This window comes from Rhodococcus sp. DK176 (genome assembly GCF_038447315.2).
GTDB lineage: Bacteria > Actinomycetota > Actinomycetes > Mycobacteriales > Mycobacteriaceae > Rhodococcus_F > Rhodococcus_F jostii_A.
Genome location: NZ_CP118321.2, coordinates 6,293,976 through 6,351,646, shown reverse-complemented (window position 1 = coordinate 6,351,646; position 57,671 = coordinate 6,293,976). Strand labels below are relative to the sequence as shown.

Genomic DNA, 57,671 nt, shown 5'->3' with positions numbered 1-57,671 from the left:
CGAGCGCTACGGGCCGTGGGCCGTGATCGCAGGCGGCTCCGAGGGTGTGGGCGCGAGTTTCGCCGAGGAGCTGGGCCGCGCGGCGATCAACCTCGTGCTGATCGCCCGCAAACCCGGGCCGCTCGAGGAAACCGCGGCCAAGGTCCGTGCCCACGGCGTCCTGGTGCGCACACTCGCGCTCGATCTTCTCGATCCGGACGCCCTCGACCGGATCCGCACGGCCACCGCCGACGTCGAGGTCGGGTTGATGATCTTCAACGCCGGAGCCAACAGTTACGGACACGAGTTCGTCAGCGGAGACCTCGCCGGCTTCCACCGCGTCATCGACCTGAACATCACCTCTCAGCTGCACCTGTCGCAGCATTTCGGTGCGAGGATGAAGGACCGCGGCCGCGGCGGCATCGTGCTGGTCGGTTCGCTGGCCGGGTACCTGGGTTCGGAAGACCAGAGCATCTACGCCGCATCCAAGGCGTTCGGCCGGATCTTCGCGGAAAGCCTCTGGCTCGAACTCGCACCGTTCGGCGTCCACGTGGTCGAACTGGTCCTCGGCGTCACCCGCACGCCTGCGATGGTCCGGGCGGGCCTGAACTTCGATCTTCCCGGAATGAACGTCGCCGAACCCGAAGACGTTGCCCGTGAGGGGCTCGCACACATCGCCGACGGGCCGGTCTGGGTGGCGGGCGGCAACTACGACGCGGCCCGCAAGCGTAGCGGTTTCCCCCGCGACACCCTGGTGCGCGGGGCTGCCGAGGGAATGCGGAAACTTCTGGGCCGCCGTTAGACTCGAACGTCAGAGGGTGGTGACGAGCCCGCCGTCGATCACGAAATCGGACCCCGTCACATTGCCCGCCCGGTCGCTCGCGAGGAACACGACGAGATCCGCCACCTCCTCCGGACGGGTGAACCGGCCCGTGACCGCCTGCGTCGCGGCACGCTCCGCCACTGCCTCCGGGTCGCCGCCTGCGGCGCGCGCCACCGTGGCGGCGACCCCGTCGTCGCCGAGCCACAGGGCGGTCGACACGGGACCGGGACTGACGGTATTCACCCGAATACCCAACGGTCCCACCTCTTTCGACAGAGCCTTCGAGAAGTTGGTGAGCGCGGCCTTGGACGCGCAGTAGTCGATGACGGTGGGGTCGGGCAGGAAACTGTTGACCGAACTCGTGGTCACGATACTTCCCCGGCCCGCCGCCATCATCGTCGGCAGAGCGGCGCGGATCGTCCGCACCGCCGACATCAGGTTGAGATTCATCGTCGTGATCCAGTCTTCGTCGGTCACGTCGAGGAAACCGGTCAGTCTCGGGTGGGCGGCGCCGACATTGTTGACGACGACGCCGAGACTGCCCCGAGCAGTGGCGGCGGCGACGAGTTCACCCGGGCCGGTGGGGGTCGACAGGTCGACGCTCACCGCCTCCACCGTTCCGCTGCGGACGAGTTCTTCCAGTTCGGGGCCGGGCGAACGCGCCCCCGCCACCACGAACGCGCCTTCCGCGGCGAGCGCCCGGGTGATGGCGAGCCCGATACCTTTGCTGGCTCCGGTGACCACGGCGACGGTGCCGCCCAACGCGAGATCCACGGGGTTCCTCCTGACGAGAGCGGAGCGTGCACACACGAGCGAAAAGTCCCCCTCCGATCACGCTAGCCGAAATGATGCCGACCGCGCTGCGGGCGAGTAATCTCAGCGACGAAGGGCCAGGCCACGGCGTTGCTCTCGTATGACGGTGCCTGTCGTCGCACGACTACACCTGGCGCGCAGGCCCCTTCACCCCTACCCACTGTGTTCTTTCCTGACTCGGGAGACGAGTGATGCGACTTCTTCGACTACGAACCGCCGTTGCCGCGTGCGCGATCGCGGCTGCCGGAACGCTCATCGTGGGGGCGGGACCGGCCGTCGCCCAGGACCTGCCGACAGTGGTGCTGGTCCACGGTGCGTTCGCCGACACCACCAGCTGGGATGCGGTGGCCGCGGAACTGCGCGGCCGAGGGTACGAAGTCGTGGTCCCGGACAACCCGTTGCGCGGACCGGCGTACGACTCCGCCGCCATCGAGAAGGTGCTCGCGGACATCCCGGGACCGGTGGTGCTCGTCGGTCACTCCTACGGCGGCGCGGTCATCACCAACGTGCATTCGCCGAACGTCGAGGCCCTCGTCTACGTGGCGGCCTTCGCCCCGGCGCAGGGCGAGCCCGTCATGCTGAACCTCGACCCGATCCGGTTTCCCGGCAGCCAGCTGCTCCCACCGGTGCTGCAGGTGAAGGTTGTCGAGAACGATCCCACCGGAATCGCCGGGAGAAACCTCGACGGTTACATCGATCCCGGCCGCTTCCACGAGGTGTTCGCCCAGGACGTCTCGGACGCCACCGTGGCAGGCATGATCGCGCACCAGAAGTCGGCTGCGCTCGTCGCGAACCTCGAGCCGACCGCCGATCCGTCGTGGGCGTCGACACCCAGCTGGGCCATGGTCGCGCAGAACGATCGCGTGATTCCGGCGGCCGCGGAGCGGTTCATGGCGACGCGCGCGGGAGCCCGGATCACGGAAGTTTCGGCGTCGCACGCCGTCCTGGTGTCCCAGCCCGGCGCGGTCGCGGACCTCGTGGTGCAGGCAGACCAGGGAACTCCGTAGCGGACCGCCGTGAACACGCCCGGACAACCGGCACCGAACAGCAGAAGGCTCGCCCACCGTGTCCAGAAGATGGTCGGGCGTGATCCGCACGAGGAACACCGTGCGGCAACGCCGCTGGAGCTGCTGTTCGACCTGACGTTCGTCGTCGCGTTCGGCGTCGCCGGCGATCAGTTCGCGCACCTCGTCGCCGAAGGACACGTCGCCGCCGGACTCGCGGGATTCGCGTTCGCGATGTTCTCGATCATCTGGGCGTGGATCAACTTCTCCTGGTTCGCGTCGGCCTACGACACCGACGACTGGATCTACCGGGTCACCACCATGATCCAGATGATCGGCGTCATCATCCTGGCGCTGGGCATGCCTCCGATGTTCGCGTCCATCGACCGCGGGGTCGAACTCGACAATTCCGTGATGGTGTCCGGGTACATCGTCATGCGCATCGCCATGGTGTTCCAATGGCTGCGCGCAGCCAAACACGACCCCGAGCACCGTTCCGCGTCACTGACGTATGCCACGATGCTCGTCCTCGCGCAGATCGGCTGGGTTGCATTGGTGATCGCGCCCCTCACCGTCGAGTACGCGTTCGGCCTCGGCGCGATACTCATCCTCGTCGAGCTGACCAGCCCCGTCATCGCCGAACGGTACAAGGGCGGAACACCCTGGCACGCACACCACATCGTCGAGCGTCACGGCCTGCTCGTGATCATCACCCTCGGCGAAGGTGTGATCGGCACCGTGGCATCACTGTCCGCGGTGGTCGAACACCAGGGCTGGACGCTCGACGCGATACTCGTCGCGGTCGCCGGCATCGGGCTCACGTTCGGACTGTGGTGGGTGTACTACATCCTGCCGTCGGCCGAGGTGCTCGCGGTGTACCGCAGCCGGTCGTTCGTCTGGGGTTACAGCCACATCGCGCTCTTCGCGTCGCTGGCCGCGGTGGGGGCCGGACTACACGTGGCCGCGTACTACATCGAACACGCCTCCCACATCGGCGCGACGGCGACGGTGCTCTCCGTCGCCGCGCCCGTCGCGATCTTCCTCGCGGGCGTCTACGCGCTGTACACGTATCTGCTGCGGGTGCCCGACCCGTTCCACATCCTGCTCCTCGTCCTGACCGCGGCCACGATCGCGCTCGCACTGGTGCTGGCCGCGCAAGGCGTGTCTATGGCGTGGTGTCTGATCGTGGTGATGCTGGCACCGGTCGTCACGGTCGTCGGATACGAATTGCTCGGGCACGCCCACGAGGCCCGGGCGCTCGAGATCGTCCTCGGCCGCGCAGACACCGGCACCCGCGAGAAGTACTAGGACCAGGGGGTCACCGGCCGAGGCCGGGCCACACCGTCGACGACCAGATCGAGCCGCTCGTCGAAGAACGCCACGAGTCCCCGAACTTCCGATGCGTCGACGAGGGGCTCGTCGTATCGCCACGCGATGTCGTGAAGCACTCCGCCGGCGGTGACCGCGGACCGGTAGGCGGCCTCGCCCTTGTAGGCGCAGTACGACGTCGTCGCACTCGGTTGCAGCTCCGCGACGACGTCGCCGGGCGGCAGGTAGTAGCGGACCGGAAGCAGTGTTTCGAACAGCATTTTCGCCCGCCGAGTGTCGGCGAGGAGGGTGTCGCCCAGCATCACCCGAATATGGCGGGACGTGCGGCGAACGTCGATGCGCTGGAACGGGTCGTGCGGATGACCGACGATCTCGTCGTCCTCCTCGAGCCAGCGGTCGAAGCCGTCGAAATCGAGAACCACGTACCCGGTCAGGCCCTCGTCTCCGGGCCGGAACCCCACGGCGTACTCCGCGCCGGCGGTACGGAGCACGACGGGTTCGCCCTCCGTGCTGTGCACCGAGAACGGCACCCGCGGATCGAGTACCGGCATCGCCGTCACGTCCGGCAGGGCGAAACCGACGTCGCCGCGCCCTCGACCGGCACCGAATCCGTTGGCTCCGGCGACAACTCCGCGTCGATGTCCTCCGCCGGCACCGCGTACGTGGGAACGACGCGCCGCGGTTCCCAGACCAGGACCGCACGGTCACTGTCGACCACCGTGGTCCCGTTCAGCACGGCACGGATCCGCTTCGCCGTCGGCTCGTAGCGAAGCTCGCGCAACTGACGTCCGATGCTGTCTCGCAGTCGTAGGCCCATAATTCGAGACTAGGCCTGTCATCGGGCCAGGCCGAGGGAAGCGATGAGGTCCTCGTGGAACTCGAACCAGGCGCGGTGGCAGCAGTCGCGGTCGGTTGCCGTGATCCAGGCCGGATCGGTGCCCGCTCGCTCGAGGGCACCGGCGAACCGCCGGTGATAGCCGGCGAACCGGTCCATGCCCGCGACCAGGGGCGCCTCGAATTCGGCCAGGGCGTCGGCCGCGGTCGCCAGCCGGGTGATCGTCTCGTCGAAGGTCACGGTCGTCTCGCCGAAACCCATCTCGGCCCACTGCCAGTCGGTGCACGCGTCCGCCACGGCAACGTTGTGCGGCAGGAAGTCCTGGTGGACCTGCCGGTGGTCACCCGACCACCACACGCCATCAACAGTCTGTTGTCAACACTCTGTTGATGGTTGTGTAGTCGGGTCGAGGTCCCGGCGTCCTCAGCGAGCGAGGATCCCGGCGACGAACTCCTGCGCGTCCTTCTGCGACACGCCGATCGTCCCGCGATGGTCCGCACCCTCGTACGTCCGATAGGTCAGTTCGTTCCCGTTGTCCTGCAACGTCTTCACCATCAGATCCGTCGACGGCTTGCTCACCACCAGGTCGCCGGAACTCTGCGCGACCAGCGTCGGAACCTGCACGTGGACCCTCGACGGCTCCTGGCGTGCCAAATACTCGGTGAGCGGTCCCAGGTCGGCGTCGGGACGGAAGACCTGATCGGCGGGCACGGGCGGGACCTTCCGGATGTCGTCGATGCACCCGGTCCGCGCCACCGTCAACAGCGGTTGCGCCTGCTCCGTCAGCAACGCCGACGGGTCGATGGCAGGATCCGCTGCCTGGGCTCCGAGGAGGATCAGCGGGAGGAACGCCTCGGCCGCTTCGATACCCGGAACACCGGAGCGGAAGTACTGCGGCGTCTGGTCGAGCCCGTTGCCCGGGGCGATCGCCACGGCACCACCGAGGTGCAGTTCCGGGGCGCGCTCCCCGCCCTGCGCGGCGGTGAACAACGCCGCCTGCCCACCCTGACTGTGGCCGATCACGAACCACGTCGAGCCGACCGCCGGATCCATCGCCCGGGCGGCGCGGACGATGTCCACGACGGCGTTCGTCTCCGTGTCACCGTTGACGTACTGGTGGATGCCCGGCGTGCCCAGACCCTGGTAGTCCGTGCTCACCACCGCATATCCCCTGGCGACCCAGTCGTCGAGGGACGCGTTCACCCCGGAGAGATAGCCGTGGGCTGGGCCGCCGGCGAAATCCGCGGACGGGGCGCAGGCGTCGGCGACGCCGGTCGTGCCGTGCGCCCAGCTGATCACCGGATATCCGCCCTCGGGTGCCGGCGTGCGGGGAATCGATACGGTGCCCGACACCACGACGGGGTCGCCGTTGCCGTCCTGCGACGCGTAGGTGATCACCTCGTTCTGCGCGGCGCTCGGCAGTGCCGGACCGTCCGCGACTGCGCGGGACGACAGCAGCTGTCCCGGCCGGAGTGCGGCCGGATCCGCCGCCGTCTCGGAAGTCGCAGTGGAACAGGCACTTCCACCGAGGAGGACGAGCGCCGCCACCGCTCCGATCCGGGCACGCGACAACGTCATGAGAACGCCGCCAGCGGCTCGGAACCCGACCAGTCGTGACCCCAGTAGCTGTCGGCCGTAATTTCCTCGGCGGTGTAATGCTTCTCGTCGACGAGCACGCCCTCCGTCCCGAACTCGAGGTCCCAGCCGCCGGGGGCACGCACGTAGAACGACACCATGCGGTCGTTGGTGTGGCGACCGAGGGTCGACGAGATGGAGAAGCCGAGCTTGCCGAGCCGGTCGAGTGCCTGCCCGACGGCGTCGAGCGTGTCGACCTCCGTCATCAGATGCACCATCCCGGGTTCGCCGCTGTGCGGCGCAGGGCACAACGCGAGGCTGTGATGGCGCTGATTGACACCCATGAACCGCACGCGGCGGGCCGGTCCCGGGGCGTCGGCCGGTCCGAGCCGGATCGCCCCGCGGGGCAGGAAGCCCAGCACCTCGGTGTAGAACGTGTAGGCCTCCTCGAACGCCGGGGTCGGGAGGACCACGTGCCCCAGGCCCTGTGCGCCGGTGACGAACCGCCCGCCGTGCGGGGTGACGACCGGACTGTGGTCGAGCACGGGTCCGAAGAACACCTCCACCCGTGTGCCGGACGGATCGTCGAACGCGATCACCTGCTCGGCGTCGCGGTACCGCGACTCCTCCTCGGACAGGACGTCGACCGTGACACCCGACTTCTCCACCTGCTCACGCACCCGCTGGAGGGCGAACTGGTCGCGCACCTCCCACCCCACCGCGAGCGCCTTGTCGGTGTCGCCCGGGAGGACGATCAGCCGCGACCGCCGCTCGTCGACGCGCAGGTACAGGCCGTCGGGCTCGGGGCCGGAACCCTCGGCCATGCCCAGCCCGTCCACCACCAGCTCACGCCAGCGTGGCACGTCCTTCGTCTGGATCCTGAGATAGCCGAGCCCTCGAATGTCGGTCATGTGAACGTCCTTTCCTGGAGGCGGCTCCGCCGCCCGTGCGTGGTTGACGAGTCCCTGCACTCCTTAACCACTCACGGGTGCCGAGCGCCTAGATCATCGAGCGGTGGATGCCCTGAGGTTCCCCGCCGAGCTGGGTCAGCGCCGAGGAGTGGAAGATCGAACCCGGCACATGGATGGCGTGGGAGAGGCCGGCGTGGGCATCCCGCCAGAAGCGCTGCAGGGGTGTCTTCAGTTGGAGCGCACCGCCACCGGACCGCGCGAAGATCTCGTCCACGGCACGCACTGCCCGCCAGGCCGCGGCCGTCTGCGTGCGCCGGCCGATGGAGCGGAGTTCGAACGAGACGTCCTGGCCCTTCTCGGTCATGTCCCAGAACCGGTCGACCGTCTCGAGGATCGCCGCGCGCGACGCTGCGATCTCCGCCGCCGCCTCGCCTATCGCGAACAGCACGTACGGATCGTCCTTGATCGCGGTGCCCGACACGGTGACACGTTCACGCTGCGCGTTCAGGTGGCAGGCCAGGGCGCCCTCGGCGATGCCGATCAGCGACGACGTGATGCCGAGCGGGAAGATGCACGAGAACGGGAAGTTGTACAGCGTCTGGGTGCGGCCGAACTCCATCGGCGCGGACCCGTCGAAGACCTTGTCGGCCTGCAACGTCCGGTGCTGAGGAATGAACGCATCCTTGACGATCAGGTCCTTGGACCCGGTGCCGCGCAATCCGACGACGTTCCAGCTGTCCTGGTCGATGTCGTAGTCCGAGCGTGGCAGCAGCACGTGCAGGATCTGCGGGGGCATCACCCGGTTGCCGTCCCGGTCGCCGACCGCGGCGCCGATCATGATCCACCCGCAGTGGTCGGTGCCCGAGGAGAACGACCACCGGCCGTTGAGGACGTAGCCGCCGTCGGTGGGCACGGCCACCCCCATCGGGGCGTACGGCGAGGCCATCCACATGTCGGAGTCCTCGCCCCACACCTCGTCCTGGGCCGTGCGGTCGAAGAACGCCAGTTCCCACGGGTGGACGCCGACGATGCCGCTCACCCAGCCCGCGGCCCCGTCGATGGCGCCGATGCCCATTGCGGTCTCGGCGAACTCGCGCGGATGCGATTCGTAGCCGCCGTACTCCGTGGGCTGGAGCATCCGTATCACTCCGGAGTCGCGCAACCGTTTCGCGGAGGTGTCGGACAGGCGCATCAGCTTGTCGCCTTCGGCGCCTTCCGCTCGGATCTCGTCCGCGTACTGTTCGATCCTGTCAAGAACCTGGCCCATGATGATCTCGGCTTTCTGGTGTCGGTACCCGGCGAAACGCCTAGGCGGACTTCTTCTCGGCGACTGCGGAACCCGCGGGGCCCCGGTCTGCGAGGCCGAGGGCGATCTCGATCAGCTGGTCCTCCTGGCCGCCGACCAGCTTGCGTCGGCCGGCTTCGATGAGGATCTCCGCATCGGACACCCCGTACCGGCGGGCGTGGGAATCGGCGTGCTTGAGGAAGCTGGAGTAGACACCCGCGTAGCCCATCGTCAGCGACAGCCGGTCGAGCTGGCAGTCGCCGTCCATGATCGGACGGACGACGTCCTCGGCCGCGTCGATGATCTTCAGAGTGTCGATGCCGGTGCGGATTCCGAGCTTCTCGGTCACGGCGGCGAACGCCTCGACCGGGGTGTTGCCCGCGCCCGCACCGAACCGCCGGGTGGAGCCGTCGATCTGCAGGGCGCCGGCCTCGACGGCGAGCACCGAGTTGGCGACACCGAGCCCGAGGTTCTCGTGCCCGTGGAAGCCGACCTGCGCGTCGTCGCCGAGTTCGGCCACCAGGGCGGACACGCGGTCGCTGACGGCGTTCAGGATCAGCGCCCCGGCGGAGTCCACCACGTACACGCACTGGCAGCCGGCGTCGGCCATGATCCGGGCCTGCTTCGCGAGAACCTCCGGCGGCTGACTGTGCGACATCATCAGGAAGCCGACCGTCTCCAGCCCGAGTTCGCGGGCGAGACCGAAATGCTGCACGGAGATGTCGGCTTCGGTGCAGTGCGTGGCGATGCGGCAGATGCTCGCGCCGTTGTCCGCGGCCTCGCGGATGTCGGACTGGACCCCCAGTCCGGGGAGCATGAGGAACGCGATCCTGGCCCGCTCCGCCGTCTCCACCGCGGCCTTGATCAGTTCCTGCTCCGGGGTGTGGCTGAAGCCGTAGTTGAACGAGGAACCGCCGAGTCCGTCGCCGTGGGTGACCTCGATGACCGGGACCCCGGCGGCGTCGAGTGCCCCGACGATCGAGCGGACGTGTTCGACGGTGAACTGGTGTCGCTTGGCGTGGGACCCGTCGCGCAGGGACGAGTCCGTCACCCGGATGTCGAGATCGGCACTGTAAGGCATCGGTATTCCTTCGAAGAGTGAATGGGGCGGACGCGTCAGACGCTCGCGCCGAGGATCTGCGTCGCGAAACTCTCGCCGACCTTGGTGGCGGCGGCGGTCATGATGTCGAGGTTGCCGGAGTAGGGCGGCAGGAAGTCGCCCGCGCCCTCGACCTCGAGGAAGATGCCGACCCGGGCGAGGCCACCGCTGATCGGCGTCGGGTCGTCGAACTGCGGTTCGGCGCGCAGTCGGTAGCCGGGGACGTACGCCTGCACGGACGCCGCGACGTCGTGGATGGACGCGGTGATCGCGTCCCGGTCGGCGTCGGCGGGAATGGAGCAGAACACGGTGTCCTTCATGAACATCGGCGGTTCGGCCGGGTTCAGGATGATGATCGCCTTGCCCTTCTTCGCCCCGCCGATCGTCTCGATGCCCCGGCTCGTGGTGATCGTGAATTCGTCGATGTTCGCGCGGGTGCCCGGGCCTGCGGACGGCGACGCCACACTGGCGACGATCTCGGCGTACGCCACCTCGGCGATCCGGGAGACGGCGTACACCATCGGGATGGTCGCCTGGCCGCCGCACGTGATGAGGTTGACGTTCGGCGCGGTCCGGTGCTCGCCCATGTTCACGGCGGGCACGACGGCGGGTCCGAGCGCGGCGGGGGTGAGGTCGACGGCCTGGATGCCGAGTTCCCGGTAGCGGGGGGCGTTCGCCCGGTGCACGTAGGCGGACGTGGCCTCGAAGACGATGTCGGGGCGCTCGTCCTGGGCGAGCAGCCAGTCGACGCCTTCGGCGCTGGCGATCACACCCCGGTCCGCGGCGCGCTTCAGTCCCTCGCTGTCGGGGTCGACGCCGATCATCCAGCGGGGCTCGATGATCTCCGAGCGGAGGAGCTTGTACAGCAGGTCGGTGCCGATGTTGCCGGATCCGACGATCGCGGCGAGAGCCTTGGTCACAGTTGTCGCCTTCACTTGAATTCTACTGATACGGAACCGATGTCACTGAAATCGGCGCGGAACACGTCACCGGGCCGGGCGTCGATCGCGCGGGTGCACGAGCCGGGAAGGATCACGTGCCCGGCCTCGAGTCGCACTCCGAAGCTCGCGACCTTCCGGGCCAGCCAGGCCACGGCCTTCGTGGGATTGCCGAGCACCGCCGACGCCTCACCCCGTGCGATCTCCTCCTCGCCCTGGAACAGCACGGCGGAGATCCCGCCGATGTCGACGTTCGCCGGCTCCACCCGTCCGGCGCCGAGGATCACGCCTGCCGAGGACGCGTTGTCGGCGATCGTGTCGGCGAGGCCGATCTTCCAGTCCGTGATTCGGGAGTCGATCAGTTCGATGCTGGGAACGATGTATTCGGTGGCCGCCAGCACGTCCTCTTCGGTGCACCCCTCCCCCGGCAGGGTCTCGCCGAGGACGTAACCGATCTCCACCTCGATGCGCGGATAGCAGAACCGGGCGGTGTCGATCGGCGTCCCCTCGGTGTACACCATGCTCGACAGCAGATGTCCGTAGTCGGGCTCGTCCACGCCCATCATCTTCTGCATGACCTCGGACGACAGCCCGACCTTGTGGCCGTACACCGTCTCGCCCGCCTCCCGCCGCGCCCGGATGTTGATCAGCGCGATCTCGTAGGCGTCGACCACGTCGATGCCCGGGAACACGGTGGTCAACGGGTCGATCGGCGCACGGTCCTGTTCGGCGTTCCGCAGCAGGTGGGCGGCGGACAGTCGCTGCGCATCGCTCAGCATCACGCCACCTCTCCCGCACGTGAGTGCGCTCGCGTGGTCCGGGACGCTTCGCGACTCACGTCGGCGACGTGCAGCGCGGCGATGTAGCCGAACACCATGGCGGGACCGATGGTCGCGCCCGCGCCGGCGTATTCGTTGCCCATCACCGACGCCGACGTGTTGCCGGTGGCGTACAGGCCGTCGATGACGGAGCCGTCCTCGCGGAGCACCCGTGCGTCGGCGTCGGTGACGAGGCCGCCCTTGGTGCCCAGGTCGCCTGCCTCGCACCGGATTGCGTAGAACGGTCCCTGAACGATCTCGTCGAGGCACGGATTCTTCATCGTCGGGTCGCCGTAGTACCGGTCGTACGCGCTGTCGCCGCGGCCGAAGTCCTCGTCCTTGCCGGTGCGGGCGAAGCCGTTGAACCGGTCGATGGTCGCAACCAGGGTGTCGGCCTTGACGCCGATCGCATCGGCGAGGTCGCGCAGCGTGTCCGCCTTGTGCACGACTCCGGAATCGTAGAACCCCTGCGGGAACGGCACACCCGGCAGAACCTGCGCGAACGGATACCGCGACTTCGCCTTGCCGTCCATCACGAACCACGCCGGGACGTGACCGCCGTCGAGCTGGTCGTGCACGAAGTTCACGTACGGCGACGACTCGTTGGTGAAGCGTTCGCCGCGACCGTCGACGATCACCGACGGCGGAATGCACCGTTCCGAGACGAGCGGGATCACGGCGCCCATCGGGTGGAACACCGACGGCATCCACCAGGCGTCGTCCATGAGGTCGACCGCCGCGCCGAGCTTCTGGCCGGCGACGATGCCGTCGCCGGTGTTCTCCCTGGCACCGGCACTGACGTCCGGGACGCCGTGCTTGGGCAGGTATTTCGCGCGCATGTCCTGGTTGTGGTCGAATCCGCCGGTCGCGAGCAGCACGCCGCGACGCGCCCCGATCCGGACCGTCCGTCCGTCGCGTTCGGCGAGAACACCGACGACTGCTCCTGTGCCGTCGACGATCAGTTCCGCCATCGACGTCTTCAGCCACAGCGGCACTCCGGCGTCCTTGAGGACCATCCGCATCCGCGCCACGAGTGCCCGGCCGCCTGTGGCCATGTGGCGTCGGCGGATCACGTTGGACGCCACCCGCCACGCCGCGACGAGGGATGCCTTGCGGCCCTTCCAGGTGCGCTTGACCATGGCGAGGTCGTGGTAGTCCTTGGACGTGACCCACAGTCCGAGCGGGCCCTTCATGCTGTTCGGACGCTGGTACTGCTCGTCCTCTTTCAGCGCCCGGGTGTCGAACGGCGTGCATTCGATGGTGCGCCCGAGCGGTCGGCCGCCGTCGTACTCCGGGTGGTAGTCGGAGTAGCCCTTCACCCAGTAGAGCTTCATGTGCGGGCTGCGGTCGAGCAGTTCCATCAGCTCGGGGCCCTTGTCGACGAACGCGTCGAGGCGGTCGGCGGGAACCGTGCCCTCGGTGATGATGTCGAGGTAGCGGCGGATCGACTCCCGTGAGTCGATCACGCCCTTCTCCCGCAGCGTCGGGGCGTTGGGAATCCAGATGCCGCCCCCGGAGATGGCGGTGGATCCGCCGAACGTGGCGCCCTTGTCGATGACGAGAGTGTCGATTCCCCGGTCGGCGGCGGTGATCGCCGCGGCCATGCCGCCGCCACCGCTGCCGACGACGAGGAAATCGACTGTGGTGTCGAAGGTTTCTTCGGTGCCGCTCATCGTCCGCTGCCGTCCTTGCGGAGCAGGAAGGCGAGGACGGCACTCTCGAACGCCGTCTTCTGTTCGATCATCGCCCAGTGCCCGCAGTTCGGGAACACGTGCAGTTCCGCCCGGGGAATCGACCGCATCGGGATGATCGCCATGTCCAGCGGGCTGACTCGGTCGTCGCGACCCCACGTGAGCAGTGTCGGTGCCTTCACCTTGTGCAGCTGAGCCCAGTACGGGGCCGCGTCGGATTCGAGTGCGGCCCGGGCTCCGGCCTCGAACGCCGCCCTGCTGTACATCTTGCGGGCGCTGGCGAGAGTCTCGGGATCGGTGGCCTGCGTCCAGCGTTCCTCGATCAGTTCCTCGGTGACCATCGCGGGGTCGAACACCATCGATCGCAGCCACGCGATCAGTCGTTCCCGGGTGGGGTCGTCCGTGAACTCCATCAGGAGGTTGATGCCCTCACCGGGGCCGGGGCTGAAAAGGTTCCTGCCGATGCCGCCGATGGTGATCAGCTTGCCGACCCGGTCGGGGTGCGCGATGGCGAACTGGGTGGCGACGATGCCGCCCATCGAGTTTCCGAGCATCGCCACCTCGTCGAGCCCGAGACCGTCGAGGAAGCGGAGCACCGCGTCGCCTGCGGTGAGCATCGGATGGCCGCCGAAGTCGTCGCTGACCCCGAATCCCGGGAACTCCAGGACGAAGGTGCGGAAGTGCTCGGCGAAGACGCCGAGGTTGCCGCGGAAGTTGCGCCACCCCGTCACGCCGGGGCCGGAGCCGTGCAGCAGCAGAAGAGGCGGGCCGTCGCCGGCCTCGTGGTAGCGAAGCACGCCGAGGTCGGTCTTCAGCTCCTTCAGGGTGCCCTCGTAACTCGAGTCAGTCGTCATGGTCGGTCACGTTGCCAGCGCGCTCCCGGCTCGGACAGAAGCGATCCCGGTCAGCGAGACATCGCCCTGCTCGCGCAGGCAACGGCCGGGGATTTCCACTGACCGAGACGGCATCTCGTGACCGTTCGGCACCGCCCCTAGCCTCGGGGACGATCGTCGAACGGGTCGGCGACGGAACAGCAATCGGAGGCGGTCTGATGGCAACCGAACCGGCCGGGGCCCAGCCCGGGACACGCTCGGACGCACCGTCACCGGACGAGATGCGCCGTGCCCTCGGCCAATTCGCCAGCGGAGTGACGGTGGTGACCGGCCTCGACACCGAGGGTCCGGTGGGTTTCACGTGTCAGTCGTTCGCGTCGGTGTCCCTGGAGCCGCCGTTGATCCTGTTCTGCGCCGATCACCGCGGGCGGGCATGGCCGCGCATCCGGCGGTCGGGGCGTTTCTCGATCAACGTGCTGCGCGAGGACCAGACGGATCTCTGTTTCCGGTTCGGCTCGAGCCGGGGCACCAAGTTCGACGGGCTCGCCTGGGAGCCGTCGCGGTGGTCGACGCCGTCACTGCCGGGGGTCCTCGTGCGCGTGCACGCGGACGTGCAGTCGGTGCACACCGCCGGCGACCACGACGTCGTGATCGGACGGGTCCGGGAACTCGAATCGGTGTGCGAGGAGCGGCCGATGGTGTTCTTCCGGGGCGGGTTCGGCCTCGACGCCGCTCCGCGACCCGTGCGCGCGTAACGAGTCCAGAGACTCCTCACGCGCGCACGGGCGCTACAGCCATTGACCGGACTGCACCGCGAGGAGCTGGTCCAGCGTCTCGGTGGACCACGAGCTGTCCGGGATCTCCGGGGTCCGGCGGCCGCGACGGGGTGTTCCCAGTTCGGGGTGGAGCGTCCGGGTGACTTCCCGGGCGGCGTCGACGACGAGCGGGGCGACGCGTTCGAGTTGGACGGTCCGCGCGTCGCCGCACAGCGAGATGCCGGCCACCGGCCCGTCGGCGCTGCGGACCGCGACACCGACGCACCCGATTCCGCGCACCGCCTCCCCTCGCTCGAACGCGAGGCCGCGGCGCTGCCGGATCCGGTTGAGCTCCTGGTGCAGTGTGGACAGTTCGGTGATCGTGCGGTCCGTGCTCCGGTTGAGCCGCGGCCCGTACATGCCGTCGACCTCCTCCGGGTCGACCCACGCCAGCATCGCCTTGCCGCCCGCCGTCGTGTAGGCGGGCACGCGCCCACCCACCCGCGACGGCAGGCTTGCGGCCATCCGTCCGCCCACCTTGTCCAGGTACACGCTCTCCGCGCCGTCCAGCACGGCCAGGTGCACCACCATTCCGGTCTGCATGTGCAGGTCGTGCAGCAGCGGGGCCGCCGCGGCCCGGACCTGGCTGTGCCCGTTGTCGCCGCCGCCGAGACCCATCGCGCGCCGTCCGAGGCAGTAGCCGAAGCTGGCGTGGTCGACCCAGTCGAGCCGAACCAGCTGGTCGAGGATGCGGTGCACCGTGGACCGCGGTAGCCGGGTGCGGCACGCGACCTCCTCGAGGGTCAGGCGTGACGTGCGGCCGTCGAACGCGTCGAGGATCAGCGTCATCCGCTCGACCATCGACGGTGGCAGATCCTTCTTCGCAGCGGGTACCGACAGTGCATCATCCGAATCGACGACAGTCATCGACGCCTCCAAATATCCTGGTCACACGCATACGCCCGACAAAAATTGAAATGAATTCTTAAAATGTACCAGCCGTGCCCGCCGCGGGGAAGAAATCGGACAATCGCCGCGTCCGGTCAGCGGGAATGCCCGCGCGACCCGCGGGCACCTCCACTACAACGGTGACGACAGACCGACCCCCGACAGCGGAGTAACCACCTGATGCACATAGGAATCGCGCCACCCATCGTCATCGCGCACCCCGCGGTCCGCGCGGACTGGGAACTCGGCGCCGGCATCGCGGAGTTGACCGCGATCGCCGGCACGGCCGACCGCCTCGGCTACCACCACCTCACCTGCAGCGAGCACGTCGCCGTCCCCACCGACGTCGCGATCGAGCGCGGCGGTACGTACTGGGACCCGCTCGCGACCCTCGGGTTCCTCGCCGCCCACACCACCGGCATCCGCCTCGCCACCCAGGTCTTGGTGCTCGGCTATCACCACCCCCTCGAGATCGCGAAGCGCTACGGCACGCTCGACGTCGTCAGCGGCGGCCGCCTCGTCCTCGGGCTGGGCGTGGGCAGCCTGCGCGAGGAATTCGACCTGCTCGGCGCCCATTTCGACGACCGGGGCGCCCGCGCCGACGACGCCCTCGCGGCGCTCCGTGCGTCGCTGTCGCAACCTCGGCCCGAGTACCACGGCACGTTCTACGACTTCGACGGCGTCGTCGTCGAACCGCACGCCGTCCAGCCGCGGGTCCCGCTGTGGATCGGGGGACGGACACTGCGGTCCCTGCGCCGCGCGGTGACGCTCGGCGACGGGTGGGTGCCGTTCGGTCTCTCGCTCGACGAATTGTGCACGCTGCTCACCAAGGTCTACCTCCCCGACGCTTTCGACGTGGTCCTCAGCGCGGGCGCGCCCCTCGACCCGATCGGCTCGCGCGACACCGTGACCCGCGCCCTCGAACGACGACGCGACGCCGGCACCACCGTCGTCAGCGCCACCCTCGCGTCCACGAGTGCAGCCCACTACTGCGAGCAACTGGAGGCCCTCCGGCAGCTGGGCGACGAACTCGGCCTCTCCTTCCGCACCCCAACCGAAGACAGGATCCGTCCATGACCGGCACCGAAGACCTCGTCCGCGCACTTGCCGAACGCGTCACCGCGCTCGAAGACAAGCTCGCCATCCTCGAGCTGATGACAGCCTACGGTCCCGCCATCGACAGCGGTTCGGCCGACGCGGTCGCGCGTCTGTGGACCGAGGACGGTGTGTACGACGTCGACACCGGGGTGATGCGCGGGCATGCGGCCATCACGGCAATGGTGCAGTCGCAGGCGCATCAGGGCTGGATCGGCGGCGGCTGCGCGCACATGCTCGAGCCCGGGCACGTGCGCGTCGACGGTGACACCGCGGTGGCCACGTGCAAGTCGCAGTTGATCATTCACGACGAAAACGGATTCCGCGTCCACCGGATCACCGCCAACCGGTGGGAGCTCGCCAAGATCGACGGCGAGTGGAAGGTGACCCGGCGCGTCAATCGGCTGCTCGACGGTCGCGAGGAGGCGCGCATCCTGCTGGCGGCGGGTGTGCGCGCCTGAACACTTGGACTGCCACACCGACACGAGGCCCGCAGATGCTGCGGGCCTCGTGGTCCGGCAAGGAAACTGTCAGGCGACCATCTCCGACTTCGGCGTCGCCACGTCGACCGGACGCTCGATCTTGTTGCGGATGAGGAGAAGTCCCATCACCGCGGCCAGCATTCCGGCGACGGCGAGGGTGAAGAAGGCGTAGACGAAGCCCTTCTCCGAGTACTGCGCGGCGCGGCCCACCAGGACAACACCGGGGATCGCGACGATGGCGATCATCACCTGACTGCCGATCGCACTGCCCAGTGAGCCGGACAGGTTCAGCATCCCGCCTGCGATCCCCTGTGTCTGCGCGGGCACGGTGCGCATGATGAGGTTCGGCAGCGTCGCCGACGCGGAACCGAGCCCGAGGCCGATCACCAACTGCCCGAACATCATCTGGACCGTCGAGTCGTGCAGGGTGGCGAGCAGGAACGATCCGAGTGCGAGGGACGCGCCGCCGAACACCAGAACCGGTGCCGGGCCGATGCGGCGGGTGAAGTATCCGCCGACCGGGCCCGCGATCATCGACACGACGCCCGTGGGGACGGTGTAGATGGCGACGGCGAGTGCGGTGACTCCGAATCCGTAACCGAGACCGAGGTCGGGATCGGTCATCACGAACATCGGGATGAGCATCGAATGGCTGACCAGGACGAACTGGACGAAACCGCTGGCGGCCAATGTTTTCGCGACGGGTCCGTGCTTCAGCATCTGCAGGTCGATGAGCGGTTCCTTCGGCGTGCGTTCGTAGAGCAGCCAGCCGGCGAGGATGGCGAGCCCGCCGCCAACGCACAGCAATGTCTGCGGGGCCGTGTAACCCCACGCGGTGGCCTTGCCGATACCGAACAGCAGCACGAAGGCGCCGAGGCCGAGGATGGCCGCGCCGAGCACATCCAGCTTCGATCGCGTCCGCAGCGTGGTCTCGGGAACGAAGATCGCGACCGCGATTCCGACGACCGCCACGTGGAGGAGTTGCGCCCAGAACACGCCGGTGTAGCCGAAGTGGTCGATGAGGTAACCGCCGATGATCGGGCCGAGGATGGTGCTGGCCCCCATTCCGGTGGCGACGAATCCCACGGCCACGGGAATGATCGACGGGGGCAGGATGTCTCGGATCAAGCCGTAGGCGAGCACGAGGATCGCCATGCCCGCACCCTGCAAGCCGCGGCCCACGAGGAAGAGTTCGAAGTTGGGGGCCAGCGCGCCGAGTAGTGAACCGACTCCGAAAACCGCGGCGGACACGAGCATCATCCGCTTCTTGCCGTAGATGTCGCCGAGTTTGCCGACGAGCGGAGTCGAGGCGGCGAGCATCAGGGTGACGATCGTGATCACCCAGCCGACGTTCGCGGTGCCGAAGTGTTTCGCGATCTCCGGCAGCGCCGGGGTGACGAAGTTGTAGGCGAGCGGGATGACTTCGACCAGAAGGATGATCAAGGCCAGCAGGGCGAACGCCTTCCCGCGTGAGAGCGGTGCGCGCTCCGCCTCACCTGGGGACAGGGGCATGTTATGCATATGTGGCTCCGGGGGATTCGAGAGGATCAGCACGCCCAACCTGGCATGCCGTCCAGTGACGTCGACCACAGTTCCCACTCACCGAGACCTGCCCGCAGCCGGTGTCGTCGATGCCTAATCGGCAGGAAAACTAGAAAACATTCCTCCATCAGATCGCGCCCTACTGGTGACTGAGCAGTAGTTCGTGCGATACAACTAGAATGAAATCTACTTCTTCTCGCAATCAGGAGTTCCCATGACGGAATCACTCAGCCTCGCCGGACGCACCGCCGTCGTCACCGGCGCAGGCGCAGGCCTCGGCCGGGCCGAAGCCCTCGCACTCGCCGCCGCAGGCGCGGCAGTCGTCGTCAACGACATGGGCGAGGGCGCACACGAGGTGGCCGCGGAGATCGCGGCGGCCGGCGGCCGCGCCACCGCCGTGACCGGCGACGTCTCCGACTGGGCGCTGGGCGAACGCCTCGTGCACGAGGCCGTCCGCACGTTCGGATCGATGGACATCCTCGTCAACAACGCCGGAATCCTGCGCGACAAGATGATTTTCAACCTCTCCGAAACCGACTGGGACGACGTCATCCGCGTCCATCTCAAAGGGCACGCCGCCACCTCGCGCGCCGCCGCCGTGCACTGGCGCGAGGCGAGCAAGGCCGCCGGAGGCCCCGTGTACGGGCGGGTCGTCAACACGTCGTCCGAGGCGTTCCTGTTCGGATCGGCGGGCCAGCCCAACTACTCGGCCGCGAAGGCCGGGATCACCGCACTCACACTGTCGACGGCACAGGGCCTGTCCCGTTACGGGGTGCGCGCCAACGCGATCTGCCCGCGCGCCAGGACGGCCATGACCGCCGACGCGTTCGGCGAGAACACGGCCGACGCGGGACTCGACCCCCTGTCCCCCGAACGGGTCGCCACCCTCGTCCACTACCTGGCCTCCCCCGCCTCCGAGGAGATCAACGGGCAGGTGTTCGTCGTGTACGGCAAGATGGTCGCGCTGATGGCGGCGCCGAAGGTCGAGAACCGCTTCGACGCAGCGGGTTCCGCGTTCTCACCCGAGGAGCTCGAGGATCGTCTCACACCCTATTTCGCCGGCCGCGGACCGTACGAGAACTATGCCGCGTTCAGCGTCGCCGAACTGGAGAACGTCGCGCTGGCGACCGGCGACACCGCCGATGTCTGAGCCACACCCGCAGAAGGAGCACACGATGAGGTTGCACGGAAAGACGGCGATCGTGACGGGCGGCGCCGGAGGCATCGGCCGGGCCGTGACGACGGTGTTCGTCCGTGAGGGCGCCAACGTCCTGTTCGTCGACATCGACGACGAACGCGGCAAGGACCTCGAGCTGGAACTGGGATCGTCCGCTCGCTTCCTGAACACCGACATCTCCCGGCGCGAGTCCGCGGAGCAGATCCGGGACGCCGCCGTCGCCGCGTTCGGATCCGTGGACGTCCTGGTCAACAACGCCCACGCCTCGCGGCAGGCACTGCTGATCGACCACACCCAGGAGATGTTCGACCTCTCGTTCCGGACCGGGTTCTATCCGGTCGTGCACCTCATGCAGGCCTGCTACGAGCAGTTGAAGGCGGCGAACGGGTCGGTGATCAACTTCGCGTCCGGGTCCGGGCTCGACGGCATGCCCACCCAGACGTCGTACGCCGCGGCGAAGGAAGCGATCCGCGGCGTCAGCCGGGTGGCGGCCAACGAGTGGGCTGCCGACCAGATCCGGGTGAACGTGATCTGCCCGTTCGCCGCGACCGAGGGCGTCCTCGCCTGGCAGGAACGATTCCCCGACCGTGCCGCCGCGTCCGTGGCGAAGGTTCCGCTCCAGCGGATCGGCGATCCCGAGACCGATATCGCGCCCGTAGCGGTGTTCCTCGCGTCCGAAGATTCGCGGTACATGACCGGACAGACACTGATGGCGGACGGCGGCAGCATCAAGCTGCGCTGATCCGCCCCGGACAGGAGAACGACGATGGAAGACTTCGAAGGCCGGGTCGCCCTGATCACCGGCGGCGCCCGAGGCCAGGGCCGCAGCCACGCGGTCGCACTGGCCGAGCGCGGAGCAGACATAGTTCTGTGCGACCGCTGCGAGGACAGCCCGGCGGTGAACTATCCCCTGGCCACCGCCGCCGACCTCGGCGAGACCGCGGAGCTGGTGCGCGCCACCGGTCGCCGGTGCATCACCGCCGAGGCGGACACCGCCGACCGGGCCGCGATGGACGCACTGATCGCGGAGGCGGAGTCCGAGTTCGGGCGGATCGACGTCGCGGTCGCGAATGCCGGCGTCTCGGTGGCCGCCCCGGTGCAGTCGCTCACGCAGGAGCAGTGGTCGGAGGCGATCGGTTCCAACCTCACCGGCGTCTTCAACACCGTGGGAGCGGTGGCGCCCGGCATGATCCGGCGGGGATACGGCCGGATCATCACCATCTCGTCGATGCTCGGCCGGGCCGGCAACACCAACATGGCCGCGTACGCGGCGTCGAAGTGGGGCGTCATCGGGCTCACCAAGAGCGCGGCGCTCGACCTCGCCCCGCACGGCATCACGGTGAATGCGATTGCGCCGGGCAATATCTCGACACCGATGATTCACAATGACGCCCTCTACCGGGTGATGCGACCCGACCTCGAGGCGCCCGCAGCGGAGGACGTGGAACCGGTGTTCCGCAGCCTGCACGCCCAGCCCGTGGCGTGGCTGGACGCCGCCGAGATCACCCGGGTCGTGCTGTTCCTCGCCGCCGAGGGCAGCGCACACATCAGCGGTATCGTCCTGCCCGTCGACGCAGGCAATGCCGCGCGCGGCCTGTGAGTACTTATTAACCGCCCGACGTTTGTGCTGTCTACGTAGATGTGAGACACGGGTGTCTACGTAGATGTGAGACAGATTTTAGGCGGGGCGGAGTTTGCCTTGGTAGCGCTTGGTGTGGTCGAGGTGTAGGTGGCCGATCACGTTGCCGTCGGTGGTGTAGGCGGTGACGTGGTCGTCGTCGCGCAGCAGGGTGACGGTTTGCCCGGCCATCTTTCGGCCGACGCTCAGGCGGGCGCGGGAGTCGACGCACACGGTGCCGACGGAGGAGACGACCAGGGCGTGCACGGTGGCGTCGTGTTGGATCGGAAGGTGCTGCGGCCCACCGAGGATCGCCGCATGCCGCCAGGCCTGCAGTGGTGGCATCTTGACGGCACTGTGCGGGCGTTCGGTGTTGTAGAACCGCTGGTACGTCTCGCACAGTTGCTGCAGTTCGGCGATGGTGGCCGCGGTGGTGGGCCGTGCGGCCAACCATTGCTTGAAGGTGCGGTGGTGGCGTTCGACCTTCCCGCAGGTCTGCGGGTGATACGGGGTGGAGTGGATCAGCCGCGCCCCGGCCTGCTCCACGACCCGGGTGAAGCCGGAGATGCCGCCCTTGGTGCGGCGGGAGGTGAACGCGCTGCCGTTGTCGGCGAGCACCAACGCCGGGACCCCGAAGCCGGTGAACGCGGCGGTGATCGCCGCGATCGCCCCGGCGGCGGTCTCGGCGTCCGCGACCCGGGTGGCGACCAGGGTGCGGGTGCAGTCGTCGAGGACCTCGAAGACGACGACCTTCTCGCCGGTGGCCAACCGGACCTGGGTGGCGTCGATCTGGTAGCAGTCGCGGGGGTTGCGGTAGCAGAACCGGCGGTACGACGATTTCGGGCGTTTCTTCGGCGCCGGGATCACCAGGTCGTAGCGGGTGAGGATCGTGTTGATCGTGGCCCGGGACGGGATGGTCCAGCCCTCGGCGGCCCAGTTGTGTTTCTCGGCGACGGCCTGCAGGTGGTAGGCGATGGTGTCGGCGCCGCGCTCGTGGTGGGGCAGGTCCAGGCGAAGCCGCACGATTTCGATCTCGACCGCCAGTGGGGTTGCGTGTGGGCAGGAGGTGGGCCGGCGGGACCGGGTGGTCCACCGGCCCTCCTCCTCGATCCGTTTCTTGTGTCGGTAGGCGGTGGCACGGGGGATCCCGTGGTCGGCGCACCAGCGGGCGAAGTTCCCGCCGAACATGTCGGCGCCGGTGTTGTGGGCGAGCACCAGCAGGGCGTGTAGCAGGTCCATGACGGCATCCGTTCCGGTCATGAACCAAGTTCACGACCAGTCAGGTGCCTCACACCTCGTCGACGGCAGCGTGTCTCACATCTGGGTAGACATCATTTGTCTCACATGTCCCCAGACTCAACAAACCGCCCGACGTTAACAAGTACTCACGGGCGCCATTGGTCAAGGCTTTGATTACACCCATTCGGCCGCTAACCTGTGGTCATGCCCGAGGAGACGACCGACCAGAGCAACCTGGACTTCCTGTCCTTCGTGGACTTCGCGGTGGGTAAGACCGTCGACGAACTGCCCGAGGTCGATCCGGTGTCGATGCGGCTGGTTCTCGCACTGCACCGCGTGACCAGTGCCCTCGTCTACGACCTCGAGTCGACGGTCCACCGGCCCAGCGGGTGGAGCTGGCCCGGATTCCGCGTGCTGTTCGTGTTGTGGCTCGCCGGACCGTGCGAGGCCAAGCGGGTGGCCTCGCTGTCCGGGATGAGCAGGTCTGCCGTGTCGGCGCTGGTGAACACGCTCGAGCGCGACGGTCTCGTGACGCGGCGACCGTCCGCCGGCGACCGCCGGGCGGTCGACCTCGAGCTGACCGACGCCGGACACGACGCCATCGTCAGCACGTACTCGGCGCACAACAAACGCGAGCAGACGTGGACCGAGACGCTGACACCGTCGGAACGGCTCGTCCTGATCGGGTTGCTGGAGAAGCTGGCGTCGGGCACCGCCGCCCGCGAAGCCGTCAAACGCAATTGAGACAGATGGTGGCCGCGAGCAGTGTCATTCGTCCGGCGGCACAGCGCCTCGTCTCGTTCGACGAGTTCCGCGAGGCGGTGAGCGACGCGTTCGTCCCCCTCGAGATGACGTCGGCAGACCACGACGACTTCCGTGGCGTCGTCCGCGGCGTGACGGTCGGCGCGGTTCGGATCAGCGAGGTCACGGCCGCCCCGCACGTCATTCGGCGAACGCCCCGGACCATCCGCGCCGCGAACCCCGACTACTTCAAACTCGGACTGCAGGTGCGCGGGAATTGCGTCCTGAGCCAGGACGGCCGCGAAACCGCTCTCACGCCCGGCGACTTCGCGATCTACGACACGACCCGGCCGTATCAGCTGTCGTTCGACGACCGGTTCCGGATGCTGGTCGTGATGTTCCCCCGGCACCTCCTCCGTGTTCCGCCCGACGGCGTCGCCCAGCTCACCGCACGCCGAGTGCCAGGCGGGCAGGGCCTCGGCGCCGTCGTCACCCCGCTGTTGCGCGGGCTCGGCGAACAGATCGCCGACGCCTCACCCACCGTCGCGGTGCACCTCGGCGATGCCGTCCTCGATCTGGTCGCGGCCGCGTTCGCCGAGCAACTTCACCTCGCCGGCGGGGTGCTCCCGCAGTCGCGCGGGGACGCATTGCTCGCCAGGGTCACCGCCTTCCTCGACGAGCGGCTCGCCGACCGGGACCTGGATCTGCACTCGATCGCCGCCGCGCATCACATCTCGGTGCGGCACCTGCAGAAGATGTTCGAAGCCGACGGCGACACGGTCAGCGGATGGATTCGACGCCGCCGCCTCGAGCAGTGCCGACGCGATCTCGCCGACCCCAGTTACCGCGACCTACCCGTCTCGGCCATCGGTGCCCGCTGGGGTTTCGCCGACGCCGCCCACTTCTCCCGGCTGTTCAAGAACGCGCACGGATCGACGCCCGGCCGATACCGTGCCGACGCCACACCGGTCACCGAATCGACGCGCCCGACTCGATGATCTCCGCGATCTCGTCGACGTGCACGGGCCTGCGCCAACTGTCCCAGCCCACGTGGATCTGCCGCGGATGCACGGACGGATCGAGCACGCCGTCCTGGTGAGTATGCCCGTGCAGCAACCACTCTCCCTCGTCCTGCAGCCGGTACTTCACGCCCCGGTCCTCCGCGGTGTGGTCGCCGACGTACGGGAAATGCGAGAGCAGGACGGTCTCGCTCGCGATCTTCCGCCGCGCGAACAACTGCACCGACGCGAACGTCTCCAGGAACACCCGTTGCCGGATGTGACTGTTGCGGTTCGCCATCGGGTGACACGAGTCGTGATTGCCGGGGATCAGATGCAGTTCGACGTTCCGCTTCCGTGCGAACTCGCCCAGTGCGCGCAGCGCCCAGTCCTCGGCGGTCTTACCTCCGACGGTGATGTCGCCGAGTATCCAGAGTTGATCGCCGCTCCCGACGGCGGCGCCCAACGCGTCGAGGATGGATTCGTCGTGCGCATCGATCTCCGAGTCGAAGCCCCGGATCTCCACCAGCCGTGCGTGACGAAGGTGCAGATCGGACGTGAACCACACGCTCATGCCAGGAACCGCGACCGCAGTTCCGCGAAGAACGCCGCCGACAGCCGCTCGAAGTCGTCGGCGCTCACACGGATCCGGTCGCCGATCTCGAGCTTCAGAACGGACTGGCCGGAGACATACTTCAGGACGCTGATGCCGCGCAGGACACCGTCGTTGTTCATCAACGAGTCGGCGACGATCTCGACTTCGTTGAGCGGGTTCCCGTCCTTGCCCGTCACCGCCCGGATCCGGTGGACGAAGTAGCGGTCCAGCACCAGGACCATGTTGTCGAAGAACAGTGACTCGAAGTCCTCGAGTGCGGCGAAGACCTTCTTGCCCGTGACCTCGCCCGCAATCGCCCCCGTCAGCGACGTGTACGCGGCGACCTGCTCCGCGACGGACGCCTCGGCGTGATCGATCTCTTCCTTCGTGTAGTTCTTCCGTCCGAGCACTTCGCCGTCTCCTTCGATGCACCGGGTGTCGGATCGACACGCCGAACTCCCAGACCAGCAGTGTTCCACCTTCCACATCCCAGCAGATGAGGGTTCGAGGTGCGATACTCCCGGGTGGCTCCTGCCTCGTATCACCCGGCAACCGAGAAGTCCGGAAGGATGCACCAATGAAGGTCACGATTGCACGAACCGTAGGTATCGCCGCCGCTGTCGCCGGCGCGAGTCTGCTCGCCGCCCCCACCGCGTCCGCGGCACCCGAAGACCTCACAGTCGGTATCGGCGTCGACGGGAATGTCGTGGTGATGGACGTCCGGTACGCCGCCCCCGGGGCAGTGGTGTGCGTGATGAACGTCCGGTCCGTCGACGGAACCGTTTCGGCCGCCACCGTGGGCCCGGCCACCGTGATGGGCGGAGACGACGGCGAGCTCAGGGCCACCCTCGACCCCGGCGAGTACGCGGTGCAATGGTCCTGCTCGAGCGTGCCGTCGTTCGAACAGTGGGGAAGCATCCCGCCGCTGACCAACGGCACCGTCGAACCCACCGTCGTCACCGTCACCGAGACGTCGGGACCGGGCGGCGGAGGCTCGTCCGGCAGTCCGTTCGGCAGCTGACGGACCGTACGTACGTGACCGGCAAAGCGTGTTCGAGCACTCTTTCTCACTCACGTATGCGGGAATGGCGAACTTCTTGGACCGGTGCGTAACGAAACGGCTCCGAGTGGGGATTGACAGTACGGAATCCCGCAACGGACAGGAACCCTCCGCCATGGCTACCGTCACGCACATCGATATCGCTCGCGCCCGCCGCTCCCGTCGGGTTCTCTTCATCGGCAACCCCACGCGGTACAAAGAGGTGTCGCACTGGGCGATGGTCAAGCAGTGGATGGTGGTCCACGGACTCGAGCCCGTCCGGAAGATGGACGGCCCCGCGCTCTGCGCGATCGTCACCGAGGACGTCCTCGACGGGGTCGGCTCACCCCAGGACGCACTGACCGTTCAGCACGCCCGTGAGCAGGGCATACCGGTCATCAGCGTCCACGACAGCACCCAGATCTGGCAGGCCACTGCCCGCGTCCGCGCGTCCATCGCGCGGGCCGGGGGCGGCGCACACTCGAGCCCGCACCACCAGGGCGCCTGAGGTAGGCCGGGCCCGGCCGTCATGGTCGATTGGGACGGCGAAGGCTACGCCGACGTCGGCGCCCTCCAGCGCGCCGTCGCGGAGGAGTCGATCGCGGAACTCGCCCTCGCGGGCAATGAACGGGTGCTCGACGTGGGATGCGGCGACGGATTCGTCACGCTCCGAATCGCGGAACGCCTTCCCGGCGGTTCGGTGGTCGGAGTGGACGCATCGCCGCGGATGATCGCGAAGGCCCAATCCAGAATCTTGCCGGACGGCACCCGCGCCGAGTTCCGTATCGCCGACGCACGCGCCCTCCCGTTCGACGGCGAGTTCGACGTCGCGGTGTCGTTCAACGCGCTGCACTGGGTCCCCGACCTGCAGGTGGCATTGGCCGGAATCGCCCGCAGCGTCGTGAACAGCGGACGTGTGATCATCCAGATGGTGTGCGCGAGCCCGCGGACCAGTGTCGAAGACGTCCTGATGGCCGTGGCGGCGCGCCCGCGATGGGCGGAGTTCTTCGCCGACTTCACGGCGCCGTTCATCCACATCCAACCGCAGAAGTTCCGCGACGTCGCGAGGGCGGCAGGACTCGACACCACCGACCTCGTCGTGCGCGATGTCGAATGGGATTTCGGTTCCCGGGAGGAATTCGCGCGGTGGTGCACCGTCGGATCCACCGACTGGACCACGCACCTCGACGACGCAGCCGTGCCGGAGTTCATGGACGACGTCGTGCGCGAGTACGAGCAGATCTCCGGACGCCCCGGACTGTTCCTGTTCACCCAGATGCGGGCGGAACTCGTCCGAACGTCCTGATCCGCCCAAGCACGCCTGGACAGTGGTGCCCCCAGTCGGACTCGAACCGACACTGTGCGGATTTTAAGTCCGCTGCCTCTGCCAATTGGGCTATAGGGGCTACCGGTCGCCGAGGGTGTCGCTCGGCGACCGTGCGCAGATCACCCTAACTCAGGCGATCGACAATGCGATTCCGTCGAGGATGTCGTGTTCGCTGACGACGAGTTGGTCGATGCCGGCCTTCTTCTCGAATGCGTCGGCCAGTGTGAGGGTCACGATCGCGCCGCCGCCGATGACGTCGACCCGCCCCGGGTGCATCGGGCCGAGCGCGGCCCGTTCGGTGTGGGTCATGGCGATCAGCGAGTCGCAGACCTCCCGCAGCCGGGGCATCGGTATGCGGGAGAGATGCACCTGCTCGGCGTCGTATTCGGGCAGTTCTTTGGCGAGTGCGGCGATGGTGGTCATCGTTCCGGCGACGCCCACCCAGGTGTGGGCCTGTTCGACGGGGACACGCGCGAACGCCTCGCCCAGGCGCTCCTGTGCGAACGCGCGGGCCTCCTCCACCTGTGCGGGGGTCGGCGGATCGTCGTGGAGGCAGCGCTCCGTGATGCGCACGCACCCGATGTCGGTGGAGAAGGCGGCGTGGACGCCGGATTCGTCGCCCAGGACCACTTCGGTGGAACCGCCGCCGAGGTCCACGACCACGAACGGTCCCTGCGACGGATCGAGTTCCCCGACTGCTCCGTTGAACGACAACCGTGCTTCCTCGTCGCCGGTGATGACCTCGGCTCCGGCGCCGGGGATGACGGCGCCCAGCACCTCGCGGGTCATCGAGAAGAAGTCTTCCCGGTTGGACGCGTCGCGGGTGGCGGACGTGGCCACCATGCGGATGGCTGTGGCGCCGGCGTCCGCGATCATTCCGGCATACTCGCTCAACGCGATTCGGGTGCGTTCGATGGCGCCAGGCGCCAGGCGCCCGGTGGCGTCCACGCCCTGTCCCAGCCGGACGACGCGCATCTCGCGACACACGTCGTGCAGTGCGCCCTGCTCGTCGACGTCGGCGACGAGCAGACGGATGGAGTTCGTGCCGCAGTCGACGGCGGCGACGCGCGTCACTGCTCGGGACTTTCGACGTCGTCGATGCCGGGCCAGTCCGCGGGAATCGCGGTGCCCCTCAGCTTTCCGCCTGCCGCGGACGCGGCCAGTGCCACCGATTCGTCGCCCAGCGGGTTGACGCCCGGCCCCTTCGCCAACGAGTGGGCCATCAGCACGTGCAGGCATTTGACGCGCTCGGGCATTCCGCCGCCTGTGAAGTCCGTTCCGAGGGGCTCGATGGCGTCGCGCTCGGCGAGATACGACTCGTGGGCGCGCAGGTACGCAGCCGCGAGCTCCGGATCCTGTCCGAGACGCTCGGTCATTTCACGCATGACCCCGGCGGACTCCTGCCGGCTGGCTTCCGCGGTCAGTCGCGGATCGGTCAGGTAGTACAGCGTCGGAAACGGTGTTCCGTCCGGAAGTTTGGGCGCGGTCTTCACGACGCCGGGCGTGCCGTCGGGACTGCGGTACGCGATCTCGAGCACTCCACGCGGTTCGCGGCCCAGCTGGGCGGCGACGGCGTCGAGGTCTTCCTGCGGCACGGGGCTGGACGGGTCGGACGAAGTGGTCACCCGGTGGGTTCTCCTGGTTCTGGCGGTACGGGCGGCGGCACCACGGGCGGCGCCGGAGCCGGTGCCGGCTGCACCTCGGGCGCTGCCGGCGGTTCTGAAATGGTCTTCCACAGGTCGGAGTACCAGGGGCCTGCCATCTCGGCGTCCTTCTCCTCCGGCTTCTCCGGTTCCTTGTAGTCGCCGGGCAACTGCACCTGGAACGGGGTGTCGCCGGGCTTCACCCACCGGAGCCGGCCGCGTGCCTGCGCCTCGATGTAGGCGGGGTCGGAGTATCGCTCCTCGAGTATCCGCAGTTCCTGCAGATCCTTCTCGAGCTGAACCTGTTCCGCCGCAATACGATCCGCTTCCCCACGCTGGGTGAGGTAATTGCGCAGCGGAACCGCGAGGGTGAGCGCGAGAAGCAGCACGACCATGACGAGGACGAGCGCCTTGCCCGTCGACAGTCCGAGGATCGTGTGCTCGGAGCGAATTGCGCGGGCGGCCCCGGTCGCGCCCACCCGTCTCGGGCGGGCGCGACCGGGGAGCACCTTGCCGGTGTCGGCGCCGTCGACGGCGTCCTGTTTGCCGTCGGCCTGCCCCGGCGTCGTCGACTTGGTGGTGCGGGGGCGCCGCGCTCCGCCGGGAGTGCCGTCCGCCCGGTTTCCGCGGGCCCGTTCACCACGCCCGGAGCCCCGGCCGCCCGGACTTGCTCCGGACGACCGCGGCCTGCCGCGCTGTGCCACCTACCCCAACACCCCTTACTCGACTGTCGAACGTCAGCCTTCGAACGCGAACCGCGGGAAGGCGACCTCGCCGGCGTAGCGGGCGGCGTCGCCCAGGTTCTCCTCGATGCGCAGCAGCTGGTTGTACTTGGCGACGCGCTCGCTGCGGGCGGGGGCACCGGTCTTGATCTGACCGCTGCCCACGGCGACCGCGAGGTCGGCAATGGTGGTGTCCTCGGTCTCACCGGACCGGTGGCTCATCATCGTCTTGTAGCCGTTGCGGTGCGCGAGATCGACGGCATCGAGGGTCTCGGTCAGCGTGCCGATCTGGTTGACCTTCACCAGCAGCGCGTTCGCGGCGCCCTTGACGATGCCCTCTTCCAGACGCTCCGGGTTGGTGACGAACAGGTCGTCACCGACGAGCTGGACCTTGTTACCGATCTGATCGGTCAGGGCGACCCAGCCGTCCCAGTCGTCCTCGTCCAGCGGGTCCTCGATGGACACGATCGGGTAGGCGTCGACCAGCTCGGCGTAGAACGCCGACATCTCGGCCGCGGTCCGGTTGCTGCCCTCGAACTTGTAACCGGTGCCGTCGGTGTAGAACTCGGTGGCGGCGACGTCGAGTGCCAGTGCCACGTCGGTGCCCAGGACCAGGCCCGTCTTGCCGATGGCGACGCTGATCAGGTCCAGTGCTTCCTTGGTGCCCGCGACGTCGGGGGCGAAGCCGCCCTCGTCACCGAGACCGGTGGCCAGGCCCTTCTCCTTCAGCACCGACTTGAGGGCGTGGTACACCTCGGCGCCCCAGCGCAGCGACTCCTTGAACGTGGCGGCACCGATCGGGGCGACCATGAACTCCTGGACGTCGACACCGGTGTCGGCGTGCGCGCCACCGTTGAGGATGTTCATCATCGGGACGGGAAGGACGTGGGCGTTGGGGCCACCGACGTAACGGAAGAGATCCAGACCCGACGACTCGGCGGCCGCGCGGGCCACCGCCAGGGACGCACCCAGGAGCGCGTTGGCGCCCAGACGCGACTTGTCCGGGGTGCCGTCCGCGTCCAGCAGGGCCTGGTCAACGGTCCGCTGCTCGGTGGCGTCGATCCCGATGATGGCCGGAGCGATCTCGCTCAGGACGGCCTCGACGGCCTTCTCGACACCCTTGCCGCCATACCGGTCGCCGCCGTCACGCAATTCGACGGCCTCGTGCTCACCAGTCGATGCGCCCGACGGAACCGCGGCGCGAGCGAAACTTCCGTCGTCGAGCAGCACCTCGACCTCCACCGTGGGGTTACCACGGGAATCGAGGATCTCACGGGCTCCGACCTGCTCAATGATGGACACTTGCTGATTCTCCTTATATGGGCTTCGCACTGTGCACCGACCGGTCCGATCGTGCCAGGGACACCAGATCGTGCCAGCACACAGCGTAACGGCACACCGAAACCGGCGGGGGATGGCGCGCCCCGCGGCCGGGCGATCCGCCCGCGCGACACCTTTCGATGTGGCGTCGATCACGTCACGAACCGGCGGCGGAAGGATTACGGGCGCACCCCGACCGAGTAGGCGGACGCCCGGTCGCGTACCAGCGTGAGGTACTCCCCCGAGAGGTTGTAGGCCATCAGCGCCGACTGCCAGCCCTCCGCAGCGGTGAGGTCGCCGCCCCGCTCGCAGAGGTAGCGGGCGGCAGTCAGCGCCGCGTCGTCGATGTTGTCGGCGTCGGCCACGCCGTCACCGTTGGCGTCGACCCCCCACCGCTTCCAGGTCTCGGGAATGAACTGCAGGGGTCCCATCGCGCGGTCGTGCACCGGATCGCCGTCCATCGCCCCGCCGTCGGTGTCGGGGATTTCGGCGACACCAGGGCCCCCGTCGAGGGGGATGCCCCGGATCTCGGGCGTCACCTGACCAGTGGGCCCGACCGTCGAACCGGCGTGGGTGCCGTGCCGGCTCTCCACGCTCGCGATTCCGGCGAGGGTGGTCCACCCGATCCCGCATTCCGGCTTCGTCTCGGCCATCACCGTCGCCGCATAGCCGTACGCCTCGAGCGCGATACTCCCGACGCCGATCGAGTCGGCCAGTTCGGCGGACCATCCGTGCAGTTGATCCGCCGAACGTCCCGGCGCGTTGATGTCGATCGGCGGGGTCGCCGCCCCCGGCCCGGGTGGGATGCCTTCCGGTATCGCGATCCTCGGTTGCTGGTCCCGCGAGCACGCGCCGTAGGCGAGAACCACGACAACCGTCGCCGCGAGAAGAGCGAACAGCGGTCCGGGCCATCGGGAACGACGTTTCGGACGCACGGGATATCGGTTCACGTCTCCATCATCCACACACGAAACTCGTCGATCCCGGCCACCCGAGACCGCTCCCACACCGAGCCGGGTCACGGCGTGACAACACACCAAAGGTAAAGGGTTGTAAAAGTGCTGGTGAGGGGTTCTTCGGACAAGGAGGCGCGGTGTATGTTTTCCACAGGCCTAAGGTTCGCCTTGCCTATCGCAAGGTTGCCTACCCAACCTTGCGGACCACTCGGCTCGACCTCGCCTCGCCCAGGAGTCTGCATGTCCGTCCTCGCCGCAGGGACCGCGCCGTCGATCGCCACACAACTGTTCGGCAGTGGATTGATCGGCCTGCGCGAGGGCCTCGAGGCGGGCATCGTCGTCATGATCCTGGCCGCGTTCCTCGTGAAAGCGGAACGCAAGGACGCACTCAAGTGGGTCTGGCTCGGCGTCGGCATCGCCGTGGCGATGGTGGCGGCGATCTTCCTCGTCATCCACTACGGAACGTCCACCGTCACCGGGCTCACCGCGGAGATCATCGCCGGCGTCGCGTCTCTCGTCGCGGTCGCGATCGTCACCGTCATGGTGCTGTGGATGCGCAAGGCTGCGCGGACCATCTCCCACGACCTCAAGGCGGGCATGGAGAAAGCTCTGGTCGCCGGTCCCGTCGCGGTGCTCACCCTCGCCTTCTTCGCCGTCGGCCGCGAAGGCGTGGAGACCGCGCTCCTCATGGTCGGGTACGCGGAGAACACGGCGGGCAGCGCCTGGCCCCTCGTCGGCCTGCTGCTCGGCATCGTCGCCGCCGCGGTCCTCACGGTCCTGCTGTACTTCGGCGCCGTCCGGCTCGACTTCGCGAAATTCTTCAAGTACACCGGCATCTTCCTGATCATCGTCGCCGCCGGAATCCTCGGGTACGGCATCCATGCCCTGCAGATCGGCGGAGTCCTGCCCGGCGGTTCGGCACTCGCCTTCGACATCTCCGGCGGCTACGACGCGTCCAGCTGGTACGGCACCGTCATGGCGGGGATCTTCAACTTCCGGCCCGACCCGACCGTCCTCCAGGCCGTCGCCTGGGTCGTGTACGTCGTCGTGGTCCTGTTCCTGTTCCTCCGGCCCGTCTCCGCACCCACACCGGCCCCCGCTGCACCTGCAGCTGATGCGGCACCCGAGCGCACCGCCACTCCCACCCCCGACGAGACCGTTTCGTGAAAGGCAACTTCCGCCCATGAAGACCCCGCGCCGCACCACCTTCGCCCTCGCCTCGGTCGCTCTGCTGCCGCTGGCGCTCGCAGGCTGCACCGAGAAGTCGACCGCGAGCACGGACGACATCACCGTCACCGCGAGCGACGACACGTGTGACGTCAGTGCCGACTCCGGGACCACCGGGAACAACACGTTCCAGGTCACGAACAACGGCAGCAAGGTCACCGAGTTCTACGTGTACGCGGAGGGCGACCGGGCGATGGGTGAGGTCGAGAACATCGGTCCCGGGCTCACCCGCCAGCTCATCGTGTCGCTGCCCGACGCAGGCACCTACCAGCTCGCGTGCAAGCCCGGCATGGTCGGCAACGGCATCCGTCAGGACTTCACCGTCACCGGCGACTCGATGAGCGCATCCGACGAGAGCGGGCAACTCGCCGAGGCCGCCGACGGCTACCGCCGCTACATCCGCAGCCAGGTCGTCGCGCTGCAGGACACGACGCAGCAGTTCGTCGACGCCGTCAAGGCGGGCAACGTCGAGCAGGCCAAGGCCCTCTTCCCCGCCTCCCGCACCTACTACGAGCGCATCGAGCCCGAGGCGGAGAGCTTCGGCGAACTCGACCCCAAGCTCGACCTGCGGGAGGCCGACCTCGAACCCGGGCAGGAATGGACGGGCTTCCACCGGCTCGAGAAGGATCTGTGGGTCACCGGTCCCCAGCCCGACACCAACGCGATCGCCGACCAACTCGTCGTCGACGTCCAGTACCTCGCCGACCAGGTGAACGCCGAGGACTACACGATCGACCCCACCAAGATCGCCGGCGACGCGCAGGGGCTGCTCGACGAGATCTCGACGTCGAAGATCACCGGTGAGGAAGACATCTTCTCGCACACCGACCTGTGGGACTTCCAGGCCAACGTCGACGGCTCGCAGGCCGCGGTCGCCGCACTGCAGCCGATCATCGACGAACGCAATCCCGAACTGTCCGCGAACATCACCCAGCGTTTCGCGGACCTCGATGCCGAACTCGCTCAGTACCGCCAGGGCGACGGGTTCGTCTTCTACGACACTGTCAACGAACAACAGCGCCAGGAACTGTCGCGCAAGATCGACGCCCTCTCGGCCGAGGTCAGCCAGGTTCAGGGCGTGGTAGCAGGCGCATGATCATGACTGATCCAACCGGTACGACCGACACGACCACCTCGCCGGACGAGCGCAAGGGCATGTCCCGACGACGTCTGTTCGGCGCCGTCGGGGCGGGAGCCGCCCTTGCCGGCGCCGGTGCACTGGTCGGGCGCGCCACCGCCGCCGAACCGCCACTCTCGCACGCCGACGTCGTCGCCTTCCGGGGTGAACACCAGGCCGGCATCGTGACGCCGGCGCAGGACCGGATGCACTTCGTGGCGTTCGACGTCACCACGAAGTCCCGTGAGGAACTCGAAGCACTCCTGAAGAAGTGGACCGAGATGGCCGCGCGGATGACCGCCGGCGAGGAGGCCACCCCGGACGGTGCCATCGGCGACGGCGCCTACGTCCCGCCCAGCGACACCGGTGAGGCGCTCGGCCTTCCGGCGTCCCAGCTGACGCTCACCATCGGGTTCGGGCCCTCACTGTTCGACGACCGGTTCGGGTTCGCGTCCAAGAAGCCCGCCGCGCTCGTCGACCTTCCGCACTTCCGGGCGGACAACCTGGACCCGGCGCGCAGCGGTGGCGACATCGCGATCCAGGCGTGCGCCAACGACCCGCAGGTGGCCGTGCACGCCATCCGCAACCTGGCGCGCGTCGCGTTCGGGACGGCCTCGGTCCGGTGGTCGCAACTGGGGTTCGGCCGCACCTCGTCGACGTCGACCACCCAGGACACACCGCGAAACCTGTTCGGGTTCAAGGACGGAACGAACAACATCAAGGCCGAGGAACCCGGCATCCTCGATCAGCACGTGTGGGTGGCGTCCGGCGACGACCAGGCGTGGATGGGCGGCGGCGCATACCTCGTGGCGCGGCGGATCCGCATGCTCATAGAGCAGTGGGACCGCACCGTGCTCGGCGAGCAGGAACGAGTGATCGGACGGTCCAAGGGCACCGGCGCCCCGCTGAGCGGCAAGGCGGAATTCGACGAACTCGACCTCGATTCCAAGAAGGGTCACGACCCGGTGATCGACGTCGACGCGCACGTGCGGCTGGCGTCCGCTCAGGAACTCGGCGGCATCCAGATCCTCCGTCGCGGATACAACTTCACCGACGGCTCCGACGGTTTCGGCCACCTCGACGCCGGACTCTTCTTCATCGCCTACTGCCGCAACCCGCAGGAACAGTTCGTGCCGATGCAACTCAACCTGTCCCGGAACGATGCGATGAACGAGTACATCCAGCACGTCGGGTCCGCCCTCTTCGCCTGCCCGCCCGGCCTCGCCGAGGGGCAGTACTGGGGGCAGGGACTGTTCACGTAGAGCCTCCCGATCCCGCGCACGTGACACCGCCTGTGCATCAACGGTGCCGGCCGAGCAACCGAAGGTCGAGCTGGTCGGGGGGCAGCGGACGGCCGTGGTAGTGCCCCTGGGTGACGTCGCAGCCGTATCGACGCAAGGCCTTCAGGGTGTCTTCGTCTTCGACGCCTTCGGCGACCAGAGACGCACCCAGGCTGTGTGCGAGCTCCACGGTCGATCGGACGATCGCGACGGATCGAGGGTCGCTGGCGAGGCGGGCGACGAAGATCCGGTCGAGCTTCAGCTCATCGACGGCGAGGTCCTGCAGATAGGCAAGGGAGGACCAGCCGGTGCCGTAGTCGTCGATCGACAATCCGATTCCCAGACCCTGCAGCGCCTCGACCACCCTTCTGGCGCGCCTGTAGTCGGTCATCAGCACGCTTTCGGTGATCTCGAGGATCAACGTGTCGGCGGGTAACCGAAGGTCGTCCAGGAGTCGGTCGATCTCGGCAACCAGGTCTGCGTCGAGCAGATTCGTGACCGACAGGTTCACTGCGACGGTCAGCGATATACCACGATCGAGCCAGCTCCTCGCCTGACCCAGCGCAAGCTCCAGCACTCTCGCTGTCAGTGGACGCATCAGTCCGGACTGTTCGGCCTGAGGAAGGAATTGATCGGGCAGGAGTAAACCGCGGAGGGGATGCTCCCACCGAACGAGAGCCTCGACGCCGTGCACCCGGCCGTCGCATGTACTGACCTTCGGTTGGTAGTAACACGTGAGCTGACCACCAGCGATCGCCGTCCGCAGCTCGTCGATGGTCTGCCGCTCCTCCATGCTGCGCTGGTTCTCGGCGGCGTCGTACACCTCGAGCGCGCGGCGGTCGCACTTGGCCCGATACATCGCCACTCCCGCGCGCTGCAGCAAGTCCTGGGGGTTGGCGCAATGTTGCGGGCAGAGGGCGATCCCGATGCTCGCCTCGACGTGAACGGTGACCTCGTCGAGGTCAAACGGCTCGCGTAACACTTCGAGCAGACGATCAGCCAGCGCACAGGCTTCCGCAAGATCGATCCCTGACGGGAGTAGGACCGCGAACGCGTCTCCGCCGATGCGGGCCGGCAGATCGCCCGGCCGCACCGACCGGGCCAGCCGATCCGCGACCTGGCGCAGCAACTGATCGCCCACATACCGTCCGAAGGAATCATTGATCTCGTTGAACCGGTCCAGATCCATCAGCAGCACGCCGGGACCCGGACGTCGGGGTTGCCCGGCCGGCTGTGCCACGTGGTCGAAGTACTCGGCCGCCAGAGCGGCCGTGATTGCCCGCCGATTTGCCAGGTTCGTGAGGTCGTCGGTCCTCGCCTCGCGGTGGCTGTCGGCCAGGACGACTACTTCACGGAACGTCACTGCGAATCGGGCGGCGACCGCGAGCAGGCTGAGCGCGGCCAGAACCACCGCGAGCCGCGACAGCCGCGCATCGTGGTCGAGCACCAGAAGGCCCACCGCCGCGGCGGTGCACACCAGTGGGGGAACCCAGATAGCCAGCCCGGGGCGCTGATCGGATCGCCGCGGGCCGGGGGCCCGCCAACTGGCCATGGCCACCAGCAACACCGCGACGTGCGGGAGCGCATCGATCCACGTGCCCTCGACGTAACCGTCGGCATTGCGAAACAGATAGGCAGTGTCGGCCACCGCGAACAGCATGAACCCCGCGACCAGCAGCACCCACCGCTGCTCGGCACGCCAACCCAGCACCGCAAGCGCTCCGACCGCGAGCGCCAGGAGCAGCACGTCTCCCACCGGGTATGCCAACCCGACGATCACCGCTGCGGGCGATCCGCTCGCCACCGACTCGATCGGACCGAATGCGAGGGCCGCTGCCAGCGCCGCCAAGGTCAAACCGGCGGTGATGGCATCCAACCAGATCTCGGCCGGTAATCGCCGCGCTCGCGCGCGGAGGAGCAACACCAGCCCGATGTAGACGAGTGGGTAGAACGCCAACTTCAGCGGATCGGCCAGCGATGGGGACTGTCCATCGGGCACCCACGACATCGCCACGACATCGCCCACGCACCAGCTCGTCAGCCCCAGCGCGATCAGCCACCATGCCTGCCGCTCGGCCGGCACCCACCACGCGCGAGCGGCGACCACGACGCCGACCGACAGCGTCAATCCGTCGTAGAGCACCTCGCGCAGCACGATCCAGCCTGCCTGATCCCCTGCCGCGATCGAGATCCCGTACAGAACCGCACCGATCAGCAGAAGCCCGAGCGCCGCAATCACACCGCGCCGTGACCGACCGGGTGGCGACACCCAGCCGGTCCGAAACGGCCGCGTTCGGCTGTGTGCCGACAACAGTCCGGTCGCGTCGCCCCACCCCGAGAGAGCCTGCTCCTCTACGGATTCCACGGCTCGCGGCAGGTTCTCGATCTCCCCGGGCCCGGTGTCGATGGTTCGGAGGGTGGGGTGGTCGGCGTGGGTTCGCCCGTCGATCTCGTCGAAGCCGGCCGGATTCGGCATGAAACTGCGAAGGCAGCCCCCGCCGCAGCGTTTGGCCGCGTACATTGCCAAATCTGCCTGTTTGAGCAGGCTCTCGGTCGTCGCGTCGGGGACCTCGGATGTGGCAATGGTCAGTCCGATGCTGGGACGGATGGAGAGCGCGACACCATCGATGACGAACGGCGGGATGAATGCCTCGAGCACCCGATCTGCGGCCGACAGAGCATCCTCGACGCTCCCTTCGACCAGTGCCGCGAACTCGTCACCTCCGAGCCGGGCGACGGTGTCGGTGCTCCGCACGCACCCGGTGAGCCGTTCGGCAACGCGGATCAACAGCTCGTCCCCTGCGGGATGGCCGAGGCTGTCGTTGACTGTCTTGAAATCGTCGAGGTCCACACACAGCACCACGATCGGTGTCAGTTCCCGTCGTTGGCGCTGCAGTGCCTGGTCGAGTCGGTCGAGAAACAACGCACGGTTCGCCAGTCCGGTCAGTCGGTCGCGAAAGGCCTGTCGGGCCACGGTGAGCAACAGCCGCCGGTTCTCGGCCAACACGATGAACTGCCGTGCCAACAAGGTGAATACCAGGACCAAAATCGCGGCGGGAATCGGGCCGGAGCCCAGGCTGGGCAGCTCTCGCTGCAGGCCGACCGCAACGGCCAGCAACAACGGAACGTACGGCAGCCACAACCGTGCTCGGGACGGAATCTGCACCGGGACCGGTTCGGGCGACGGTGTGCGGGTGCTCGACAGCGCCGCCAGCCCAATCGAGACGAAGGCTGCCACCCAGCCCAGGTCGGTGACACCGCCGTTGTGATAGGTGCCTAGCGCGGTCAGGTAGGAGACCGCGCTGGCCGACAACGCCATGAGAATGATCCCGATGCACAGCAGTCCCAGGGTCAGGCGTTCCCCCGCCCGCGCTCGGGTCAGAACCACAATCGCCATCGTCGCAATCACCAGGTCGGCGACAGGATAGGCGAGGGACAACACGAGGCTGACCGGTGTGTCGCTTCTCGCGCGGTACACGCTGCCGAGCACGCTTACCCATGACACCACGAACAGTGAACCGGCCACGATGATTCCGTCCAGAATCAGCCGGGTACGGGACTGTCCGCTGTCACCGGCCGGGAACAACAACAGCGCCGCGCATGCGCCGACCGGGAACAACAGATATGCCGCAGCCGCCGCGGAGGGGAACGGTATCTGATCACTTCGCTGGCCCACCACGTGGTAGCACCAGATGGCTTGACCGACCGACCAGGCCGCCAGCCCACCTGCCAACGCCGACCAGCTATGGCGCACCGCGCCCCGCCCTACCCAGGCAGCCCAGGCGGCACACGCGGTGGCGAGAACCACGAACACCAGCAGACTCACGTCGGCAATCACGATCGTCGTAAACGCTCCATCCCATCCCCACCACGAACCCAGCGCGAACAGCAGCGACGGAACGATGAATGCGACCGCGATCGCCCACAGACCGCCTTTCCACACGGCCTCGGCACTCGACGACGTCCCCACCCGCTCGGCTGACCGATGTCCCATCGCCACCACCCGAACTGCCGCCTGCCGTCGTCAATTAAAGGGATTTGAAGTATCCAGATGTCCATCTTTGCACGACATACATGCTGAAATATAGTCCAAAAAGATACCCATAGTATGTTTCCGTGGCCGCCCGTAAGGCAGTACTCGTCGACTGTGCCCGGATCTGCACGCTACCGTGCGCGATCGCGGTCAGCGGCCGACGAGTTTCCGGATCAACCGGGGAAGTGGCCGCCGAAACCGCGGACAGTCGCACACTGCACAGGACGTGCCCTTGCGGTAATGCTCGTGAGCGGCGAATGGATGACCGCAGCGGCACTCTGAGGTCGACACGGCCATGAACCTGATTCTATTCACACCCGAAACTCGCGCGTCCCGGACGTCACTGGGAGAACCTCACCCAGTCCACCAGCATGGTGGCGGGAAAGCGTGTCGACGACGTGACCGGGCCGGGCCAGTTCCCGCCGACGGCCACATCGAACAGCAGGTACGCCGGGGCGTCGAACACCCAGCGTTCCTCGGGTCGCAGGTCCGCGGTGGTGACCGTGCCGACGATGTTCCCGTCGATGCCCACCGAGATGCGGCCCGGTGCTTTGATCAGGGCGTAGTCGTGGAAACCCGCGCTGAGGTTCGCACCGATCGTGCCGTTCGTCGAGCGTTCCCAGTGCCCGCCGCCGACGGTCGGGCCGTGCACTCCCGCGTGGTATCGGGAACCGTCCCCGATCACCTCGAGGATGTCGATCTCCCCGCAGGCAGGCCACCCGACGCTGGTGATGTTGCTCCCGAGCGTCCAGAACGCGGGATGGATTCCCGGGCCGGACGGTACCTGAATCCGGGCCTCGATCACCCCGTACGTGAATTCGAACCTTCCACGCGTCACGAGCCGCGCCGACGTGAACCCGCCACCGTTTCTGCGGGCCTCGACGACGAGACGACCGTTGCCGTCGAGTCGCGAATTCTGGCGGGAGTCGGTGTACGCCTGCTTCTCGTTGTTGCCCCACCCACCGCCTCCGAGGTCGTAGCCCCAGAACAGTGGATTGGGTGCCGCGTTTGCAGGTCCGTCGAATTCGTCGCTGCCGATCACGGCGTATCCGGGGTAGGCGGTCCGGAGGCCTCCACCGCCGGGCGCGGCGGCGGCAACAGCCGGGGTGAGGGACAGCGCGCACAGCGCCACCGAGCACGTCAACGCAATCTCGAACAGGGCCGAGCGCGTCCGCTGCATGTGCCGATGCTAGGCGTCGCCGTGACCGGTCGTGACCGAATACGCGACGTGGCCGTTACCGGCGCGGCCCCGTGTAACGGAAGATCGTGCTGTTGTCGTCCTGCGCGTACACGGACCAGTCGGGGCTGGACCGCATCTGGTCCTCGAAGTTCTCGACGGATCCGTCGGGTAGATAACCGTAGTAGCGGATGGCGGCAGTGCCCTGCGTGTTGAACACGAGATACGTGTCGCCGTCGCGTTCCGCCGCATCCGCGGTGAGCATCTCGATCTGGCCGCCGCGGGGGAAGCCCTCCAGCACGGCCGGGGGCAAGGCCAGCAAGGGTTGATCGAAATCCTTGTCGACGACGGCGAACTTGATGTAGTCGGCGCTGATCCGAGTGGGAAGACCGGCGGGATAGAGGGACATGACCGTCGCCGGCGGCTTCTCGTTCGCGAGGATGTCCTCCGCGAACGTCACCTGGGACTGATATCCGATGACGAGCGACCACAACCCGAAATAGCCTTGCAGGCCCGCGAACGTCACGTAGGCCAGTCCGCTCGCGAGTCCGACCGGGACGACTCGGCGAAGCACTCCGGACCGGAACCTGATCGTGAGAGCGTCCACGAGGATCGGCGCGATGAGAATCGCGCACCCGGGCACGGCGTAGAGATAGACCCGGAAGATCGCCTCACCGCCGTAGCTCTGACCGGCCAGCAGCGCGAACGAACTGAACGCCATGACGGTCCCGACCCAGGCGGAACGCTTGCGACGCCAAAGGAGGATCGCGCAGACCACGGCGAGCAGGATGATGCCCGCGGACAGGGATCGGCACACGGCGGAGGTGAAGATCTTCCCGAACGTGCCGACGGCGGTCACGTTGCTGGCGGCGTTGTCGACCGGGTTGAAACCGGACAGCAGCCCGTACGGTGCAACGATGTCCAGCCGGGGAACGAGATAGGCGACGAGGATCGCGAAGTAGGGAACGGGGAGCCACCACGGGCGGATCTTCCGCGCCACCGCCAATGCAACCGTCACGCCGAACAGCCAGTACGGGGTCAGCTGATGGGTGGGCACCAGGGCTGCGAACACGAGGATCGACAGGTACGCCGCGGAGCGGTGCTCCGTCGACACCACGAGCAGGACCACCGCACCCAGTGCCATGACGAGGGCGACGGCCTGCGGCGAGAAGTAGTCCTGCCCCACCCAGTTGGCGAGTTCCGCCACCATCGCGGCCGTCAGTGCCACCCGTATGCCGAACCTGAGGAGCCGGGCGATCGCGGCGATCACGACGGCCAGCAGTACGTGGATCACCGGCGCGAACCAGTGGGCGATCGACATCATGTCCACGGACGTGATGTCGCCGAACCACGCGAATGCGGTGAAGAAGCCCGGCCACTCGCCGTAGATGTCGACGCCCTTCGGCGGCAGAGTCTGGAACTGCTGGATGTAGTCGACCACGCCGAGGTGCTTGTACGTCCACCCGTAGATGGGAACGTCGGTGACGAGGGTCGGGGTGAGCCGTTCCACCGCGATCACGCCGAGCACGGCAACGGCAGCGGTCCCGACAGCCCTCTCGCGAAGAGCCCAGACGAACGCGCCGAGGATCATCAGGGCGCACACCACGAGGCCGGGGCCGCTTCCGACGAACAGCAGACCGAACTGTGAATACGCGGTGGAGCCGAGACCGAAGAGCACCACCACCCACGCGGCAAGGGCCACGGCAGCGAGGATCAGCGGCCGGTTCCGGCGGGCGGCGTGCCACCATTGCGACAGACGGAACGACATCTGCTGCACGGTCACCGCGCGAACCGGCTCGGCGCCGGTGTCCTGCCAGCGGTGCCGCAGCGCGGACGCAACGACGGCCAGGACCATCACCAGCAGCAGACCCGTCGCGGGCCATCGGTAGAACCAGGCCAGGACGGTCGTGGCCGCAGTCACCACGGACAACCCGAGAACGGGGACGGCCGCGACGGCTGCGGCAAGCGGTATCCGCAACCACGTCACGATCGCGAGCCCCGGTCCGATCAACACGAACACCGTCAGCAGCACCGCACTCACCGACGACGGAAGCGGCGCCAGGGACGTCAGTCCCGCGACCGCCGAGGCCAGCGCGGCGACGTCGTAGTACCGGGGCAGCTCCGGAGCCCTCGTGTCGAGGCGCTCCACAGTGAGGAGATCACTCATCGGTGACCCTCACCCAGTCGACGAGCATCGCGGCGGGAAACGTCGTGTCGGCTCCGACGTCGCCCGGCCACCGTCCACCGACGGCGACATTCAGCAACAGGGAGAACGGTTTGTCGAACACCCACTCCTGCCCCGGGTCCAGGTCGGCACGCGAGAACTCGCCCGTCACCGCGTCGTCGATGCCGAACGTGATCCGGTCCGGCGACCGCTCCACCCAATAGTCGTGGAAATCGTCCGACATGTTTCCGCTGCCTTCGGCTTTCACCTCCCACGGGGTGCCGTCCGCGGACGGGCCGTGCAGCGCACTGTGATAGAACGACTCGTCGTTGATCGTCTCGATCACGTCGATCTCCCCCGACTGCGGCCAGCCCACACGGTTGACGTCCGTGCCCATCAACCAGAACGCCGGGTGCAGGCCCTGTCCGCTCGGCAGCTTGATGCGGGCCTCGGCCCGTCCGTACTGGAATGCGAAGCGGTCGAGGGTGACAAGCCGGGCGGACGTGTACCCCGATCCGTCGGGACGGGCTTCGATCACGAGGTTGCCCTCGCCGTCGAGCCTGGAATTGGCGGGATCGTCCGTGTACACCTGATCCTCGTCGTTACCCCAGCCGCCTCCCCCGACCGCGTGTCCCCAGTAGCGGGGGTCGGGCGAGGTTCCGGCGGGCCCGACGAAATCGTCGAACATCAGCACCGACTCGCCCTTCCTCGATGCCTGGGCGACATCGCTCGACGCGTACCACCCGGTGGCGCCGATGCAGACGAGCGCGAGGACCACCGTCGCCGCGGACACGGCGCGGGTCCTGCGTGGACGGTTCAGCTGCCTATGCACCGGCACCGTCTCCGACCGGGCCGACAGCCGAACGTCGGACCGACTGCAGCTGTGTCACGAGGTGGACGCACACGACGAACCCGAGGATCGCCGAGTAGGCTGCAACCCGTTCGATACCACCCACGCCGAGACCGAGGTCCCAGGAGTAGGTGAAGCAGAAGTACCCCACCAGTCCGAGCACCCCCAGTGCGAGGGCGACGTACGTTGCCGGTCCGGATATCTGAGGCCGGACGGTGAGTGCCGTCGTGAGCGTGAAGAGACTGCCGAAGATCAGGAAGAGCGTGGCGCCGAGCGAATGCACTTCCCAATGCGTGTTCGACGGCGCGAGACCGACCACTACTCCGCCGATCCCGGCCACAACCAGGAAGACGACGGGGGCCGGCGGCAGCACCCGTTCGATGCGGTGCCACAGGACGGCGGCCACCAGGTAGGCCAGTCCGGTCACCACGAACGACGCGTCCATCAGCAGGGATGTCTTGCTGCACGGCGCGTTTCCGTCCGTGCCGCAGAACGGGACGCCGAGGTCGCTGACGAAGTTGGCGGAGTAGCTGTAGTGACCGCGCCACGTGCCGGCGACGAGGAATTCGACGACGAAGAACTGCAGTACGGCAACGGTGAGGTACAGCGGAGCGCGCTTCGAGGTCTCGAGGACGTGTGAGGGCATGGTCAGAAGATCCTTCGAGACAGTAGAGACAGTGGGTCGCACAGTGCGTCCGCGAGGGCGCTGCGGACGAGTTCGGGGTCGAAGACGTTGTCGTGCAGCGACGCCGACACGTCCAGGTCGGGACCGTGGCGCACCGCGGTGAAGACGATCGACGCAGGGTCGGCCGGTTCGCTCAGCGCGGTGACGAGACGCCGGCCGGGCCCGTCGGTCCAGTCGAGATCGGCCAGCAGTGCGGCCTGTCCCATGTCGGAGTACACGAGCCTCGCCCGGGGGTCCGCGGCGACGTGAGTGGCCCGCGCGTGCGCAACACCGGCGCGCACCCGCCTGCGGAACGTGGCGGTGCTGAGTGCGAGCGAGGCGAGCGGCCGGCCCGACGCCGTGGCCTGCGCGATCGCCGCACTCATCTCGGCGGCATCACCCGGGTCCGACAGTGAGAACCGCACCAGGGCAGCGAAATTGCCGTTCACCGTCGCGGCCTCCGGGAGGTACCGGCGGCAGTCGAAGAGGACGTCGACCTCGTCGTCGATCGCCAGGCCACGACTGCGCATCGCGCGCGAGACGGCCGCGAACAGCAACGACGACACCGATGCCTGGGGCATTTCCCGATCCCGCCAGCGACGCAGTTCCGCGGTGGTGCCCGACGCTGTCGACGCGATGACCGCGGTGGGCGCGCCGTGCCACGGCACGACCACCTCGGCGGATCCGGAACCGTGTGCGGCAGCGCGCCGGGATTCGAGGAGCCTCACGACACGCGTGGGGGACGACGCGAAGGTCCGGACCAGGGCGCACGCGAGCGGTAGAGCGCTGTCGCGTGTCCGCGCCCATTCCGGAACCGGCGTCCCCATGCGTCCACCGGCAACGGCATGGACGAGAGACAGCGCGAGCCTGCCGTCGCCGAGTCCGTGGGAGATGTCGAGCAGGAGGAAATCGCCCGCGACCGCGACGTTCAGCGAGTATGCGGACGCACCCGACCGTGCCAGCCGGGTCAGCAGCTGCGGCACCTCCTCCCGGGTACAGGGTCCGAGATCCCGTACCTGCCCGAGGAAGTCCTGCGGTCGGTGCTGCCACCGGCGTGACTCGGTGGTCGGGACGAGGCCGATCGGGGTGTGCCGTCCGCCCGCGTGCGCGAGCTGCGTCAGCGTGTCGCGGATCTCGCCGATGCTCGGCAGTCGGACAGGACCGATCGCGGTGATCATCCGGCTCCCGCTGCGCATCAGGTCGCGGGAACTGGCTCTATGCGTCGACATCGGACACCTGCCACATCGGTTGCTGGTTCACGCTCTTCTTCGCCAGCCACCGCTCCCACTTGGAGCGGTTCTGGAGTCGGCGGAGCCAGGAGATGAGCGGTCCGGCGAGGATCACGGCGGTGAGCGTCTCCGCGGCGAGATACGCCCAGCCCACCCCCGCGACGCCGACCGACGCGCTGAAGACCAGGCTGCCGACGATGATGACCACCGTGGCCAGGCACTGGGTGACGACGGCGAGGGTCAGCCGGCGGTACACCCGCGCGAGACCGTCGTAGACGGCGCCGATGACCGTGAGAGGCACGAATACCGCGGCGAGATGGAGCAGAGGAGTTCCTTGCGCCCGGTATTCGTCGCCGATGAATCCGAGCGCCGCCGGCGCGACGAAGGCCAGCCCGAATCCACCCACCACCGCGACCGCGGCAATGGTGCGAACGAACCGGCGGGACAGGCTGACGATCTTGTCCGGATGCGCGGCGGCCTCGGCGACGAACGGGCCCACCATGAGGTTCACCATGATGTAGAGGGCGCTGACGATCGACCACGTCACTGCGAAGTAGGCGTTCGCCGCGGTGCCGACCCGGGTGACGACGATCAGCGGGACGACGAGCGGGGCGATGGCCCCCAGCGCCGAAATGCCGTACGAGGAGCCGAAGTACACACCGAGTTCCTTGTTGGACGGCAGCGCGGGTACCTGCCGGTACCGAGGGTCGGACCGAATGCGCAGGCCCATCGACGTCAACACGACCGCAACGGCGATCGCCGCGGTGACCCCCCAGGACGCGACGATGGCGAGCGCCGACCCCGACGCCGCGAGCACCACGACCGCGAGGAGTTTGGCCAGCGCGTGGAAGACGTTCTTCGACGCCGCCCAGCGGGCCACGCCCAGCCCGGAGACGGTCTGGTCCTGCAGGGCGAAGAGCGCGAGCACGACGACGAACACCGGATAGATCGCGATTTCCAGGTTGTTCTCGAACAGCGTGTCCCGCGGACCGAGGACGATGAGCCCGACGGCCGACACGAAGGCCAGCGTGGCCACCGCGGCGAAACCCTTGACCAGCAACGGTCCCGCGCGGTGGCCCGCCACGGGGAGGAAGCGCTCGAACATCGAGCCCAGGCTGAGATTCGACAGCGTCGACAGCATGATCGCCGTCGAGATGAGTGCGGACGCCACGCCCACCTGATCGGCGGGGAACAATCGCGCGGCCGCACCCCAGAAGGCGAGGCCGAGTACACCGGTGACCACACTCGACAGCATCAGTGCCATCGAGTTGAGCTGCAGATTCCGCCCCGCGGATCGCGGTGCCTGCTCGGCACGGTGCTTCGCGCGTAGGTGCGACTGCGTCGCTGTCGGGGATCCCACGATTACCCGACCAATTCCGGCCGGGAATCGTCACGGGCGTCGTCGACGCTGTCCACGGTCAATTCACCGAGCGCGGTGGCGAGGACGTCCCGCAGGACCCTGTCCCGCAGGGCGGTGCTGTACAGCGAGTGATCGCCGGACGGGTACGTCACCAGGCGTCCGTTCCAGCCGGCGCGCCGGAGCCGGCGAAGGCTGCGTTCTCCCTGGTTCTCGACGAATGCGGCGTAGTCGATCGGTGAGAGGAGGACGGTGGTGTGCACGCCACGGTCGTTCAGCGGAGCGAGCATGACCTCCGGCACCTGCAGCAACCCGGCCCGGCCCAGCCACAACCAGCCGCGGTACGGCATCCACACCCGCAGGTACTTTTTCGACGTCGCCGCGTACCGGTGGAGTAGCGCGAGCGCGGCACCCGTCAGGGAACCCTGGCCGGCGTCCATCGTCGACTGCTTCACGAAGGCTTTACGGGTAATGGTCCAGTCCGCCATGTTGACCAGGACCACCGCCCGGACCGGACGCCGGAGGGCGGCGTAACTCGAGTTCCACGCCCCCGAACACATGCCCACGAGCACCGCCGATTCGGGCTGCGCACCGCTGACGGAGATGATGTCGACGGCGTCGTCCCGGGATTCGTCCGTGTAGATGGTGGTGGATTCGCCGTGCTGCACCGTGCCGGTGTCGCCGGTGCCGCGGCGATCGAAGCGAACGCTGACGATCCCGTGGGCCGCGAGTTCGCGGGCAGTCTCGGCCCACAGCCGGACGGGCCCGACGCGGTGCTCGCCGGCGGTGCCGTGGAAGATCACCGTCGGCGCCGCAGGGATGTGCGCCGCGTCCCGCTCGGCCGCGACGGACGTGCGGATCGTGAAGAGTTCGGACGCTCCCTCGAAGCCCAGAGTCTCGATGACCTGCCTGCCGTCGACGGTCCGATCCACGACGGCGGTGGCGCGGAGATCGAGTGTGGCACCGGTGTGGTGGTTGCCGAAGGACGCGGACATCCAGTCGGCGATCCGGTCGATGTCGCCGAACGGGAGCCGGACCACGAAGTCCGCCGGCTCGAGAAACGATTCGTAGTCGTGAACCGTGAAGTGCTCGGCGTTCCAGGCCGCGACGGCCTCACGCATCCCGACGGAATCGACCTCGCTGTCCCGCAACGCCATCAGAACCTTCGCGCCCGGCGGCGGAGTGGCGGCTCGCAGACTCATCGCCGACAGGGCCGTAGCCGCGGCCGGTGCGAGCACCGCACCGATGAGGGTGACCCGCGGATCGTCCGCGTCCTCGGGACCGACCACCAGCTGGTGGAGCGCAGTCTGCTTGCGCAGGTAGGCGCGGCCGCGCACCACCGGATCCCACAGGGTCACGGCCCGCACCGGACCGCACGTCACGGCGACCTGCGCGGCGAGCAGGGCGCCGACCCGGAGGCCGACCAGCCCGATGTCGGTGATGCCGCAGCTGCGCACGAAGTCGACGGCCGTCCGGATGCTGTCGAGCCACCCCGCGACCGCGTCGGACTCGTCCTGGGCGCCCGGCGAGTCACCGGTGCCGCGGTAGTCGAACCGCAACACCAGAAGCCCCCGAGCCCGCAATTGCTGGGCGAGGTACACCATTCCGCGATACGAGTCGACCTGTTCCTTGCCGATCGGCGGGCACAGGACGACGGCACCGCGGCAGCGGCCGTCGACAGGAAGGTCGACGACGCCGAACAGCGGCGCGTCCGCCGGTCCGAACCAGGTGGCGAACCGGGTGCGGTCGGTGCGGCCGGCGAGATCAGGATGGGCGCTCATGGGTCATCCCTCTCATCGGCGCCGGATCCCGGCCCTCCACGCGGGCCTTCAGATAGGCGAGCGGGCCACGCGCGATGGACCGCAGTTCGGTGGCCCCGATCCCCACGGGAAGGTCGTCGGCGAGACCGTCCGGAGGGGTGGCGACGCGGGACATCTTCCGCGACAGACGAAGAAACGCCGGCGCCTGCCGCACGGCGATGCGCACTGCGAGCCAGGCGGTGCGGGGGTCGACGGCGATCTTCGCCAGCCACGCGCCGAGCCCGAGGCCGTAGCCGCGCGCCTGGACGGCGAGCGCCTCGTTGTCCGCCCGGTGCCGATGCCACACGACCGCCCCGGGCCGGTACGCCAGCTGCCGCCCGGAGTGCAGCACACGGAAGAACATGTCGAGGTCTTCGCCACCGTCGGTGGGGGCTCCCGCCCCGAGCGCCTCGTCGAAACCCCCCAGCGCGAACACGGCCTGCCGATCGACCGCGAAATTCGCACCGGTCCCGTAGACGCCTACCTGGAACGGGAAGAGCGGCACGTCGGCGGGTGGGTGCGCGAGGTCGAACAACCGTGGGACACAGGAACTCGCCCATCCCACCCGCTGATCGAAGTACGCCTGCGCGGGTGTGCGGATCTCCCCGCTCGGGACGATTCCGCACACGCACCCCACTGCCTTCCCGGCGCCGAAGCCGGCGACGAGTTCGGTGAGCCAGTGCGGGTCGACGACGACGTCGTCGTCGGTGAACGCGACGATCTCCGTGTTCGCCGCGCGAACGCCCGCATTGCGCGCCCGGGACAGGCCCGGGCGGGGCTCGGTCACGACGCGCACACGGGGGTCACCGAGTTCGGCGACGTACCGCCGCGTGGCATCGGTGCGGGATGCGTTGTCGACCACGATCACCTCGTAGTCGGAATGGTCGAGCGACAGGATCGATTCGAGGGCGACCTTCAGGCTGTCGACCCGATCCCGGGTGCAGACCACCACGGTGACGGAGGGGCCGGATGCGTCGGTGGTGGCGATGCTTTCGGCCACCGCTTCCGGCAGCAGCCCGTCCAGTGCACGCTGCAGTGCACCGGCCTCGAGTCGGCCGTCCTCGATGTCCATCTCGACGAATCCCAGCAGGGTGCGGTCTTCTCGCACGAGCAGCCGGGCACGCCGATACCCCTCGGCGCGCTCCAGCCGGTATTCGGTGTCGTCTTGCACGGGTCCGCGTAGTTCGCCGACCCAGACGGCCCCGTCCCACGTCGGCGCGTGATCGCTCACGAGAGCAGGCACGAGGTCGATCCGGCGATCGAGTGTTCCGGTCATGCCGTCACCCGCTTCGATCGCAGACCGACAAGACCGCGGACGTAGCCGGCAGTGGTCGCCGTGAGCCCCGCGACCACGGCACCGGCCCGGGCAAGCCCGCCGTGCCGCGGGGATGCGATCCCCGTGACGACAGCTCGCGGGAGAACGCGTGCGGTGTACGCCCGCTCGCTGCTGAGCGCGTCGCCGGCCCCGACGAGATCGGCGACCAGGGCTTTCGACACGCCCTCGTGGAAGCAGCGCGAGAGGAAGTAGCGGAACGTGGTGCGGTCGTCGCAGACGCGGTGCGCCACCCTCATCGCGGGGTCGAACAGCAGCTGCGCACAGGGCTGGTGGGCGCGGATCCGGATGCAGAGTTCGGTCTCCTCGCACCCGACCGGTGTCTTCCCGACCCGGCCGATCCCGTCGCTGAACCCGTCGACGGCGTCGAACACCGTGCGCCGCAGAGACATGTTGCAGCCGATGAAGTTCCGCACCGGCTCGATACGTGTCGGCTGGCCGACGTAGCTGCAGCCGACCACCCAGTCGAACTCGGCGGGCATCCACACGGGGCGGTCCGCGGGCCACACGGGACTGGCGAATCCCCCCACGCCGAGCACGTCGGGGTCGGAATAGTGGGCGGCGGACACGCGATACCAGTCGGGTTCGGCGCGCGCATCGTCGTCGAGGAACGCGATCACGTCACCGCGGGCCGCGCGCACGCCCGTGTTGCGGGCTCCGGAGAGCCCCTTCGACCCGGAGTTACGCAGCACGGTCACCCGGGTCTGCCCGGCGAAGTGCCGTTCGGCACGCGAGAACAGTTCCTCGGAGTGGTCGATCACCACCAGCACCTCGAGCACGGGCACGTTCTGGGTGAGCACCGAGTCGACTGCGGCGCACAGGTCGGTCCACCGTTCGGTGGTGTAGGCGCAGATCACGACGGAGCAGGACACGAGGGTGGACACCGTCATGGTTGCTCAGCCTCGCGAGACGGGGGCCGGGGACACGTCCGCTGCGGGGGTGCGCTGTTCGCTCCTGATGGTGCGCAGCACCCGGAGCCCGTCACGTACCGCGTTGAGATTGCTCTCGCCGTGGATGCGATCCTGTTCGAAACTCGGGACCTCGGTGATCTTCAGACCCGCGTTGGCGACTCGCACGTTGATGAGCGTCTCGATCTCGAAGCCGTCGCCCCACTGCGCCTGTGTCGCGTCGACCGACGGCAGCGCCATCACCGGGACGTGGTGACGCCAGAATGCGTTGTAGCCGTAGCACAAATCGCTGAACGATGCCCCGAACTTGAGGTTGACGATGGCGTTCAACGCCTTGTTTCCGAGCTTCCTGCTGAACGTGATGTCCGAGCTTCCGCCGCCGGCGGCGAAGCGCGTTCCCTTCGCGAAGTCCGCGCCTGCCACGAGTGCCCCGACGAACAGCGGGATCTCGGCCGGGTCCGTGGATCCGTCGGCGTCGATCATCACGATGATGTCCGACGTGGAGGCGAGGAAACCGCAGGCCAAGGCATTGCCCTTGCCTTTTCGGCTTTGTGTCACGACCGTGGCGTCGGGCCAGAGACTCCTGGCCACCTCGACCGTGTCGTCGACGGAATGTCCGTCGACGAAGACGATCTCGTCGATGTCGGCCGGCATCCGCGCGGCAACGTGCGGGAGGTTCTTGGCTTCGTTCATGGCAGGCACGACGACCGTGACCGTCGGCCGCTGCGACCCGTCCCCGTCGTTGCGACCGTTGTCTTCGCCTTTGCGTTGGTCGACGCCCACGACGTCGGTACCGTCGGAGGGTTCCAGGCGATCAGGCGTGTAGAGGCTCATTTGTCCGTCTTTCCTCGTCGGGCGAATGGCCCGGCAGCATCACAGTCGTCCCATGCGAGCACTGACCACCCCGTGTCTGGAGTGATGTCCTCACCACGTGCAGCGTGCAAAGGAAGCAGAGACCGTTCGAACCCCCGCAGTTCAGAAAACATCCATTTTTTCGACTATCGGTCTTCTTTGCAGGGGTAAACCTATCTCAAGTTTGTTTCTTGTGCACCAGTTAACGCGGAGTGACTTACAACTCAGTTACATTTCGGCAAACCGGAGCGATCGCGCGGACCGGTCGTTCTCACGACGGCCAGTGACACGCCCAGTCCGCTGCTCCGAGCGCGGACTTGCCCTGTGCACGCGCCCCATTCTCGGCTGCCCGGATCCGGGTGATGAACGCGTGCGTCGCCGCCCGGAGTCTCGTCTCGGCTTCCGCCTCGGCTACCAGACCGGACTCGATCTCCACGGGCACGAGCTCCGGCGGCAGGCCGGCCTTGCTCGCGCGGGCGATCACCTTCGCCGCGAGGGACGCCGCGGGCTGACTCATCGCGACGCCGTCGAGGCAGGAACTCCGCGCCTTCTCCGCCGCCTTCCGGATCTCCCATGCCCGTTCCTGCTCCGCGATGTCGATCGGTCCGACGACGTCCTCCCCGAGGTGGGGACTGCGGTGGACGAGTTTGGCCACCAGGGTCGCGGCCACGTCGTCGACGTCGAAATTGCCCGACGCCGAGGCGATGCGTGAGTGGAACAGGACCTGCAGCAGCAGGTCTCCGAGTTCTTCACGCAGGTCAGCGGGTTCGGACGACTCGATCGCGTCGAGAACCTCGTACGTCTCCTCGACGAGGTAGTGCGACAGGGTGCGGTGCGTCTGCGTCACTTCCCAGCCGCCGTAACTCCACAGTCGGTCCATCACCTCGGCGGCCTCGACGAGGTTGTCGCCCGGGACCTTCGGTGCCGCGATGACGCGTGACCCCGATGCGACCCACTCGCGCACGGTGGGGTGGTCGGGGTCGGTACTGACGAGGACGGCGGCCCCGGGTGCTTCGGTCAGCAGGGTCCGCACGCCCTGGGGTACCTCGTCGGTGAACTCCACCCCGTCACCGACCACCCCGACGGCCTCCATCGGGATCGTCGTCGGCCGCAACGGGTCGAGCAGGACCACCGTCATCGGGTCAGGCCTCCATCACCACGGACCCGGCGGCCTTGCCGTCCAGCGCGACCACGAAGTCGGCGATGTACTGCAACAACTCCACGTCACGCACCCGCTCCGCGCCGATTCCGCCCGACCCCGCCCGGGGCAGCGGCAGCTGCACCATTCCGGTGGTGGCACGGTACTGGGCGCTCGGGTAGATCCGCTTGAGGCGCAACTGCTTCGAGTCGGGCAGGGCCATCGGTGCGATCTTCAGCTGCGTCCCGACCACGGCGATCTCCTCGAGTCCGTACTCGCGGGCCAGCAGGCGCAGCTTGGCCACCGAGACCAGTCGGCGGACCTCTTCGGGCAGCGGTCCGTACCGGTCGGCGAGTTCGTCGACCACGGCCGTGATGCCGTCGAGTTCGGTGGCCGCCGCGAGCTTGCGGTAGCCCTCGAGCCGGAGGCGGTCGCTGGTGACGTAGTCGGGAGGGATGTGCGCGTCGACGGGCAGGTCGATACGGACCTCCTTCGGGGCGTCCTCCGTCGTGATCGGCCTGCCGTCGGCCGCCGCCCGGAACGCCTCGACCGCCTCCCCTACCAGCCGCACGTACAGGTCGAACCCGACACCCGCGACGTGACCGGACTGCTCGGCGCCCAGCACGTTTCCGGCGCCGCGGATCTCGAGGTCCTTCATCGCGACCGCCATGCCGGCACCGAGGTCGGAGTTCTGTGAGATGGTCGCGAGGCGGTCGTAGGCCGTCTCGGTGAGCGGCTTCTCCGGCGGGTACAGGAAGTACGCGTAGCCGCGTTCCCGGCTCCGCCCGACGCGCCCGCGCAACTGGTGCAGCTGCGACAGGCCGAGGGAATCGGCGCGTTCGACGATGAGCGTGTTGGCGTTGGAGATGTCGAGACCCGTCTCGATGATGGTGGTACACACCAGCACGTCGTAGTCGCGTTCCCAGAAGCCCTGCACGGTCCGTTCCAGGGTGTCCTCGTTCATCTGCCCGTGTGCCACCACGACCCGCGCCTCGGGGACGAGTTCGCGGATCCGCTGGGCCGACTTGTCGATCGAGCTGACCCGGTTGTGGACGTAGAACACCTGCCCGTCGCGGAGCAGTTCCCGTCGGATGGCCGCCGCCACCTGCTTGTCGGCGTACGCGCCGACGTAGGTGAGGATGGGGTGCCGTTCCTCCGGCGGCGTGAGGATCGTGGACATCTCGCGGATGCCCGCCATGCTCATCTCCAGCGTTCGCGGGATCGGCGTGGCCGACATCGTGAGAACGTCCACGTGGGTGCGCAGGGCCTTGATGTGCTCCTTGTGTTCCACACCGAAGCGCTGTTCCTCGTCGACGATGACGAGGCCCAGGTCCTTCCACCGGATCCCGGTCTGCAGCAGCCGGTGCGTGCCGACCACGACGTCGATCTCGCCGTCGGCCATGCCGGCGATGGTCTCCTTGGAGTCTCCCGCATCCGTGAAGCGGGAGAGCCCGCGCACCGTCACCGGGAACGCGGCCATGCGCTCGGTGAACGTCTGCAGGTGCTGCTGAGCGAGCAGCGTCGTCGGCACCAGGACGGCCACCTGCTTGCCGTCCTGCACCGCCTTGAACGCCGCCCGCACCGCGATCTCGGTCTTGCCGTAGCCGACGTCCCCGATGACGACGCGGTCCATCGGGACCGCCTTCTCCATGTCGGCCTTGACCTCGCTGATGACCGTCAGCTGGTCGTGGGTCTCGGTGAACGCGAACGCGTCCTCCATCTCCTTCTGCCACGGGGTGTCCGGGCCGAACGCATGTCCGGGTGCGGCCTGCCGCGCCGCGTACAGCTGGACGAGCTCACCGGCGATCTCACGAACCGCCTTGCGCGCCTTGCGTTTGGTGTTGGCCCAGTCGGAACCGCCGAGCTTGCTGAGCGCGGGCAACTCGCCGCCGACGTACCGCGACAACTGGTCGAGCGACTCCATCGGAACGAACAGACGGTCGCCCGGGTGTCCGCGCTTGCTGGCGGCGTACTCGATCACCAGGTACTCGCGGCGGGCGCCGCCGATGGTGCGTTCGACCATCTCGACGAATCGTCCGATGCCGTGCTGGTCGTGCACCACCATGTCCCCGGCGGTAAGGGCCAGCGGGTCCACCTGGTTGCGGCGCTTCGCCGGCAGCCTCTTGCCGTCGCCGACCGCGGCCACCCGGTTGCCGGTGAGATCGGCCTCCGTGACGATGACGAGTCCGGCAGTGGAGTCGTCGCCGGGGAAGACCAGGCCGTCGTGGAGCGAACCGCGCAGCACCCCGACCTGGCCCCGCGGGGGCTCGGTGCCGGGCGCGAGTTCAGCCGCGGGCACCTCGGCCTCGCGCAGACGCTCGAGCACGCGATGCGCGGTGCCGGCGCCCGCGACCACGATGACGGCGCGCCCGCCGGTGGTGACGTGGGCGCGCAGACTCACGAACAGTTCCGACAGCAGGTCGTCGGACCCACGGACCTGCGGTGCCGGCGTGACCGCCAGCTCCAGTTCCTCGCCGTTGCCCGACGCGAGCGGGCTCAGCGTCCACCACGGCAGGCCCCTGGCCTCCGCGGATTCACGGACCTGGCTGAGCGAGCGGTAGGCGGAGGCGCCGAGATCGATTCCGTCACCCCTCAGCACCGAGGTGTCGAGCGGGGCGGCGCCGCCGATCGAGGCCGCCGTCCACGACGCCTCGAGGAACTCCTGACCGGTGCGCACCAGGTCGGTGGCGCGCGTCCGGATCTTCTCCGGATCGCACAGCAGCACGTGTGCGCTCTCGGGCAGCACGTCGGTGAGCAACTGCAGTTGCCCCGGCCGCAGCACGGGCAGCAGTGCCTCCATGCCTTCCACCGGGATGCCGGCCGACATCTTGTCGAGCATCTCGACGAGCGCGGCGTCGGCCTGGTTGTCGACCGCGAGCTGCGCGGCCCGGTCGCGGACGTCCTCGGTGAGGAGCAGTTCGCGGCACGGCGGGGCGATCACCGCGTCGATGTCGAGTTCGGGCAGCGACCTCTGGTCCGCGACGGAGAACGCGCGCAGTTCGGTGACCTCGTCGCCCCAGAACTCGACGCGCACGGGGTGATCCGCGGTGGGCGAGAACAGGTCCAGGATGCCGCCGCGGACGGCGAACTCGCCGCGCTTGCCCACCATGTCGACGCGCGTGTACGCCATTTCGACGAGCCGCTGGATCAGCCCGTCGAAGTCGTGCTCGACGCCCACGCGCAGCGTGACGGGTTCGATCTCACCGAGTCCCGGCGCCATGGGCTGCACCAGCGACCGGACGGTGGTGACGATGACCTGGAGCGGCGCCCCGTACGAGCGGTCGTCCGGCCGCGCGAGTCTGCGGAGCACCTCCACCCGGCGACCGACCGTGTCGGCGCTCGGCGACAGCCGTTCGTGCGGCAGCGTCTCCCACGACGGGAACTGCGCGACGGCGTCGCCGATCATCTCCCGCAGTTCGGCGGTGAGGTCGTCGGCCTCGCGGCCGGTCGCGGTGACCAGCAGCAGATGGGTGCGCTCGGCGAGGGCCGCGGCCACGAATGGCCGGGCGGGTCCGGGCGCGACGATGTCGAGGTGATGGCGTCCGAGAGCCTCGGTCACCTGCGCGATGACTGCGTCGCCCAGCGCGATCTTCGCCAGACCGGCGAGCGGGGTGTCGGACGAGGGCTCGGCAGCGATGAGCGGGGAAGACAACGACGCACTCCTGAGCAGTGATGACGAACTGCCGGCGAACAGCTCGGGCCGGGACGAGCGGCCAGTTGCGGACTGAGCCAGCCTAGTCGATATCGCACACGGACGGACCGGGGTCCGTATCAGGTGGAGGCCTGCACGACCGGTGCGACGGTCATCGAGTTCAGCGCCCGCACGTGCCCGGTCACCGCGTCCGCTGTCCCGGTCCTGCGCACCGGCACGATCCGTGCTCCGCCCGGCGGCAGATGGAACCAGGAGTCCTCCGGTTCGAAGCCGCGGAGTTCGAGGTGGACGTACTGCGCAGCGCCGTCGGTACCGACGTCGACGACCCAGTCGCCGGACGCCGTCTGCCGCGCCACCGCCGTCAGGCCGACGGTCCGTTCGAGGGCGCGCGCCGGTCCGCCGACGAGGTGAACGGACTCGGCGACGACACCGTCCTCACTCGACAGAAGGACGGTCACGCTCTCGTAGCCGCGGGGACCGAAGCGGTGGACGTGGGTCGCGTCGGTGAAACGCCCGAGCACCGTGTCGAGCGACCACCGGCGGGCCGCGTGCGCGGCGACGGTCACCGGTTCGGTGACGTCGAACGCCCGGGCACCCGTGCGGGTGTGCACCTGCACCCGCAACTCCCCCACGACCTCGTGGTCGGAGTCGTTGACCGCGTCGATCCGCAGGCCGTCCAATCCGTCCTCGGCGAGGAGGACTGCGACCGGCAGCGACATCCGCCGCATCACGAACCACGGCGCCTTCGGCCTGCCGTCGGA

At 68.2% G+C, this 57,671-nt stretch carries 53 protein-coding genes and 1 tRNA gene (2 of these 54 cut by a window edge); 17 read left to right on the top strand and 37 right to left on the bottom strand.

Going from position 1 to position 57,671, the window contains the following annotated elements; translation table 11 throughout:
• Positions 1-781: the 3' portion of an SDR family NAD(P)-dependent oxidoreductase gene (locus tag PSR88_RS29530; RefSeq protein WP_016883395.1), read on the top strand. It extends 11 nt beyond the left edge of the window; only the last 781 of its 792 coding nucleotides appear in the window; its start codon lies beyond the left edge, outside the window; its stop codon occupies positions 779-781.
• 9 nt (positions 782-790) lie between these two features.
• On the opposite strand, the gene PSR88_RS29525 is transcribed toward PSR88_RS29530, so the two are convergent.
• On the bottom strand, positions 791-1,576 hold the full coding sequence (locus PSR88_RS29525; RefSeq protein ID WP_016883396.1) for an SDR family NAD(P)-dependent oxidoreductase: 786 nt from the start codon (positions 1,574-1,576) through the stop codon (positions 791-793).
• A gap of 230 nt (positions 1,577-1,806) precedes the next feature.
• Here PSR88_RS29525 and PSR88_RS29520 point away from each other — a divergent pair, with 230 nt between their 5' ends.
• Positions 1,807-2,622 carry an alpha/beta hydrolase gene (locus PSR88_RS29520; RefSeq protein ID WP_011597915.1) on the top strand — a complete coding sequence of 272 codons (816 nt, stop codon included), beginning with the start codon at positions 1,807-1,809 and terminating at the stop codon, positions 2,620-2,622.
• Between the two features lie 69 nt (positions 2,623-2,691).
• Positions 2,692-3,927: a low temperature requirement protein A gene (locus PSR88_RS29515; RefSeq protein ID WP_016883397.1), complete on the top strand. Its 1,236-nt coding sequence runs from the start codon at positions 2,692-2,694 to the stop codon at positions 3,925-3,927.
• On the opposite strand, the gene PSR88_RS29510 is transcribed toward PSR88_RS29515, so the two are convergent.
• From PSR88_RS29510 to PSR88_RS29460, 11 genes are all read right to left on the bottom strand, one after another.
• Complete coding sequence (locus PSR88_RS29510) at positions 3,924-4,499, bottom strand: DUF427 domain-containing protein (protein ID WP_237724121.1); 576 nt, start codon at positions 4,497-4,499, stop codon at positions 3,924-3,926. The genes PSR88_RS29515 and PSR88_RS29510 overlap by 4 nt on opposite strands.
• A 5-nt stretch (positions 4,500-4,504) precedes the next feature.
• Positions 4,505-4,765: a DUF427 domain-containing protein gene (locus tag PSR88_RS29505; protein WP_237724122.1), complete on the bottom strand. Its 261-nt coding sequence runs from the start codon at positions 4,763-4,765 to the stop codon at positions 4,505-4,507.
• An 18-nt stretch (positions 4,766-4,783) separates the two neighbouring features.
• Positions 4,784-5,140: a hypothetical protein gene (locus PSR88_RS29500; protein WP_016883398.1), complete on the bottom strand. Its 357-nt coding sequence runs from the start codon at positions 5,138-5,140 to the stop codon at positions 4,784-4,786.
• Positions 5,141-5,206: 66 nt separating this feature from the next.
• Positions 5,207-6,361: an alpha/beta hydrolase family protein gene (locus PSR88_RS29495; protein WP_016883399.1), complete on the bottom strand. Its 1,155-nt coding sequence runs from the start codon at positions 6,359-6,361 to the stop codon at positions 5,207-5,209.
• Complete coding sequence (gene bphC, locus PSR88_RS29490) at positions 6,358-7,269, bottom strand: biphenyl-2,3-diol 1,2-dioxygenase (protein WP_009479049.1); 912 nt, start codon at positions 7,267-7,269, stop codon at positions 6,358-6,360. The genes PSR88_RS29495 and bphC overlap by 4 nt, the downstream gene beginning before the upstream one ends.
• A gap of 88 nt (positions 7,270-7,357) precedes the next feature.
• On the bottom strand, positions 7,358-8,536 hold the full coding sequence (locus PSR88_RS29485; protein WP_016883400.1) for an acyl-CoA dehydrogenase family protein: 1,179 nt from the start codon (positions 8,534-8,536) through the stop codon (positions 7,358-7,360).
• A 40-nt stretch (positions 8,537-8,576) separates the two neighbouring features.
• On the bottom strand, positions 8,577-9,635 hold the full coding sequence (gene dmpG / locus PSR88_RS29480; RefSeq protein ID WP_016883402.1) for a 4-hydroxy-2-oxovalerate aldolase: 1,059 nt from the start codon (positions 9,633-9,635) through the stop codon (positions 8,577-8,579).
• A gap of 35 nt (positions 9,636-9,670) precedes the next feature.
• Complete coding sequence (locus PSR88_RS29475) at positions 9,671-10,573, bottom strand: acetaldehyde dehydrogenase (acetylating) (protein ID WP_016883403.1); 903 nt, start codon at positions 10,571-10,573, stop codon at positions 9,671-9,673.
• 11 nt (positions 10,574-10,584) lie between these two features.
• Positions 10,585-11,370, bottom strand: a complete 786-nt coding sequence (locus tag PSR88_RS29470) for a 2-keto-4-pentenoate hydratase (RefSeq protein WP_016883404.1) — start codon at positions 11,368-11,370, stop codon at positions 10,585-10,587.
• Complete coding sequence (locus PSR88_RS29465) at positions 11,370-13,082, bottom strand: FAD-binding protein (protein ID WP_016883405.1); 1,713 nt, start codon at positions 13,080-13,082, stop codon at positions 11,370-11,372. Before PSR88_RS29465 ends, PSR88_RS29470 begins: the two co-directional genes overlap by 1 nt.
• Positions 13,079-13,954 (bottom strand): alpha/beta fold hydrolase, encoded by an 876-nt coding sequence (locus PSR88_RS29460; RefSeq protein ID WP_016883406.1) that lies wholly within the window; start codon positions 13,952-13,954, stop codon positions 13,079-13,081. The genes PSR88_RS29465 and PSR88_RS29460 overlap by 4 nt, the downstream gene beginning before the upstream one ends.
• Before the next feature lie 197 nt (positions 13,955-14,151).
• On the opposite strand from PSR88_RS29460, the gene PSR88_RS29455 reads away from it, so the two are divergent.
• Positions 14,152-14,688, top strand: a complete 537-nt coding sequence (locus PSR88_RS29455) for a flavin reductase family protein (protein ID WP_016883407.1) — start codon at positions 14,152-14,154, stop codon at positions 14,686-14,688.
• 33 nt (positions 14,689-14,721) lie between these two features.
• On the opposite strand, the gene PSR88_RS29450 is transcribed toward PSR88_RS29455, so the two are convergent.
• A complete protein-coding gene (locus tag PSR88_RS29450; protein WP_011597904.1) occupies positions 14,722-15,615 on the bottom strand; it encodes an IclR family transcriptional regulator in 894 nt (297 codons plus the stop codon).
• Between the two features lie 201 nt (positions 15,616-15,816).
• On the opposite strand from PSR88_RS29450, the gene PSR88_RS29445 reads away from it, so the two are divergent.
• Positions 15,817-16,713 carry a TIGR03619 family F420-dependent LLM class oxidoreductase gene (locus PSR88_RS29445; protein WP_011597903.1) on the top strand — a complete coding sequence of 299 codons (897 nt, stop codon included), beginning with the start codon at positions 15,817-15,819 and terminating at the stop codon, positions 16,711-16,713.
• A complete protein-coding gene (locus PSR88_RS29440; RefSeq protein ID WP_011597902.1) occupies positions 16,710-17,192 on the top strand; it encodes a nuclear transport factor 2 family protein in 483 nt (160 codons plus the stop codon). The genes PSR88_RS29445 and PSR88_RS29440 overlap by 4 nt, the downstream gene beginning before the upstream one ends.
• A gap of 69 nt (positions 17,193-17,261) precedes the next feature.
• Here PSR88_RS29440 and PSR88_RS29435 read toward each other — a convergent pair whose 3' ends face one another.
• Positions 17,262-18,725, bottom strand: coding sequence for an MFS transporter (locus tag PSR88_RS29435; RefSeq protein ID WP_020476824.1), 1,464 nt, complete (start codon positions 18,723-18,725; stop codon positions 17,262-17,264).
• Between the two features lie 244 nt (positions 18,726-18,969).
• Between PSR88_RS29435 and PSR88_RS29430 the strand changes: the two genes are divergently transcribed.
• From PSR88_RS29430 to PSR88_RS29420, 3 genes are read left to right on the top strand one after another with little or no spacing between them, the layout of a single operon-like run.
• Positions 18,970-19,905: a 3-oxoacyl-ACP reductase gene (locus tag PSR88_RS29430; RefSeq protein WP_011597900.1), complete on the top strand. Its 936-nt coding sequence runs from the start codon at positions 18,970-18,972 to the stop codon at positions 19,903-19,905.
• 25 nt (positions 19,906-19,930) lie between these two features.
• Positions 19,931-20,674 carry an SDR family NAD(P)-dependent oxidoreductase gene (locus tag PSR88_RS29425; RefSeq protein WP_016883409.1) on the top strand — a complete coding sequence of 248 codons (744 nt, stop codon included), beginning with the start codon at positions 19,931-19,933 and terminating at the stop codon, positions 20,672-20,674.
• 24 nt (positions 20,675-20,698) lie between these two features.
• Entirely contained in the window at positions 20,699-21,532 is an 834-nt protein-coding gene (locus PSR88_RS29420) for a mycofactocin-coupled SDR family oxidoreductase (protein WP_016883410.1), read from the top strand.
• A gap of 78 nt (positions 21,533-21,610) precedes the next feature.
• Here the strand turns inward: PSR88_RS29420 and PSR88_RS29415 are convergent, their stop codons facing one another.
• On the bottom strand, positions 21,611-22,810 hold the full coding sequence (locus PSR88_RS29415; RefSeq protein WP_342338508.1) for a DDE-type integrase/transposase/recombinase: 1,200 nt from the start codon (positions 22,808-22,810) through the stop codon (positions 21,611-21,613).
• A gap of 183 nt (positions 22,811-22,993) precedes the next feature.
• Between PSR88_RS29415 and PSR88_RS29410 the strand changes: the two genes are divergently transcribed.
• Both PSR88_RS29410 and PSR88_RS29405 read left to right on the top strand, forming a co-directional pair.
• Complete coding sequence (locus tag PSR88_RS29410; protein ID WP_011597897.1) at positions 22,994-23,533, top strand: MarR family winged helix-turn-helix transcriptional regulator; 540 nt, start codon at positions 22,994-22,996, stop codon at positions 23,531-23,533.
• A 5-nt stretch (positions 23,534-23,538) separates the two neighbouring features.
• Complete coding sequence (locus tag PSR88_RS29405) at positions 23,539-24,528, top strand: helix-turn-helix domain-containing protein (RefSeq protein WP_016883411.1); 990 nt, start codon at positions 23,539-23,541, stop codon at positions 24,526-24,528.
• On the opposite strand, the gene PSR88_RS29400 is transcribed toward PSR88_RS29405, so the two are convergent.
• Together PSR88_RS29400 and PSR88_RS29395 are read right to left on the bottom strand one after the other, a co-directional pair.
• On the bottom strand, positions 24,500-25,102 hold the full coding sequence (locus PSR88_RS29400) for a metallophosphoesterase (RefSeq protein ID WP_016883412.1): 603 nt from the start codon (positions 25,100-25,102) through the stop codon (positions 24,500-24,502). The genes PSR88_RS29405 and PSR88_RS29400 overlap by 29 nt on opposite strands.
• A complete protein-coding gene (locus PSR88_RS29395) occupies positions 25,099-25,533 on the bottom strand; it encodes a hypothetical protein (RefSeq protein WP_029539506.1) in 435 nt (144 codons plus the stop codon). Before PSR88_RS29395 ends, PSR88_RS29400 begins: the two co-directional genes overlap by 4 nt.
• A gap of 167 nt (positions 25,534-25,700) precedes the next feature.
• Here PSR88_RS29395 and PSR88_RS29390 point away from each other — a divergent pair, with 167 nt between their 5' ends.
• The 3 genes from PSR88_RS29390 (at position 25,701) to PSR88_RS29380 (ending at position 27,468) form a co-directional block, all read left to right on the top strand.
• Positions 25,701-26,144 (top strand): hypothetical protein, encoded by a 444-nt coding sequence (locus PSR88_RS29390; RefSeq protein WP_009479028.1) that lies wholly within the window; start codon positions 25,701-25,703, stop codon positions 26,142-26,144.
• A gap of 154 nt (positions 26,145-26,298) precedes the next feature.
• A complete protein-coding gene (locus PSR88_RS29385) occupies positions 26,299-26,670 on the top strand; it encodes a hypothetical protein (RefSeq protein ID WP_009479027.1) in 372 nt (123 codons plus the stop codon).
• Between the two features lie 21 nt (positions 26,671-26,691).
• Complete coding sequence (locus tag PSR88_RS29380; RefSeq protein ID WP_016883413.1) at positions 26,692-27,468, top strand: class I SAM-dependent methyltransferase; 777 nt, start codon at positions 26,692-26,694, stop codon at positions 27,466-27,468.
• A gap of 23 nt (positions 27,469-27,491) precedes the next feature.
• On the opposite strand, the gene PSR88_RS29375 is transcribed toward PSR88_RS29380, so the two are convergent.
• The 6 genes from PSR88_RS29375 to PSR88_RS29350 form a co-directional block, all read right to left on the bottom strand.
• Positions 27,492-27,568, bottom strand: a tRNA-Leu gene (locus PSR88_RS29375).
• 50 nt (positions 27,569-27,618) lie between these two features.
• The gene (locus PSR88_RS29370) at positions 27,619-28,563 is read right to left on the bottom strand and encodes a Ppx/GppA phosphatase family protein (protein WP_016883414.1); all 945 of its coding nucleotides are present in this window, start codon (positions 28,561-28,563) and stop codon (positions 27,619-27,621) included.
• The gene (locus PSR88_RS29365; RefSeq protein ID WP_009479019.1) at positions 28,560-29,114 is read right to left on the bottom strand and encodes a DUF501 domain-containing protein; all 555 of its coding nucleotides are present in this window, start codon (positions 29,112-29,114) and stop codon (positions 28,560-28,562) included. Before PSR88_RS29365 ends, PSR88_RS29370 begins: the two co-directional genes overlap by 4 nt.
• Entirely contained in the window at positions 29,111-29,836 is a 726-nt protein-coding gene (locus PSR88_RS29360) for an FtsB family cell division protein (RefSeq protein WP_016883415.1), read from the bottom strand. The genes PSR88_RS29365 and PSR88_RS29360 overlap by 4 nt, the downstream gene beginning before the upstream one ends.
• A 33-nt stretch (positions 29,837-29,869) precedes the next feature.
• Positions 29,870-31,156 carry a phosphopyruvate hydratase gene (gene eno / locus PSR88_RS29355; protein WP_005238851.1) on the bottom strand — a complete coding sequence of 429 codons (1,287 nt, stop codon included), beginning with the start codon at positions 31,154-31,156 and terminating at the stop codon, positions 29,870-29,872.
• Positions 31,157-31,353: 197 nt separating this feature from the next.
• Positions 31,354-32,124, bottom strand: coding sequence for a lytic transglycosylase domain-containing protein (locus PSR88_RS29350; RefSeq protein WP_029539507.1), 771 nt, complete (start codon positions 32,122-32,124; stop codon positions 31,354-31,356).
• A 246-nt stretch (positions 32,125-32,370) separates the two neighbouring features.
• On the opposite strand from PSR88_RS29350, the gene efeU reads away from it, so the two are divergent.
• Genes efeU through efeB form a run of 3 tightly spaced genes read left to right on the top strand, consistent with a single transcriptional unit; the run spans position 32,371 to position 35,736 of the window.
• A complete protein-coding gene (efeU, locus tag PSR88_RS29345; protein ID WP_029539508.1) occupies positions 32,371-33,297 on the top strand; it encodes an iron uptake transporter permease EfeU in 927 nt (308 codons plus the stop codon).
• Positions 33,298-33,313: 16 nt separating this feature from the next.
• Positions 33,314-34,453 (top strand): iron uptake system protein EfeO, encoded by a 1,140-nt coding sequence (gene efeO / locus PSR88_RS29340; RefSeq protein WP_016883416.1) that lies wholly within the window; start codon positions 33,314-33,316, stop codon positions 34,451-34,453.
• Positions 34,454-34,455: 2 nt separating this feature from the next.
• The gene (efeB, locus tag PSR88_RS29335; RefSeq protein WP_029539509.1) at positions 34,456-35,736 is read left to right on the top strand and encodes an iron uptake transporter deferrochelatase/peroxidase subunit; all 1,281 of its coding nucleotides are present in this window, start codon (positions 34,456-34,458) and stop codon (positions 35,734-35,736) included.
• Positions 35,737-35,773: 37 nt separating this feature from the next.
• Here the strand turns inward: efeB and PSR88_RS29330 are convergent, their stop codons facing one another.
• From PSR88_RS29330 to PSR88_RS29265, 14 genes are all read right to left on the bottom strand, one after another.
• Entirely contained in the window at positions 35,774-39,748 is a 3,975-nt protein-coding gene (locus PSR88_RS29330) for a diguanylate cyclase domain-containing protein (RefSeq protein ID WP_016883417.1), read from the bottom strand.
• A gap of 379 nt (positions 39,749-40,127) precedes the next feature.
• Entirely contained in the window at positions 40,128-40,967 is an 840-nt protein-coding gene (locus PSR88_RS29325; protein WP_016883418.1) for a glycoside hydrolase family 16 protein, read from the bottom strand.
• 55 nt (positions 40,968-41,022) lie between these two features.
• Positions 41,023-43,131, bottom strand: coding sequence for a hypothetical protein (locus PSR88_RS29320; protein ID WP_016883419.1), 2,109 nt, complete (start codon positions 43,129-43,131; stop codon positions 41,023-41,025).
• Positions 43,124-43,921, bottom strand: coding sequence for a glycoside hydrolase family 16 protein (locus PSR88_RS29315; protein ID WP_016883420.1), 798 nt, complete (start codon positions 43,919-43,921; stop codon positions 43,124-43,126). The genes PSR88_RS29320 and PSR88_RS29315 overlap by 8 nt, the downstream gene beginning before the upstream one ends.
• Positions 43,922-43,952: 31 nt before the next feature.
• On the bottom strand, positions 43,953-44,624 hold the full coding sequence (locus PSR88_RS29310) for a DUF998 domain-containing protein (protein ID WP_011597883.1): 672 nt from the start codon (positions 44,622-44,624) through the stop codon (positions 43,953-43,955).
• A gap of 2 nt (positions 44,625-44,626) precedes the next feature.
• Positions 44,627-45,871 (bottom strand): hypothetical protein, encoded by a 1,245-nt coding sequence (locus tag PSR88_RS29305; protein ID WP_016883421.1) that lies wholly within the window; start codon positions 45,869-45,871, stop codon positions 44,627-44,629.
• Positions 45,858-47,231, bottom strand: a complete 1,374-nt coding sequence (locus tag PSR88_RS29300) for a lipopolysaccharide biosynthesis protein (RefSeq protein ID WP_016883422.1) — start codon at positions 47,229-47,231, stop codon at positions 45,858-45,860. The genes PSR88_RS29305 and PSR88_RS29300 overlap by 14 nt, the downstream gene beginning before the upstream one ends.
• Positions 47,232-47,233: 2 nt before the next feature.
• Complete coding sequence (locus PSR88_RS29295) at positions 47,234-49,009, bottom strand: alpha/beta fold hydrolase (RefSeq protein WP_016883423.1); 1,776 nt, start codon at positions 49,007-49,009, stop codon at positions 47,234-47,236.
• Positions 48,993-50,303: a glycosyltransferase gene (locus PSR88_RS29290; protein WP_011597879.1), complete on the bottom strand. Its 1,311-nt coding sequence runs from the start codon at positions 50,301-50,303 to the stop codon at positions 48,993-48,995. The genes PSR88_RS29295 and PSR88_RS29290 overlap by 17 nt, the downstream gene beginning before the upstream one ends.
• Positions 50,300-51,250 (bottom strand): glycosyltransferase family 2 protein, encoded by a 951-nt coding sequence (locus tag PSR88_RS29285; protein WP_011597878.1) that lies wholly within the window; start codon positions 51,248-51,250, stop codon positions 50,300-50,302. The genes PSR88_RS29290 and PSR88_RS29285 overlap by 4 nt, the downstream gene beginning before the upstream one ends.
• Before the next feature lie 6 nt (positions 51,251-51,256).
• Positions 51,257-52,102 (bottom strand): glycosyltransferase family 2 protein, encoded by an 846-nt coding sequence (locus PSR88_RS29280; RefSeq protein ID WP_016883424.1) that lies wholly within the window; start codon positions 52,100-52,102, stop codon positions 51,257-51,259.
• A 289-nt stretch (positions 52,103-52,391) separates the two neighbouring features.
• Positions 52,392-53,258, bottom strand: a complete 867-nt coding sequence (locus tag PSR88_RS29275; RefSeq protein ID WP_016883425.1) for a MazG family protein — start codon at positions 53,256-53,258, stop codon at positions 52,392-52,394.
• 4 nt (positions 53,259-53,262) lie between these two features.
• Positions 53,263-56,910: a transcription-repair coupling factor gene (gene mfd, locus PSR88_RS29270; RefSeq protein ID WP_011597876.1), complete on the bottom strand. Its 3,648-nt coding sequence runs from the start codon at positions 56,908-56,910 to the stop codon at positions 53,263-53,265.
• A gap of 119 nt (positions 56,911-57,029) precedes the next feature.
• Positions 57,030-57,671, bottom strand: the final stretch of a protein-coding gene (locus tag PSR88_RS29265) for a glycosyl hydrolase (RefSeq protein ID WP_029539510.1). The gene runs 1,827 nt beyond the window's last position; only the last 642 of its 2,469 coding nucleotides appear in the window; its start codon lies off the right edge, out of view; the stop codon is at positions 57,030-57,032.

Coding starts and splice junctions, on each gene's coding strand:
- PSR88_RS29520 (WP_011597915.1), top strand. CDS start 1,807: ATGCGACTTCTTCGACTACGAACCGCCGTTGCCGCGTGCGCGATCGCG.
- PSR88_RS29515 (WP_016883397.1), top strand. CDS start 2,692: ATGGTCGGGCGTGATCCGCACGAGGAACACCGTGCGGCAACGCCGCTG.
- PSR88_RS29510 (WP_237724121.1), bottom strand. CDS start 4,499: ATGCCGGTACTCGATCCGCGGGTGCCGTTCTCGGTGCACAGCACGGAG.
- PSR88_RS29505 (WP_237724122.1), bottom strand. CDS start 4,765: ATGGGCCTACGACTGCGAGACAGCATCGGACGTCAGTTGCGCGAGCTT.
- PSR88_RS29495 (WP_016883399.1), bottom strand. CDS start 6,361: ATGACGTTGTCGCGTGCCCGGATCGGAGCGGTGGCGGCGCTCGTCCTC.
- bphC (WP_009479049.1), bottom strand. CDS start 7,269: ATGACCGACATTCGAGGGCTCGGCTATCTCAGGATCCAGACGAAGGAC.
- PSR88_RS29485 (WP_016883400.1), bottom strand. CDS start 8,536: ATGGGCCAGGTTCTTGACAGGATCGAACAGTACGCGGACGAGATCCGA.
- dmpG (WP_016883402.1), bottom strand. CDS start 9,635: ATGCCTTACAGTGCCGATCTCGACATCCGGGTGACGGACTCGTCCCTG.
- PSR88_RS29470 (WP_016883404.1), bottom strand. CDS start 11,370: ATGCTGAGCGATGCGCAGCGACTGTCCGCCGCCCACCTGCTGCGGAAC.
- PSR88_RS29465 (WP_016883405.1), bottom strand. CDS start 13,082: ATGAGCGGCACCGAAGAAACCTTCGACACCACAGTCGATTTCCTCGTC.
- PSR88_RS29460 (WP_016883406.1), bottom strand. CDS start 13,954: ATGACGACTGACTCGAGTTACGAGGGCACCCTGAAGGAGCTGAAGACC.
- PSR88_RS29455 (WP_016883407.1), top strand. CDS start 14,152: ATGGCAACCGAACCGGCCGGGGCCCAGCCCGGGACACGCTCGGACGCA.
- PSR88_RS29450 (WP_011597904.1), bottom strand. CDS start 15,615: ATGACTGTCGTCGATTCGGATGATGCACTGTCGGTACCCGCTGCGAAG.
- PSR88_RS29445 (WP_011597903.1), top strand. CDS start 15,817: ATGCACATAGGAATCGCGCCACCCATCGTCATCGCGCACCCCGCGGTC.
- PSR88_RS29440 (WP_011597902.1), top strand. CDS start 16,710: ATGACCGGCACCGAAGACCTCGTCCGCGCACTTGCCGAACGCGTCACC.
- PSR88_RS29435 (WP_020476824.1), bottom strand. CDS start 18,725: ATGCCCCTGTCCCCAGGTGAGGCGGAGCGCGCACCGCTCTCACGCGGG.
- PSR88_RS29430 (WP_011597900.1), top strand. CDS start 18,970: ATGACGGAATCACTCAGCCTCGCCGGACGCACCGCCGTCGTCACCGGC.
- PSR88_RS29425 (WP_016883409.1), top strand. CDS start 19,931: ATGAGGTTGCACGGAAAGACGGCGATCGTGACGGGCGGCGCCGGAGGC.
- PSR88_RS29420 (WP_016883410.1), top strand. CDS start 20,699: ATGGAAGACTTCGAAGGCCGGGTCGCCCTGATCACCGGCGGCGCCCGA.
- PSR88_RS29415 (WP_342338508.1), bottom strand. CDS start 22,810: ATGACCGGAACGGATGCCGTCATGGACCTGCTACACGCCCTGCTGGTG.
- PSR88_RS29410 (WP_011597897.1), top strand. CDS start 22,994: ATGCCCGAGGAGACGACCGACCAGAGCAACCTGGACTTCCTGTCCTTC.
- PSR88_RS29405 (WP_016883411.1), top strand. CDS start 23,539: ATGGTGGCCGCGAGCAGTGTCATTCGTCCGGCGGCACAGCGCCTCGTC.
- PSR88_RS29400 (WP_016883412.1), bottom strand. CDS start 25,102: ATGAGCGTGTGGTTCACGTCCGATCTGCACCTTCGTCACGCACGGCTG.
- PSR88_RS29390 (WP_009479028.1), top strand. CDS start 25,701: ATGAAGGTCACGATTGCACGAACCGTAGGTATCGCCGCCGCTGTCGCC.
- PSR88_RS29385 (WP_009479027.1), top strand. CDS start 26,299: ATGGCTACCGTCACGCACATCGATATCGCTCGCGCCCGCCGCTCCCGT.
- PSR88_RS29380 (WP_016883413.1), top strand. CDS start 26,692: ATGGTCGATTGGGACGGCGAAGGCTACGCCGACGTCGGCGCCCTCCAG.
- efeU (WP_029539508.1), top strand. CDS start 32,371: ATGTCCGTCCTCGCCGCAGGGACCGCGCCGTCGATCGCCACACAACTG.
- efeO (WP_016883416.1), top strand. CDS start 33,314: ATGAAGACCCCGCGCCGCACCACCTTCGCCCTCGCCTCGGTCGCTCTG.
- efeB (WP_029539509.1), top strand. CDS start 34,456: ATGACTGATCCAACCGGTACGACCGACACGACCACCTCGCCGGACGAG.
- PSR88_RS29330 (WP_016883417.1), bottom strand. CDS start 39,748: ATGGGACATCGGTCAGCCGAGCGGGTGGGGACGTCGTCGAGTGCCGAG.
- PSR88_RS29325 (WP_016883418.1), bottom strand. CDS start 40,967: ATGCAGCGGACGCGCTCGGCCCTGTTCGAGATTGCGTTGACGTGCTCG.
- PSR88_RS29320 (WP_016883419.1), bottom strand. CDS start 43,131: ATGAGTGATCTCCTCACTGTGGAGCGCCTCGACACGAGGGCTCCGGAG.
- PSR88_RS29310 (WP_011597883.1), bottom strand. CDS start 44,624: ATGCCCTCACACGTCCTCGAGACCTCGAAGCGCGCTCCGCTGTACCTC.
- PSR88_RS29305 (WP_016883421.1), bottom strand. CDS start 45,871: ATGTCGACGCATAGAGCCAGTTCCCGCGACCTGATGCGCAGCGGGAGC.
- PSR88_RS29295 (WP_016883423.1), bottom strand. CDS start 49,009: ATGAGCGCCCATCCTGATCTCGCCGGCCGCACCGACCGCACCCGGTTC.
- PSR88_RS29290 (WP_011597879.1), bottom strand. CDS start 50,303: ATGACCGGAACACTCGATCGCCGGATCGACCTCGTGCCTGCTCTCGTG.
- PSR88_RS29285 (WP_011597878.1), bottom strand. CDS start 51,250: ATGACGGTGTCCACCCTCGTGTCCTGCTCCGTCGTGATCTGCGCCTAC.
- PSR88_RS29280 (WP_016883424.1), bottom strand. CDS start 52,102: ATGAGCCTCTACACGCCTGATCGCCTGGAACCCTCCGACGGTACCGAC.
- PSR88_RS29275 (WP_016883425.1), bottom strand. CDS start 53,258: ATGACGGTGGTCCTGCTCGACCCGTTGCGGCCGACGACGATCCCGATG.